This is a genomic window from Streptomyces sp. NPDC050856 (genome assembly GCF_040653855.1).
Classification (GTDB): domain Bacteria; phylum Actinomycetota; class Actinomycetes; order Streptomycetales; family Streptomycetaceae; genus Streptomyces.
The window spans coordinates 230,687-288,191 of record NZ_JBFAGV010000006.1 but is presented as its reverse complement, the minus strand read 5'-3'; the positions used below and the strand labels follow the sequence as shown (position 1 = coordinate 288,191).

Annotated in this window: 45 protein-coding genes and 2 pseudogenes (2 of these 47 cut by a window edge); 13 read left to right on the top strand and 34 right to left on the bottom strand. The window is 73.6% G+C overall.

What is annotated here, in order from left to right; translation table 11 throughout:
• Both eccCa and AB0H53_RS08840 read left to right on the top strand, forming a co-directional pair.
• A protein-coding gene (gene eccCa / locus AB0H53_RS08845; protein ID WP_362109016.1) for a type VII secretion protein EccCa crosses the window boundary here: on the top strand, window positions 1–2,367 show its 3' portion. It extends 1,587 nt beyond the left edge of the window; only the last 2,367 of its 3,954 coding nucleotides appear in the window; the start codon falls outside the window, past its left edge; its stop codon occupies window positions 2,365–2,367.
• A 207-nt stretch (window positions 2,368–2,574) separates the two neighbouring features.
• Window positions 2,575–2,820: a DUF397 domain-containing protein gene (locus AB0H53_RS08840; RefSeq protein WP_362109014.1), complete on the top strand. Its 246-nt coding sequence runs from the start codon at window positions 2,575–2,577 to the stop codon at window positions 2,818–2,820.
• Window positions 2,821–2,896: 76 nt separating this feature from the next.
• On the opposite strand, the gene AB0H53_RS08835 is transcribed toward AB0H53_RS08840, so the two are convergent.
• The 4 genes from AB0H53_RS08835 to eccB form a co-directional block, all read right to left on the bottom strand.
• Complete coding sequence (locus tag AB0H53_RS08835; RefSeq protein WP_362109012.1) at window positions 2,897–3,187, bottom strand: WXG100 family type VII secretion target; 291 nt, start codon at window positions 3,185–3,187, stop codon at window positions 2,897–2,899.
• Between the two features lie 46 nt (window positions 3,188–3,233).
• Window positions 3,234–3,575 carry a WXG100 family type VII secretion target gene (locus AB0H53_RS08830; protein ID WP_362109010.1) on the bottom strand — a complete coding sequence of 114 codons (342 nt, stop codon included), beginning with the start codon at window positions 3,573–3,575 and terminating at the stop codon, window positions 3,234–3,236.
• 150 nt (window positions 3,576–3,725) lie between these two features.
• Entirely contained in the window at window positions 3,726–4,979 is a 1,254-nt protein-coding gene (mycP, locus tag AB0H53_RS08825; protein WP_362109008.1) for a type VII secretion-associated serine protease mycosin, read from the bottom strand.
• Between the two features lie 20 nt (window positions 4,980–4,999).
• Entirely contained in the window at window positions 5,000–6,550 is a 1,551-nt protein-coding gene (gene eccB / locus AB0H53_RS08820) for a type VII secretion protein EccB (RefSeq protein WP_362109006.1), read from the bottom strand.
• Between the two features lie 187 nt (window positions 6,551–6,737).
• On the opposite strand from eccB, the gene eccE reads away from it, so the two are divergent.
• The 3 genes from eccE to AB0H53_RS08805 all read left to right on the top strand — a co-directional run bounded on the left by eccE (window position 6,738) and on the right by AB0H53_RS08805 (window position 12,234).
• Window positions 6,738–8,021 (top strand): type VII secretion protein EccE, encoded by a 1,284-nt coding sequence (eccE, locus tag AB0H53_RS08815; RefSeq protein ID WP_362109004.1) that lies wholly within the window; start codon window positions 6,738–6,740, stop codon window positions 8,019–8,021.
• On the top strand, window positions 8,021–8,845 hold the full coding sequence (locus tag AB0H53_RS08810; protein WP_362109002.1) for a hypothetical protein: 825 nt from the start codon (window positions 8,021–8,023) through the stop codon (window positions 8,843–8,845). The genes eccE and AB0H53_RS08810 overlap by 1 nt, the downstream gene beginning before the upstream one ends.
• A 293-nt stretch (window positions 8,846–9,138) precedes the next feature.
• The gene (locus AB0H53_RS08805) at window positions 9,139–12,234 is read left to right on the top strand and encodes an SCO5717 family growth-regulating ATPase (RefSeq protein ID WP_362109000.1); all 3,096 of its coding nucleotides are present in this window, start codon (window positions 9,139–9,141) and stop codon (window positions 12,232–12,234) included.
• A gap of 97 nt (window positions 12,235–12,331) precedes the next feature.
• On the opposite strand, the gene AB0H53_RS08800 is transcribed toward AB0H53_RS08805, so the two are convergent.
• From AB0H53_RS08800 to rimP, 10 genes are all read right to left on the bottom strand, one after another.
• Window positions 12,332–13,903 carry a serine/threonine-protein kinase gene (locus tag AB0H53_RS08800; RefSeq protein ID WP_362108998.1) on the bottom strand — a complete coding sequence of 524 codons (1,572 nt, stop codon included), beginning with the start codon at window positions 13,901–13,903 and terminating at the stop codon, window positions 12,332–12,334.
• Window positions 13,904–14,040: 137 nt separating this feature from the next.
• Window positions 14,041–15,009, bottom strand: a complete 969-nt coding sequence (locus AB0H53_RS08795) for a bifunctional riboflavin kinase/FAD synthetase (RefSeq protein WP_362108996.1) — start codon at window positions 15,007–15,009, stop codon at window positions 14,041–14,043.
• Window positions 15,010–15,050: 41 nt separating this feature from the next.
• Window positions 15,051–18,602, bottom strand: coding sequence for a serine protease (locus AB0H53_RS08790; RefSeq protein ID WP_362108994.1), 3,552 nt, complete (start codon window positions 18,600–18,602; stop codon window positions 15,051–15,053).
• Window positions 18,603–18,938: 336 nt separating this feature from the next.
• The gene (gene truB / locus AB0H53_RS08785; protein WP_362108992.1) at window positions 18,939–19,838 is read right to left on the bottom strand and encodes a tRNA pseudouridine(55) synthase TruB; all 900 of its coding nucleotides are present in this window, start codon (window positions 19,836–19,838) and stop codon (window positions 18,939–18,941) included.
• Entirely contained in the window at window positions 19,835–20,275 is a 441-nt protein-coding gene (gene rbfA / locus AB0H53_RS08780; protein WP_362108990.1) for a 30S ribosome-binding factor RbfA, read from the bottom strand. The genes truB and rbfA overlap by 4 nt, the downstream gene beginning before the upstream one ends.
• A 27-nt stretch (window positions 20,276–20,302) precedes the next feature.
• Window positions 20,303–20,596 (bottom strand): DUF503 domain-containing protein, encoded by a 294-nt coding sequence (locus tag AB0H53_RS08775; RefSeq protein WP_362108988.1) that lies wholly within the window; start codon window positions 20,594–20,596, stop codon window positions 20,303–20,305.
• A 140-nt stretch (window positions 20,597–20,736) separates the two neighbouring features.
• Window positions 20,737–23,838 carry a translation initiation factor IF-2 gene (infB, locus tag AB0H53_RS08770; protein ID WP_362108986.1) on the bottom strand — a complete coding sequence of 1,034 codons (3,102 nt, stop codon included), beginning with the start codon at window positions 23,836–23,838 and terminating at the stop codon, window positions 20,737–20,739.
• A gap of 144 nt (window positions 23,839–23,982) precedes the next feature.
• Window positions 23,983–24,261, bottom strand: coding sequence for a YlxR family protein (locus tag AB0H53_RS08765; protein WP_362108984.1), 279 nt, complete (start codon window positions 24,259–24,261; stop codon window positions 23,983–23,985).
• Between the two features lie 129 nt (window positions 24,262–24,390).
• Window positions 24,391–25,386, bottom strand: coding sequence for a transcription termination factor NusA (gene nusA, locus AB0H53_RS08760; RefSeq protein WP_362108982.1), 996 nt, complete (start codon window positions 25,384–25,386; stop codon window positions 24,391–24,393).
• Between the two features lie 2 nt (window positions 25,387–25,388).
• Window positions 25,389–25,886, bottom strand: coding sequence for a ribosome maturation factor RimP (rimP, locus tag AB0H53_RS08755; RefSeq protein ID WP_362108980.1), 498 nt, complete (start codon window positions 25,884–25,886; stop codon window positions 25,389–25,391).
• Between the two features lie 152 nt (window positions 25,887–26,038).
• Between rimP and AB0H53_RS08750 the strand changes: the two genes are divergently transcribed.
• The 4 genes from AB0H53_RS08750 (at window position 26,039) to AB0H53_RS08735 (ending at window position 28,908) form a co-directional block, all read left to right on the top strand.
• Window positions 26,039–26,608 (top strand): hypothetical protein, encoded by a 570-nt coding sequence (locus tag AB0H53_RS08750; protein WP_362108978.1) that lies wholly within the window; start codon window positions 26,039–26,041, stop codon window positions 26,606–26,608.
• Window positions 26,605–27,021, top strand: coding sequence for a DUF4439 domain-containing protein (locus AB0H53_RS08745; RefSeq protein ID WP_362108976.1), 417 nt, complete (start codon window positions 26,605–26,607; stop codon window positions 27,019–27,021). The genes AB0H53_RS08750 and AB0H53_RS08745 overlap by 4 nt, the downstream gene beginning before the upstream one ends.
• A gap of 36 nt (window positions 27,022–27,057) precedes the next feature.
• Entirely contained in the window at window positions 27,058–27,951 is an 894-nt protein-coding gene (locus AB0H53_RS08740; protein ID WP_362108974.1) for an aminoglycoside phosphotransferase family protein, read from the top strand.
• 78 nt (window positions 27,952–28,029) lie between these two features.
• Window positions 28,030–28,908: a slipin family protein gene (locus tag AB0H53_RS08735; RefSeq protein ID WP_362108972.1), complete on the top strand. Its 879-nt coding sequence runs from the start codon at window positions 28,030–28,032 to the stop codon at window positions 28,906–28,908.
• A gap of 39 nt (window positions 28,909–28,947) precedes the next feature.
• Here the strand turns inward: AB0H53_RS08735 and AB0H53_RS08730 are convergent, their stop codons facing one another.
• The 12 genes and pseudogenes from AB0H53_RS08730 to AB0H53_RS08675 all read right to left on the bottom strand — a co-directional run bounded on the left by AB0H53_RS08730 (window position 28,948) and on the right by AB0H53_RS08675 (window position 45,609).
• Complete coding sequence (locus AB0H53_RS08730) at window positions 28,948–30,642, bottom strand: proline--tRNA ligase (protein WP_362108970.1); 1,695 nt, start codon at window positions 30,640–30,642, stop codon at window positions 28,948–28,950.
• Between the two features lie 105 nt (window positions 30,643–30,747).
• Complete coding sequence (locus AB0H53_RS08725) at window positions 30,748–31,293, bottom strand: GNAT family N-acetyltransferase (protein WP_362108968.1); 546 nt, start codon at window positions 31,291–31,293, stop codon at window positions 30,748–30,750.
• Window positions 31,294–31,309: 16 nt separating this feature from the next.
• Window positions 31,310–32,155, bottom strand: a complete 846-nt coding sequence (locus AB0H53_RS08720) for a GNAT family N-acetyltransferase (RefSeq protein WP_362108966.1) — start codon at window positions 32,153–32,155, stop codon at window positions 31,310–31,312.
• 180 nt (window positions 32,156–32,335) lie between these two features.
• On the bottom strand, window positions 32,336–33,490 hold the full coding sequence (gene ispG, locus AB0H53_RS08715; protein WP_362108964.1) for a flavodoxin-dependent (E)-4-hydroxy-3-methylbut-2-enyl-diphosphate synthase: 1,155 nt from the start codon (window positions 33,488–33,490) through the stop codon (window positions 32,336–32,338).
• A 137-nt stretch (window positions 33,491–33,627) separates the two neighbouring features.
• Window positions 33,628–34,929 (bottom strand): site-2 protease family protein, encoded by a 1,302-nt coding sequence (locus AB0H53_RS08710; protein WP_362108962.1) that lies wholly within the window; start codon window positions 34,927–34,929, stop codon window positions 33,628–33,630.
• A complete protein-coding gene (gene dxr / locus AB0H53_RS08705) occupies window positions 34,926–36,176 on the bottom strand; it encodes a 1-deoxy-D-xylulose-5-phosphate reductoisomerase (RefSeq protein ID WP_362108960.1) in 1,251 nt (416 codons plus the stop codon). The genes AB0H53_RS08710 and dxr overlap by 4 nt, the downstream gene beginning before the upstream one ends.
• A 61-nt stretch (window positions 36,177–36,237) precedes the next feature.
• Window positions 36,238–36,717: pseudogene (locus AB0H53_RS08700) on the bottom strand (3-phosphoshikimate 1-carboxyvinyltransferase); the annotation flags it as partial.
• A 91-nt stretch (window positions 36,718–36,808) separates the two neighbouring features.
• A complete protein-coding gene (locus tag AB0H53_RS08695) occupies window positions 36,809–38,746 on the bottom strand; it encodes an acyl-CoA dehydrogenase family protein (RefSeq protein ID WP_362108958.1) in 1,938 nt (645 codons plus the stop codon).
• A 157-nt stretch (window positions 38,747–38,903) separates the two neighbouring features.
• Entirely contained in the window at window positions 38,904–40,349 is a 1,446-nt protein-coding gene (locus AB0H53_RS08690) for an aldehyde dehydrogenase family protein (RefSeq protein ID WP_362108956.1), read from the bottom strand.
• 124 nt (window positions 40,350–40,473) lie between these two features.
• Window positions 40,474–41,454 (bottom strand): EamA family transporter, encoded by a 981-nt coding sequence (locus AB0H53_RS08685; RefSeq protein WP_362108954.1) that lies wholly within the window; start codon window positions 41,452–41,454, stop codon window positions 40,474–40,476.
• Between the two features lie 390 nt (window positions 41,455–41,844).
• On the bottom strand, window positions 41,845–43,407 hold the full coding sequence (locus AB0H53_RS08680) for a PucR family transcriptional regulator (RefSeq protein WP_362108952.1): 1,563 nt from the start codon (window positions 43,405–43,407) through the stop codon (window positions 41,845–41,847).
• Between the two features lie 96 nt (window positions 43,408–43,503).
• Window positions 43,504–45,609 (bottom strand): ATP-binding protein, encoded by a 2,106-nt coding sequence (locus tag AB0H53_RS08675; RefSeq protein ID WP_362108950.1) that lies wholly within the window; start codon window positions 45,607–45,609, stop codon window positions 43,504–43,506.
• Window positions 45,610–46,134: 525 nt separating this feature from the next.
• Between AB0H53_RS08675 and gabT the strand changes: the two genes are divergently transcribed.
• The 3 genes from gabT to AB0H53_RS08660 all read left to right on the top strand — a co-directional run bounded on the left by gabT (window position 46,135) and on the right by AB0H53_RS08660 (window position 48,697).
• The gene (gene gabT / locus AB0H53_RS08670; protein ID WP_362108948.1) at window positions 46,135–47,484 is read left to right on the top strand and encodes a 4-aminobutyrate--2-oxoglutarate transaminase; all 1,350 of its coding nucleotides are present in this window, start codon (window positions 46,135–46,137) and stop codon (window positions 47,482–47,484) included.
• Window positions 47,485–47,609: 125 nt separating this feature from the next.
• Entirely contained in the window at window positions 47,610–48,371 is a 762-nt protein-coding gene (locus AB0H53_RS08665) for a phosphatase PAP2 family protein (RefSeq protein WP_362108946.1), read from the top strand.
• Between the two features lie 56 nt (window positions 48,372–48,427).
• Complete coding sequence (locus tag AB0H53_RS08660) at window positions 48,428–48,697, top strand: hypothetical protein (RefSeq protein WP_362108944.1); 270 nt, start codon at window positions 48,428–48,430, stop codon at window positions 48,695–48,697.
• A gap of 34 nt (window positions 48,698–48,731) precedes the next feature.
• Here AB0H53_RS08660 and AB0H53_RS08655 read toward each other — a convergent pair.
• From AB0H53_RS08655 to AB0H53_RS08625, 7 genes and pseudogenes are all read right to left on the bottom strand, one after another.
• Window positions 48,732–49,189, bottom strand: a pseudogene (locus AB0H53_RS08655) (hypothetical protein).
• A 262-nt stretch (window positions 49,190–49,451) separates the two neighbouring features.
• The gene (locus AB0H53_RS08650; RefSeq protein ID WP_362108942.1) at window positions 49,452–50,870 is read right to left on the bottom strand and encodes an FAD-dependent oxidoreductase; all 1,419 of its coding nucleotides are present in this window, start codon (window positions 50,868–50,870) and stop codon (window positions 49,452–49,454) included.
• A 22-nt stretch (window positions 50,871–50,892) separates the two neighbouring features.
• Window positions 50,893–51,690 (bottom strand): ABC transporter permease, encoded by a 798-nt coding sequence (locus tag AB0H53_RS08645; protein WP_362108940.1) that lies wholly within the window; start codon window positions 51,688–51,690, stop codon window positions 50,893–50,895.
• The gene (locus AB0H53_RS08640) at window positions 51,690–52,601 is read right to left on the bottom strand and encodes an ABC transporter permease (RefSeq protein ID WP_362108938.1); all 912 of its coding nucleotides are present in this window, start codon (window positions 52,599–52,601) and stop codon (window positions 51,690–51,692) included. Before AB0H53_RS08640 ends, AB0H53_RS08645 begins: the two co-directional genes overlap by 1 nt.
• Window positions 52,598–53,752: an ABC transporter ATP-binding protein gene (locus AB0H53_RS08635; protein WP_362108936.1), complete on the bottom strand. Its 1,155-nt coding sequence runs from the start codon at window positions 53,750–53,752 to the stop codon at window positions 52,598–52,600. Before AB0H53_RS08635 ends, AB0H53_RS08640 begins: the two co-directional genes overlap by 4 nt.
• A 51-nt stretch (window positions 53,753–53,803) precedes the next feature.
• Window positions 53,804–55,051, bottom strand: coding sequence for a spermidine/putrescine ABC transporter substrate-binding protein (locus AB0H53_RS08630; protein ID WP_362108934.1), 1,248 nt, complete (start codon window positions 55,049–55,051; stop codon window positions 53,804–53,806).
• Between the two features lie 53 nt (window positions 55,052–55,104).
• Window positions 55,105–56,619 (bottom strand): gamma-aminobutyraldehyde dehydrogenase, encoded by a 1,515-nt coding sequence (locus AB0H53_RS08625; protein ID WP_362108932.1) that lies wholly within the window; start codon window positions 56,617–56,619, stop codon window positions 55,105–55,107.
• A 175-nt stretch (window positions 56,620–56,794) separates the two neighbouring features.
• Between AB0H53_RS08625 and AB0H53_RS08620 the strand changes: the two genes are divergently transcribed.
• Entirely contained in the window at window positions 56,795–57,343 is a 549-nt protein-coding gene (locus AB0H53_RS08620; protein ID WP_362109065.1) for an NADAR family protein, read from the top strand.
• Between the two features lie 118 nt (window positions 57,344–57,461).
• On the opposite strand, the gene AB0H53_RS08615 is transcribed toward AB0H53_RS08620, so the two are convergent.
• Window positions 57,462–57,505: the 3' end of a DUF4190 domain-containing protein gene (locus AB0H53_RS08615; protein WP_362108930.1), read on the bottom strand. The gene runs 658 nt beyond the window's last position; 44 of the gene's 702 nt are visible here — the last part of the coding sequence; its start codon lies off the right edge, out of view; it ends in the stop codon at window positions 57,462–57,464.

Genomic DNA, 57,505 nt, shown 5'->3' with positions numbered 1-57,505 from the left:
GACGACCTCACCCTGGTCGACCGCATGGGCGACGCGATCCGCGGTGAGCTCCAGCGGCGTCAGGAGCTGCTGCGGGCGGCCGGCAACTACGCCAACATCCACGACTACGAGAAGGCCCGCGCGGCCGGCGCCCCGCTGGAGCCGCTGGCCTCGCTGGTGCTGGTCATCGACGAGTTCTCCGAACTGCTCACCGCCAAGCCGGACTTCATCGACATGTTCATCCAGATCGGCCGGATCGGCCGGTCCCTGGGTGTGCATCTGCTGCTGGCCTCGCAGCGCCTGGAGGAGGGCAAGCTGCGCGGCCTGGACACCTATCTGTCGTACCGGATCGGCCTGCGGACCTTCTCGGCGGCCGAGTCGCGTACCGCGCTGGGCGTGCCCGACGCGTACCACCTGCCGTCCGTGCCGGGCTCCGGCTACCTGAAGTTCGGTACCGACGAGATGGTCCGCTTCAAGGCGGCGTACGTCTCGGGCACGTACCGCACCGGCGGGCCGCGGCTTACCGCCGACCAGTTGCCCATCGAGCGGCGCCCGGCGGTCTTCACCGCGGCGCCGGTCCCGGTGGTGTACGCGGCGCCCGACCCGGCGCGGCAGGCGGGACCGTCCGGCGAGGAGGACGACGCGCTGGCGGACACGGTGCTCGATGTCATCGTGCGCCGGCTGGAGGGGCAGGGTGTGCCCGCCCACCAGGTGTGGCTGCCGCCGCTGGACCAGGCGCCGTCGCTGGACCACCTGCTGCCGGGCCTGGCGCCGACCGCCGACCGCGGGCTCACGGCGACCGAGTACACCCGGCCGGGCGGCCTGACCGTGCCGCTGGGCCTGATCGACAAGCCGTTCGAGCAGCGCCGTGAGGTGCTGTACCGGGACTTCTCCGGCGCGGCCGGCCACATGATGGTCGTGGGCGGTCCGCAGTCCGGCAAGTCGACGCTGATGCGCACCCTGATCTCGTCGTTCGCGCTCACCCACACCCCGCACGAGGTGCAGTTCTACGCGCTGGACTTCGGCGGTGGCGGTATGGCCTCACTGGCGGACCTGCCGCACGTCGGCGGGGTCGCCTCCCGGCTGGACCCGGAGCGGGTCCGGCGTACGGTCGCCGAGGTCATGGGCGTGCTGAACCGGCGCGAGGAGTTCTTCCGCTCGCACGGCATCGACTCCATGGCCGGCTACCGGCGCAAGCGCGCGGCGGGTGAGCTGCCGGGCGAGGCGTGGGGCGACGTGTTCCTGGTCATCGACGGCTGGGGCCAGTTCAAGAACGACTACGAGATGCTGGAGCCGGTCGTCTCCGACCTCGCCGCGCGCGGTCTGGGCTACGGCATCCACGTGGTGCTCACCGCCGCCCGGTACATGGAGGTGCGGGCGGCGCTGAAGGACCAGGTGCTCGGGCGGCTGGAGCTGCGGCTCGGTGACGTCATGGACTCCGAGTTCGACCGGAAGGTCGCGGCGAACGTCCCCGCCGGGGTGCCGGGCCGCGGCCAGGTGCCGGAGAAACTGCACTTCATGGGTGCGCTGCCGCGCATCGACGGGTCCAGCAGCGGCCACGACCTGTCCGAGGGCACGGCCGCCTTCGTCCAGGCCGTCAAGAACGCCTGGGCGGGCCCGGCGGCGCCGGGGGTGCGGCTGCTGCCGCGCAAGCTGCCGTTCGAGCAGCTGCCGAAGGGGTTCGAGTACCCGCAGCACGGTGTGGCGATCGGTATCGACGAGACCAACCTGGAGCCGGTGTTCGTCGACTTCGAGTCCGACCCCTTCTTCCTGATCCTCGGTGAGTCGGAGTCGGGCAAGACGGCACTGCTGCGGCTGATCGCCAAGCAGTTGTGCGAGCGGTACACGCCGGAGCAGGCGCGGATCGTGGTCGGTGACTACCGGCGCACGCTGCTGGAGGCCGTCCCGTCCACCCACCTGCTGGAGTACGCGCCGATGGCGTCGGCCATGCAGATGCACATGGAGGCGATCGGCACGGTGATGGAGAAGCGGGCGCCCAAGCCGGACATCACCCCGCAGCAGCTCCGCGACCGCAGCTGGTGGACCGGTCCGCAGCTGTTCGTGCTGATCGACGACTACGAGCTGGTGGCGACCAACTCGGGCAACCCGCTCGCGGTGCTGGTCGAGCACCTGCCCTTCGCCCGGGACGTCGGTATCCGCTTCATCGTGGCGCGCAGCGCCGCCGGTGCCTCGCGGGCCATGTACGAGCCGTTCCTCCAGCGGATGAAGGAGCTGGGCGCCCAGGGCGTCGTGCTCTCCGGTGACCCCGGTGAGGGAGACATCCTCGGCAACGTGCGGGCGCGTCCGATGCCTCCGGGGCGGGGCACCTTCGTGTCGCGCAAGCGCGGTACGCCGCTGGTGCAGCTCGGGTGGACGCCGGACCGGTAGGCGGCGGGGGATCGACACCGGGGCCGGCGGGGGCCGGGCACCCGGGGCGCGGCGGCGGGGCCCGCGGCGGTGGTCCGGGCCGGTCGCCGCGGGTGGCTGCCGGCCGGTCCGGTACCGATGGGAGCACCCGTTCGAGTGACCCACGGGCGTTGTCCCTTGCCATAGTGTGACGGGGACCTCGTTCGTATCACCGGGAAGGGACCGCCCATGGCTGACGCAGCCGACAAGGAACGCCAGAAGGAAGAGCTCTACGCCCTGGACATCTCCGGCGTGGAGTGGCAGGGCGCGCCCGGTACGACTCCGGACGAGGAGCGCGTGGAGATCGCGCACCTGCCGGGCGGGGCGGTGGCGATGCGGTCGTCGCTGGATCCCGACACGGTCCTGCGGTACACGGAGGCCGAGTGGCGGGCGTTCGTCCTGGGGGCGCGCGACGGGGAGTTCGACCTCACCTGAGGTGCCGGGGAACGGCGAGGGGGTTGCCCGCGACAGCGGGCAACCCCCCGGGTGCACGGCGGTGCCGAGCGTCAGGTCACATACGGAAGCGGGCGGCGTTGCCCCGGTCCGTGTCCTGGTAACCGATGACGGACTCGTCCAGCAGGCGCGCGATGGTGGCCAGTTCCTGCGTCATGCCGGCCATGTCCGTGGCGAGCTGGGTCTGGATGGCCTGGTAGGCCTCCTTGGCCTCACCCTCCCAGGTCTCCGCCACTCGGCGGACGTGCCGCATCAGCGTCTCGAGCTGCTCGTTGAGGTGCGTCGAGGTGGCGCGGACATCGCTGGCCGCCGTGGTGACTGTGTCGTAGTTGACCGCTGTGGTGGTCATGGCTGGGCTCCCTCGTGATGGTTCAGCGGGCGTGGTGACGCCAGGATCAGATGCCGAGAATGGCGCTCTGGTTGGCGCCGTTGGACTGCTCCATGCTGGTGAAGGAGCGCAGTCGCCTGGACTCCTCCTCGTCGAAGCCGTCGGCGCTGATCTTGATGAGGTTCTCCAGGTTCTCCAGGCTCTGCTGCATGCCCCGCAGACGCCGGTTCAGGTTCTCCTGGGTGACGTCGTACGCCTTGCTGGCCGCGCCCTGCCAGCCCGCCTGGATCCGGTCGACCACGCCGTTGAGCGAGGTGATGCGGCCGTTCAGTTCGTCCTGCAGCGTCTGTACCTTGCCCGCGAGAGCGACAAGCTCACTACTGGTTACGTTCAGGTCTTTGCCCGACATCTTGCCCTTCTTCCTCTGACTGTTGGACGGAAGCCGATGGGATGCCGCCCCCGTGTTGGCTCACTCGCGTGAATTCCGACCGTCACTCTAGTCACTCGGTACGACAGTTCCAACTGCAAAGGAACATGAGGGACTTGCCCCGCGGGGCCCTCAGTGGGTCCTTTTGCGGCGGCTGTCCCGGATGACCGTCGCGCTGCCCGCCACCACCGCGACCAGGACCCCGCCGATGCCCAGGGCGTAGGTCGCGTAGCGCTCGTCGCGCTCCTGGGCGGTCTCCACCACGGCCAGGTGGGCCGGTTCGGGCGCGGGTGGTCTGGGCGGGCCGGGGTCGGGGGTCGGGGAGGCCGGCGGGCCGGCGTCGCCGTCCAGGGCGCGTACGGGGTCGACCACGCCCCAGCCGACGTAGTCGTCCCGGCCGTTGATGGACCGCTCGGCCGTCTGCTCGATCTGCGCGACGATCTCGCGGGCCTTCCAGCGCGGGTACTTGGCGCGCAGCAGGGCGGCGACCCCGGCGACGTACGGAGCGGAGAAGCTGGTGCCGTTGTCGACACACTGGCCACCGCCCGGGACGGTCGACACCACGTCCACTCCCGGGGCGGCGACCCCCACGAACGAGCCGGCCTGTGAGAAGGCCGCCCGCTCGTTGTTGCGGTCGGAGGACGCGACGGCGAGGACGCCGGGGAAGGCGGCCGGATAGGTGTTCTTGAGCTTGCCGTCGATGCCGTCGTTGCCGGCCGAGGCCACCACCACGATGTCCGCTTTGAGAGCCCGCCCGACCGCCCTGCCCAGGTCCGACTGGGGGCCGAGCGGCTGGGTGGTGTCCTGGGAGATGTTGATGACCTGCGCCTTCTTGGCGATCGCGTGGTCGATCGCCTGCGCCATGGTGTCGGACTTGCCGCTGTTCTTCTCGTCGTTCTGGCGGATCGGGATGATCGTCGCCTCGGGGGCGAGCCCCACGAACCCGGTGCCCTCACGCGGCCGGGCGGCGATGATCCCGGCGACCTTGGTGCCGTGGCCGACCTCGTCCACGGTGCCGTCGGTCTTGCCGCGCTTGCTGTCCGGGGCGTCGTCCTTGCCGGGCTTGAGGAAGTCGGCACCGGCCGAGGCGTCCACGGCCGTCCTCAACTGGGGGTTGACGTCGTCGACACCGGTGTCGATGACCGCGACCCTGACGCCTTTGCCCTTGGTGTCCTGCCACAGCTCGTCCAGGAGGACGCGCTGGAGCGGCCAGGGCGTGCCCTCGATCTGCTTCTTCATAGGGAAGGTGCACTCACCGCTGCCGTCGACGGTGAGCCCGGCGGGGCGTTCGGCCGGGCCTTCCGCGGCGTACGCGGCGGGCGGGGCGGCCACCAGGCCGGTGAGGGCCGCGGCGGCGGTCAGCAGGGCGCTGTTGCGGTACGGCATGTGGTGTGTCTCTCCCCCGGTCACGAACCCTGCGGCTGCCGGGCGCTGTTGGTGTCCAGGCGCGGCCCCTTGGACAGGAACTCCGACCAGGCGATGGGCACCAGGGCGGGGGTGACCTTCTCGTACCCGAGGCGGATCTGCGCCTGGCTGGGTTCGGGGCGGCCGTCCTGCTGCTTCTGCTGGTCGCCGGTGCCGATGGCGGACCGCCGGGCGTCGCTGTCGCCGTTGGCCTGGACCGCGTACCGCAGGCCGGTGTCCGTGACCAGGAAGAGCGACCCGTCGGGCTTGGTCTGGTTGCCCTGCACCTGGGTGTAGAGCAGACCGGTGCCCGGCGTGACGTAGGTGCTGCTGCCGCCGGCGGTGATGTCGGCGGGGTAGCCGGTGCCCGCCCAGGTGGACAGGGTGGTGCGGCCCTTGTCGTCGACCTCGCGCAGCACGTTGCACACGGTGTCGCGGGCGTTCTCGCCACCGGCGGAGTTGACCTGCGCCGCCTTGCGCGCGGGCCAGCGGTACTGGGCGGCGAAGGTTTTCGCGTCGGGCTCGAAGGACTGGGCGTCGACGGTGGTGGCCTTGCCGTCCATGTCGAGCCGGTCGGTCTGCGGGGAGTTGATCAGCAGCCAGGCGGTGAAGTCGGAGACCGGCTGGACCTTGCCGGGCAGGACCACGAAGTGCTGGGGGCCGGAGCCGGTCTGGGCCCGCAGGACCATGCCCACCCGGTCCTCGGTGTCGCTGAGCCCGCCGCCGACCCCGGCGTCGGTGGCGACCTGACCGGGGATGGTGGGGAACTCGACGGGGCTGCCGTCGTGCAGGGTGGCCAGCCAGTCGTCGGTGACGGCCTGGGGCTCCTTGCTCAGGCCGACGAGGGTACGGGTGAGGACGGCGGAGTCGGCCGCGGTGCCGCGCACCTCGTACTTGGTGCCGGAGGCGTCCACCAGGTAACGGGTGCCCTTCTGCCCCTTGACATAGAGGACCTGGCCGTCCTTCAGCCGCTCCCTGCCGTCGGTGCGGGCGAAGTCGCGGTCGGCGAGGACGAAGGTGGCCTTCTGCACGCTGGCGCCCTTGCCGCCGCCGGGCTGTTCGCACACCGCCCAGCGCTTCGCCCGCCCGGCCTCGCCGGTGGTCGGCAGCCGGTCGGGGGCGTAGGGGATGCCGAGGATGGGGCCGCGCGGCGGCTTGCCCCCGTCGAGGATGTCGTCGCTGACCTGGATGACGCCGAACTTCTGCGGGTCCAGCAGGAGTCGGGCGGAGGCCAGGTTGAGCACGGGGTGGAGCAGCACCTTGCGGCCCTTGCCCTTGCCGGTGGCGAGGACCACGTAACGGCTCGTGGACTGCTTGCCCACGATCACCTTGGCTCCGGGGGTGTCCCAGCCCTTGGGGGCCTTGGGGCTGAACATGCCCCAGGCGCCGAATCCGGCCAGCACCACGGCCGCCGCGATGAGACTGGGGACCACGGCACGCAGCGGGCGCGGGGCCCCCTCCTCCGTGCCGGTGGGTGAGGGTTGGAGGAATGCGGCCACCGTGCGCTTCTTCGCAAAGGTGTACGCGTTGAGCTCATCCCGCCGTGATGCCATGGGTCCCCATCTTCGAAAGGCACAGTCACCGCGAGACCCTGGGGAGCATGGCACCCGGGGCCTCGTTGTCGGACCGGCCCCCTACTATGCCTGTTGTCCGGGGCCACTTGTGGGGCGGGTAGGGTGATCCAGCCGCCAAAGCCCTGGCAGGCCAGGGTGTTCGGGACGAATCGGGGGAATCTCCATCATGGCTTCCGCGACGCAGACGCGGCCCGCCGAGACCACGCCGGCCGGGGTGCCGGACCGGTCGGCCGCCGTGCTTCGCCTCAAGGGCCGTCCCGGACACTTCGGATCGTTTCGACTGCAACAGTTCGTACTGATCGAGCTGGCCGCCGCGCTGCTGCTGGTGGCGTGGGTCATCGACCCCCTGCTGCTGGTCCCGGCCGGTGTGCTGGCGGCGCTGCTGGTGCTGCTGGCGGTGGTGCGCCGGCACCGGCGCTCACTGCCGGAATGGCTGGCCACGGTGCTCGCGCTGCGCGCCCGCGCGCGCCGGGCGGCCTCCCTGACCGTGCCGCCGGGTACGGAACCGGGCCTGGCGCCTGTCGTGGAGTGCGACCCCGCCCTGCGTACGTACACCTACAGCGACCGCGACCGGCGGCCGGTGGGAATGATCGGCGACGGTACGTTCCTGACGGCCGTCCTCCAGGTCGAGTCGGACTCGACGGCGCTGCGGCCCGAGCGCACCGCCCGGCCGCTGCCGCTCGGTGTCATACGGGACGTGCTGGAGGTCGACGGGATCCGGCTGGAGTCGGCCCAGATCGTGCAGCACACACAGCCCGCGCCGGCGCCGCACCTGCCGCAGCAGTCGGTGGCCGCGCGCAACTACGCCCCGCTCCAGGCCCGGACCGGCTCACCCGCGCTGCGGATCACCTGGATCGCGCTCAAGCTCGACCCCGAGCTGTGCCCGGAGGCGGTGGCGGCGCGCGGCGGCGGCCTGGAGGGCGCGCAGAAGTGCCTGGTGCGCGCGGCCGACCAGCTCGCGAGCCGGCTGACCGGCGCCGGATTCCGGGCGACCGTGCTGACCGAGCAGGAGCTGACCTCCGCGCTCGCCACCTCCACCTGCGCCAACCCGCTCGCCATCGCGCAGGCGGGCCGGGCCAGGACACCGGCCCGGCGCACCCAGGAGACCTCCCGGACCTGGCGGTGCGACGACCGCCGGCACACGACGTACTGGGTGGGGCGCTGGCCGCAGTTCGGACCGGGCGGGGCCTCGATGCCGCAGCTCGTGGCGCTGCTCACCTCGATCCCCGCGCTGGCGACCACGTTCAGCCTGACGGTGAGCGGCGGCGACCGCCAGGAGGCCACGGTGACCGGGCACGTGCGGATCACCGGGCGCAGTGACGAGGAGCTCGTCACGGCCCGCCATGAGCTGGAGCGGGCCGCGCGCGGCGTGAGGACCGGACTGGTCCGGCTCGACCGGGAGCAACTACCCGCGATGCTCGCCACTCTGCCGCTCGGGGGTGCCCGCTGATGTCCGTGCCCGTCTCCTCCGCTTCCACCGGACGTCCCGCTCCCACCGGACGTCCCGGATCCGCCGACCGCCCCGGCTCGACCGAGCGTTCCGGACCCGCGGTGCGCACGGGGCGCGGCGGCCGGCCCCGGATCGGCTTCGGGCTCATCGGGCCGCGCCGCGACCGGCACGCCGTCCCCCTGGAGCAGCTGGAGTCGCTGGGCCTGCCGGTCGGTGACGACGGCATGGTGATCGGGGTCGACGCCGAAGGACGGCCGGCGGTGCTGGGCATCAACCGGCCGGCGCCGTACGAGGTCACGCTGATCGGTGGCCTGTGGACGGCGCAGGTGATGGCGCTGCGGGCGGCCGCCACGGGCGCGCGGGTCGCCGTGGAGACGGGCCGGGCCCCGGCGTGGACCGTGCTCGCCCAGGCGGCGGGCGGCGGGCAACCGTGCCTCACACTGCACGACGTCGGCCGGGTCCCACCGCAGGGGCCGTCGGCGGGCAGTCCGGTGGTGGTGGTGCGGGACTGCGGGATGCGGCCTCCGCGCGGGCGGGTGGTCTCCGCGCCCTGGCAGTCGGTGGTCACGCTGCTGCCCTACCTCAGCCCGGTCGCGCCCCGGCTGATGGAGAAGTCCGCGCTCGTCGGTGTCCAGCGGGTGTCGCCGGACGAGGCGGCCCGGATCGGGCGGATCATGAACCTGTCGCGGGCCGAGACCGAGGCCCTGTCCACACTCGCCGACGGGGTCACCCTGTGGTGCACGGGCCGCGACCGGCAGTTCGTCATGACCCAGGGCACGGATGCCGAGACCGGATTGTTGGGCAGCGCGCGCCGGATGGACTGAGCGTCCCGACGACCCTGGAACGCATACCCCCATATGCCGTTTTGGCGGGGTGATTCCTCACGCTGCGGCGCAAGCGCGTCACTTGGGGACGGCCGGTGGCGCGGGGGACCGCCGACGGGGGGCCCACGGGCCTGACGTACCCACGCCGTTGGCGATTAGGGTGGGATGAGCGCGGCGAGAACCTGCCCGCAGGTGCGCGGCGTCCCACGGGGGAGAGCCGGGCGGACGGACGGCAGTAGCGGTCGCCCCCACCCATGACGGCACAAGGGTGCTCGACCACACCAGGAGGCAAAGTGAACGGCGATCGGGACGAGATCCGCGGGGGCGGCTGGAACACGCCACCCGCCGACGATCAGTCCGACGCGGATCCCGCCGAGATGACGGGTGAGTTCACCATCGACTACACCCCGCCCGCCTGGTACACGCAGAACGCGGGAGACCCGTCGTCGGGTGGTGGCGGAACGCCGGCTCCGGCCACCGGGAGGACGCCCGGGTCCACGCCTCCTCCGCCACCGCCGAACGGCATGGCGCCGGTGGCGGTGCCGGGGCTGCCGCGGGGCGGCGGGTTCGAGCCCAACTGGGCACCGACGCCACCGCCCGCCGCCCCGGCGCCCGCGCCGGTGCCTCCGGCGCCCGTGCCTCCGGCACCCGTGGCTCCGGCACCCGACGCGGTGCCCGCGCCTGTCCCCGCCCCCGCGCCCACCGCGGCGCCCGCGCCCGCTCCCACCGTGGCACCCGCCGCCGATCCGGCCGCTCCGGCCGCCGCCGGTGGACCCGATGTTCCGGGCCCGGCCACCGGGCCGGACGCGGGCGGGGACGGCGGGACGGTGGCGGCCGGCCAGGCGCCCGAGGCGTTCGGGGGCGGCGGTGCCGAGAGCGGCGCCACCATGCGCTTCTCCCCCGCCGAGCTGAGGCGGGAGATGGCCGGGACCGCCGAGCGCGAGGCGGCGGACTCCACGGCGAGCCAGGAGCCGGAGGCTTCCCGGAGCGACGACACCCCGGAGGCCCCGCAGACCCCGGACGAGAACGGGGACACCCAGGCGTCCTCCTCGCCCGAGGCCGGTGAAGGGGCGGGCGAGGACGGGGAGACACCTGAGGAACCGTCCGCCCAGGCGGCGGGCGGGACGGCCACGGCGGCGGGGGCTCCGATCGACTCCGGGACGGATCCCGCGTCGGAGTCCGGCGCCGCGTCCCGGGCCGAGGCCGCGTCCGGGGCCGTGTCCGAGGCCGGCGCTCCGGCTGACGGTGAGGGCGCCGAGGCAGCCGACGGCGCCCCGGGCGCCGATGACGGGCCTCGCGCCGAGGTCGCCGAACCTCCGGTCGCCACCGGGCCGGCCGCCGCACCGCAGGAGGCTCCCCCGGCGCAGCCGTGGTCGCCCGCGCCGGGCCCGCAGGGCGCCCCGGGGCTTCCGCCCCTGCCGCCCGCGTTCCCGCCCGCCGCGCCCACGAACGCGCCGCAGTGGCCGTCCGGGGCGCCCGGCGAGCAGCCGGTCACGCCGACCACCGCCCAGCCGCCGGCCGCTCCCCCGCCCGCCCAGCCGCCCGCCGCGCCGCTGCCGCCACAGGCACCGGGTCCGTACCCGTACCCCCCGGCGCCGCACGGCGGGTACGCGCTGCCGCAGCCGGACCAGCACGGCGGGCAGCAGGGTGCCTACGGGTTCCCGCAGCCGGGCCACCCGTACCCGGGGCAGGCCGGACAGCCGCAGGCCGGCTACGGTTTCCCGCACCCCGCCCAGCCCGGACAGCCGCAGGCGGGCTACGGTTTCCCGCACCCCGCCCAGCCCGGACACCCCGCCCAGCCCGGCCAGCCCTGGCAGCAGTCCCCCGCCCAGCCCGGACAACCCCACTCCGGACACCCCGCGCAATCCCAGGCACAGCCCGGCGGGCCGCAGCAGGCCCAGCCCCAGCCCGGCCAGCCGCAGGGCGGCTACGGCTTCCCGCACCCCGGACACCCCCAGGGCGGGCCCGGGGCGCTGCCTCCGCAGGCGACGCCGCCCAACGCGCCTGACACGCCCGGCGGTACCGGCTTCCCGCACCAGGGTCAGCCGCAGTCACAGGCCCAGCCGCAGCCGCCGGCCAATCCGGTCGACCCGCGAGCCGGCGGCTGGCCCACACCGGTGGCGCACGACCAGCGGGAGCGTTCCGTACCGGGCGCGCCGCTGGGTTACACGGCGGCCGTGGAGCTCTCCTCCGACCGCCTCCTGCGCAACAGCAAGCAGAAGGCGAAGTCCAGCCGGACCCCGTCCGCCGCCGCCCGCTTCAAGCTCGGCGGCAAGAAGGAGGAGGCCGAGCGGCAGCGGAAGCTCGACCTGATCCGCACGCCCGTCCTGTCCTGCTACCGGATCGCCGTCATCTCCCTCAAGGGCGGCGTCGGCAAGACCACGACGACCACCGCGCTGGGCGCCACCCTGGCGACCGAGCGTCAGGACAAGATCCTGGCCATCGACGCCAACCCGGACGCCGGTACCCTCGGCCGCCGGGTGCGCCGCGAGACCGGGGCCACCATCCGGGACCTGGTCCAGGCGATCCCGTACCTCCACTCGTACATGGACATCCGCCGCTTCACCTCGCAGGCGCCCTCCGGTCTGGAGATCATCGCCAACGACGTGGACCCGGCCGTCTCGACGACCTTCAACGACGAGGACTACCGGCGGGCGATCGACGTCCTGGGCAAGCAGTACCCGGTGATCCTCACCGACTCCGGTACGGGCCTGCTGTACAGCGCCATGCGCGGGGTACTGGACCTCGCGGACCAGCTGATCATCATTTCCACCCCGTCCGTGGACGGTGCGTCGAGCGCCTCGACCACGCTGGACTGGCTCTCGGCACACGGCTACGCGGAGCTGGTGCAGCGGTCCATCACGGTGATCTCCGGAGTCCGGGAGACCGGGAAAATGATCAAGGTCGAGGACATCGTGCAGCACTTCGAGACACGCTGCCGCGGTGTGATCGTGGTGCCGTTCGACGAGCACCTGGCCGCGGGCGCCGAGGTCGACCTCGACATGATGCGGCCCAAGACGCGGGAGGCGTACTTCAACCTCTCCGCGATGGTCGCCGAGGACTTCGCGCGGGCACAGCAGGCGCAGGGTCTGTGGACCGGGGACGGTCAGGGCGGCATGCCGCCGCACATGGCGCCGCCGATCCCGGGGTACCCGGGCGCGCCCGGTCAGCCGTACGCGCCGCAGCAGCCCATGCCGGGCCCCGGTCAGCCGTACGTGCCGCAGCAGCCCATGCCGCAGCAGCCCTATCCGCCGCAGGGCTGGCAGCAGTCCGGCCGGCCCGTGCCGGGTCAGAGCGTGCCGGGTCAGCCCGAGCCGGACCAGTCCGCGCCCGGCCGGCCCACCGCGCCCCCCGGCTGGCCCCAGCAACCGCCGCAGGCCCCGCAGTAGGGCGGCGGCGACCGGATGTCGAGGGCCCGTACCAGCACGGCGGTACGGGCCCTCGGGTGTTCACCGCTCAACCCCGCTCACCGCCCGGGCCGTTGCCCTAGCCCTTGCCCTTTCCCTTGCCCGGGGCCTGCTCCCGGCCCTTGGCCTTCCCGTTGCCGTGGCCGTTGCCGTTGCCGCTGTCCTTGACCTCGCCCTTGCCCTTCGACTTGGCGGCGTCCTTGGGCTTGTCCTTCCCCGGCCGCTCACGAGGCTCGGGGTCCTCGTACCGCGGTACCGCGCCACGGGTGTCACCCTCGTCCCGGCTCTCGCCGTGGGTGACGGCGAGACCGGTGGCCGTGGGCTCGTCGGCCGTGCGGTGGGCCACGGCCGCGCTCGCGTCGCCGGCCGGCGGCCGGGTCGCCCGGTCGGGGGTGGTGGAGGGCCGCTCCGGCGCGTCGGTGCCCGGCTGCACCGGGGAGTGCACGGGCGGCCGGGAGGCGGACCGCTCGCCCTCGGCGGTCGACCCCGGGCCCGAGGCGGACAGGGTGGCCCCGACGACGGCGGCGGCGATGGCGGCCGTTCCGGTGGACACCAGCACCCGCCGGCGGCGCCGGAGGATGGGCACGGCAGGCACCCGCCGCCGAGCCGTCACCGCGTCGCGCCCGGTCGTCCCGTCACCCGGGATACCGGCCCCGCTCCCGCCCGCCGTGCCGTTCCCGCCTGTCCCGTCACCGCGGTTCGCCGACTCCGCCGCGCCGCCCGCCCGTGCGGCCGGGGCCACGCGGTCCGGGCCGCCGCCGCCCGCCGGGGCGGGAAGAACAGGCCCCGGGCCCACGGCGTGGGCGACGGTCCGGGCCGGGCCCTCCCGCAGGGCCGCGAGCGCCTCGGCGCAGGCGTGCGCGTCGGGGCGCTCGGCCTCGTCCTGCGCGGTCATGGCGGTCAGCAGATCGGCCATCCCGGCGCCGAGGGAGTCGGGCAGGACCGGCGGGCGGTGCAGCCTGGCCATCGCCGCCTCCAACGGCGGGCCGTCGTATTCGAGCCGGCCCTTCAGGCACTCCAGCAGCACCAGCCCCAGGGCGTAGACGTCCGCCGCCGGACCGGCGCCCCTGCCGAGGACCTGTTCGGGGGCCAGATAGGCGGCGGTGCCGATCAGCGCGCCGGTGACGGTGCGGGTCGTGGTGGTGTCGATCAGCCGCGAGATGCCGAAGTCGGTCAGGTACGGGTTGTCCCCGGCGTCCAGCAGGACATTGGACGGTTTGACGTCACGGTGCACTATGCCGGCGTCGTGCACGTGGGCCAGGGCCTGCGCCAGCCCGGTGCCGAGCGCCGCCGTCGCGTGCGGGGTCAGGGGCCCGGAGGCTATGCGGCGGCGCAGGTTGGGCCCCTCCACCAGTTGCATGACCAGGAAGGGGCACCCGTCGTGCCGGCCGGTGTCGTAGACGGTGACCAGACCCGGGTGCTGGAGCCGGGCGAGCAGGACGGCCTCGTCGGTGAAGCTGTCCTCCCACTGCGTGTCGGTGCCGGGACGGAAGAGCTTCACGGCCACCGGCCGCCTGAGGCGCAGGTCCAGTGCGCGGTGGACGTCGGCGGCACCGCCCGTGCCGACCCGTTCGTCCAGCCGGTACCGTCCGGCCACGACCCTGTCGGAGAGCCTGGCTTCCGGCCGGAACGGCCATTGACGGACCCTCATGTCTACTCCTACGTCTGCGGCGGGCGGGCTCGGGGCGCCGGTCGGGAACGCCCTACCCGGTGCGGGTGCCCGCTGTGCCCGTCGGCAGACGGGCCACTTCGGCGCCGTGCCGTGCCGCCGGCGGAGGAAGAGGGGGATCAGGCCCCGGCGGGCGCGCCGGCGTCGTAGGCGCCGGTCAGTTCGCGGCAGCGTTCGACGTCTCCCGCGATCGCCTCCAGCAGTGCCTCGATCGAGTCGAACTTGCGCTGGCCGCGCACATAGGCGAGGAAGTCCACCGCCACGTGCAGTCCGTACAGGTCGAGCCCCACCCGGTCGATGGCGTACGCCTCGACCGTCCGCTCGGTGCCGTCGAACTGCGGGTTGGTACCGACCGAGATCGCCGCCGGCATGCGCTCGCCGTTCGCGGTGAGCCAGCCCGCGTAGACACCGTCGGCGGGAACGGCGGTGTGCGGCAGGGTCTCCACGTTCGCCGTCGGGTAGCCCAGCTCCCGCCCGCGCTGCGCGCCGCGCACCACGACGCCCTCGACACGGTGCGGCCGGCCCAGGATCTCGGCGGCGCCCTCGATGTCGCCCTCGGCGACCAGGCGGCGGGTCAGCGTGGAGGAGAACGGCTCGCCGCCGCCCGCCTCACCGCTGACGTACAGGTCCACGACCTCGACCTCGTAGTCGTAGGTGCGGCCCAGGTCGGTGAGGAAGCCGACGTCCCCGGCGGCCCGGTGGCCGAAGCGGAAGTTGGGGCCCTCGATCACCGCCCGTGCGTGCAGCTTGTCGACCAGCACCTTCACCACGAAGTCGGCCGGCGACAGCTGGGAGAACTCCCGCGTGAACGGCAGCACGAGCACCGCGTCGACACCCAGACCGGCCATCAGTTCGGCGCGCCGGTGGTGCGGCGCGAGCAGCGGTGGGTGGCTGCCGGGGCGGACGACCTCGGAGGGGTGCGGGTCGAAGGTGACGACGACCGAGGGAAGGCCCAGTTCGCGGGCCCGCTCCACCGCCCGGCCGATGATCAACTGGTGGCCCCGGTGGACACCGTCGTAGGAGCCGATGGTGACGACGCTGCGTCCCCAGTCCTGGGGAATGTCCTCCAAGCCACGCCAGCGCTGCACTGTGACCGCTCCTCGCCCGAACCTGTGTACGTCATGACCGATTACGCAGGTCTAAGACTGCCATGCCCCGCGCTCCCGGCCCGCATCGGCATCGGACCGCCCAGCCGCTCGACCGCGCGGCGCGTGCCGGCCCCGGCCACCGGGGCCCGTTCCCGCGGTGACTCGGCCAGCCGTCCCGCGACCAGGGCGGCGAAGCCGGGCACCTCGCGGGCCAGCTCCGCCAGCCGCTGTTCGAACCGGGTGGCGCCCTCCGGTGTACGGAGCATGAGCAGTCCGGCGCGGTGGACCAGGTCCCGGGTGCGGTCGCGCGGGCGCCACCCGCAGCCCAGCGCGGCGGCCCGCAGCAGCGCGTCCGGCACGGCCAGGTCCCGGTCGTCGTACCGCCCGTACCGCACGTGCTCCTCGTACTCCAGGAGTACGTCGAGCAGTTCGGCGCGCAGCGGCCGGGACGCGGGTGAGCCGGGCGCCGCCAGGACCGCCGCGAGGGCACCGCGCATCTGTGGGGGCCGTCCCCGTAACAGGCCGGTGACCAGGGGGAAGAGCACGGCGCGGGCGCCGGGTCCCTGTTCCAGGCGGCGGTCGACGAAGGCGGCGGCGTGCTCGGCGCCCTCCGGGTGCCGCTCGGCGTACTCGTGGACCAGTACGGCCGCCCGGCGGGCCGGCCCGGGCGCACGGGCCTCGGCCAGGGCGTCCAGCACCCCGGCGGCGTCCGCCGGGGTGCCGGGGGCACGCAGCCGGGCCCGGAAGGCGGCGAGGACCGGCTCGGGGTGGGTGTGCAGGGCGGCGGCGAGCGCGCTCGCGGGCAGTCCGGGGTCGCCGGCCAGGAAGACGGCGACGGCTCGCTCGAGGTGGTGCGAGCGGGTGTGCGGGTCCCGTACCAGGAGGGCGAGCGCCGGCCCGTGCAGGTCCGCGTCGGCGGGCCGGGCGAGCAGGGCCAGCGCCGCGTACCTGAGCGCCGCACGGTCCGCGTCGGCGGTGACCCGCTCGGCGAGCAACCGCCCGTACGCGGCGGCGGCCACGCGGCGGCCGGGCCGGGCCTCGTCGTGCGCCCAGCGGTCGACGGCCCGGCACAGCGCGGCCGGCTCGTCCCGGGCGAGGGCGGCGAGCAGCTCGTCGGCGCGCGGGTGGGCGGTGGCGACCAGCGCCTCGCACAGGTCGTCGGTGGCCGGTCCCCGGCAGGCGTACAGCAGGGCCTGCGCGGCGCCGGCGACGGTGGGCCGCGCCCAGGCGCCGGGCCGGGCCGGCAGCGGCCGTTCGTCACCGAACCAGCGGCACAGCAGGGGCTGGACGCCCCGGGGATCGGCGGCCAGCCGGGCGGCGACCGCGTCCAGGTACCCGGGGGTCGCGGGCGAGCCGGGCGGCCCGTCGGCGGCCACCAGCCGGCGCAGCAGGTCGATCCGGTCGTCCTCGCCGATCCGCAGCCGCTGCCAGAAGTCCGGCCCGAACTCCCCGTGCGCGTCGAGGCCGGGGCGGGCGGCGATCCGCGCGGCGAGCAGTCGCAGCACCGCGAGGTACGGCCGCGCGTCCGGCAGGCCCAGCAGGGTCCGGCCCACCAGCCGCCCCGCCCACCACCCGGCGGCGTCCACCCGGCCGGCGGGGTCCGGTGCCCCGGATCCGGCCGTGTCCAGGGCGCCGATCAGCCCGGTCAGGTGGCGGGCGAGGGCGGCGGGCCCGTGGACCCGGTGCGCGCGCAGAAGGGCGTGGACGACCGGTCCGATCCGGTCGCGCGGTACCGGCGGTGCGTCCTGGCCGCCCTCCGGGAGGGGCGCCAGCCGGCGGTGGACCAGCGACGTGAGCGCCTCGTCCAGGTCGAGGTGGACGGCCTGGGCCCAGTCGGCGAGCTCCTCGTGGGCGAACCGGTAGCCCGGACCGGCCGGGACCAGCAGCCCTTCGGCGAGTACCGCCCGCGCCCAGCCGGTGGCCGGGGGGAAGAGCTCCTCGAACGCCTCCCGGTCCAGTGCTCCCTGTCCCCGGCCCAGGCAGCGGCGGGCCGCCTCGTGGACCCGTCCCGCCACCCGGACCGCCAGGCGCCGCACCTCCGTGCCGCCCGCCGGGGGCCGGCAGGCGGCGGCGATGCGCACGGCCACCCGCAGGCACATCAGATCCAGGTGGGCGGTGAAGACCTCGTCCCGTCCCGGCCGCCCGGGCACCTCACCGGGCAGCGCCCGCCGTACCTCCGCCAGCAGCCGCAGTGTCAGCGGATGGCGGGCGTCGGCCTCGGCCACGGCGTCGGCGGGCAATCCGTACCGCTGCCGGGCCCGTTCGGCCTCCCGCGCGGTCAGCTCACCGGTCCGCACCTGGCGCGGCGACCCGTACAGGGCGGCGGCCCGCTCCCAGTGCTCGGGCCGGCAGGCCACGACGAGCCGGACGCCGTGCGCGCGCAGCCAGTCCACCGTCCTGGCCGTCCACTCCGGCAGCCGGTGCGCCAGGCCGGGGGGCATCTCCTCCGGGCCGTCCAGCAGTACCAGCAGGGGGCGCGCGGCCTCCCGGGCCAGCCGCGCCACCCGCTCGGGCGCGGCGGGGCCGCCGGTGGGGCTCCCCGCCCGGCTGCCCGAGCCCGCCAGGATCCGGCCGGCGTGCCGCAGCGTCCGCGTCAGCGCGTCGGCCAGGGTGGTGTCCCCGGCCAGCAGGTCGGCGCCGCGCAGCAGCACGGTGGGGGCGGGTGCGGGTCCGCGCGCCCGGCGGGCGGCGAGCGCCGCCAGCTCGGTGCTGCGTCCGGTACCGGGGTCACCCACCAGCGCGAGGACCGGGGCGCCGGAGCGGGTGAAACGGTCCAGCTCACCGGTCACCCCGGGCCGCTCCACCGGTGGCAGGACGGGGTCGCCGTCCGGTCCGTCCCCGGCGGCGCGGTGACCGGTGCCGGGACCGGCCACCGCCGCGCCGGCCGCCGCCGCGCCGGCCGTGGCGGTGGTGGTGGCGGTGGCGGTTGCGGTGAGTTCCAGGACGCCCGCCAGGTTGAGGTCGGGTCCGTGGGCCGGGACGGTGGCGGCGGCGCGCCGCAGCAGGGCGGCCAGCGGCCCGCCGGGGTCGAGCGCCGCCGCCGGCGCGAGCGGCACCGCGAAACCGGCCGCCCGGTGGTCGCCGTGCAGCGCGGTCCCCAGCACGGCCAGTACCGCGCCGGTCGCCGCGTCGAGCACGGGCCCGCCGGCGGCCTCGCCGCCCCGGCGCAGCGCCTCGCTGCCGTCCGTGCCCATGGCGAGCTCCAGGACGTCACCGAGCGGGTGGAAGCGGTCGGTGGCGGTGTAGGTCACCCGGGCGGTGCCGAGCACCCGCGCCTCGCGCCAGCCCGGTGCGGCCAGCCGCACGTACGTGCCCGGCTCGACGGCGGCTCGTCCGGCGAGGGGCAGCGGGGGGACGCCGAGCCCCCGGGCGCGGACGAGGGCCAGCGCGGACTCGGGCAGGGGTGTGATGGCGTCGGCACCGGCGACGGCGGTGCGCCCGTCGGGAGCGTGCAGGACCACCCGGACCAGGCCGTCCACGACTTCGTGGCCGGTCACCACGGTGCCGTCGTCGTCCGCCACGAAGCCGGTCCCGCGCGTGCGGCCCGCCGGGTCGCAGATGCGCACCAGCGTGGCCGGTTCCCCGCGTTCCATGCTCCGACGGTAGGTCCGGGGTGATCACCGGCAGGGGGATGCCGGTGAACGCGCCCCCCAGTACTCCGCCCTTCACTCCGAGCGCCTGCCCAAGCGGGTGAATACGCGTAACCGGACGGACAGACCCTGTGCGAGGGGGATCGTGGAGCGGGCGGGGGGACCCCGCCCGCTCCACGGTGCACGGACCGGACCGCCCGGACCGGACCGCGCGAACCGAACGCGCAACCGGGCGGACCGGGCGGACGGGCGGACGGGCGGACGGGCGGGCGGATCGACCCGCACCGGACGACCGCACCGGACCGGCCGGGGCGGGCGGACCGAGGCGGGCTGGGCCGCTCAGCCGAAGACGGCGAGGCTCTTCGCCTTGCCGTTCTTCTCCTCGACCAGTGCCAGGAAGCGGCCGTCCGGCCCGAAGACGGCCACCGGCGACGCCCCATGGGCCGGCATGTCCAGCCGGACGCCGTTGAGCACCAGCCGTGCCCGCCGCTCGTCCACGTCCCAGCGGGGGAACGCGGCCGCGGCGGCCTCGGCGATCGGCATCACCGCCAGCTCCTGCTGGTGCTGGTCCAGGGTGCGCGCCGCGTCCAGCTTGTACGGCCCGACCCGGGTGCGCCGCAGCGCCGTCAGGTGGCCGCCGACGCCGAGCCCGGCGCCGAGGTCGCGGGCGAGCGCCCGGATGTAGGTGCCGGAGGAGCAGACCACCGATACCACCAGGTCCACGACGGCGGTACCGTCCTCGGCCACCGCGTCCCGCATGTCGTACACGGTGAACTGGGAGACGGTCACCGGCCGGGCCGGGATGTCGAACTCCTCGCCGCCGCGCACCCGGGCGTAGGACCGCTTGCCGTCGATCTTGATGGCGCTGACCTTGGACGGCACCTGCATGATGGCGCCGGTCAGCTTGGCCACCTCGGCGTCGACGGCCTCACGGGTCACCCCGGCCGCGTCGGTGGACGAGGTGATCTCGCCCTCGGCGTCGTCGGTGACCGTGTTCTGCCCGAGCCGGACGGTGCCCAGGTACTCCTTCTCGGTCAGCGCGAGGTGTCCGAGGAGCTTGGTGGCCTTCTCCACGCCGAGGACCAGCACCCCGGTCGCCATCGGGTCGAGCGTTCCGGCGTGGCCGACGCGGCGGGTCCTGGCGATCCCCCGCATCTTGGCGACGACGTCGTGCGAAGTGAAGCCCGACGGCTTGTCCACGATGACAAGCCCGTCGGGCGTCCTGTTCTGCTGTGTCATTCGGAGGCTTCGTCCTCGTCCTCCGGCTTGCGGTACGGGTCGGCGTCACCGGCGTACGTCTTGCCGGTGGACACCTCGCGCACCTCCGCGTCCCTGGTCCGCGCCTTGTGGAGGAGGTCCTCGATGGTGCGGGCGTTGTCCGGGAGCGCGTCCGGGACGAAGGTCAGGGTCGGCGTGAAGCGGACCCCGGTCTGCCTGCCGACCTCGGAGCGCAGCACGCCCTTGGCCGACTCCAGGGCCGCCGCGGAGGCGGCGCGCTCCTCGTCGTCGCCGTAGACCGTGTAGAAGACCGTGGCCTCCCGCAGGTCACCGGTGACCCGGGCGTCCGTGATCGTCACGAAACCCAGCCGCGGATCCTTGATACGCCGGTCCAGGGTCTCCGCGACCACGACCTGGATGCGATCGGCCAGCTTGCGGGCCCGCGCGTTGTCGGTCACCGGTCCGTCTCCTCTTTCGTCTTGCGTTCAGTCTTCATCGGTGTGCATACGCCGGCGTACCGACAGCAGCTCCACCTCCGGACGGCCGGCGACCATGCGCTCGCACCTGTCCAGTACCTCCGTGAGATGCCCGACGTCCCCCGAGACCATCGCCAGGCCGATCTCGGCCCTGCGATGGAGGTCCTGGGCCCCGGTCTCCGCCGCGCTCACCGCGAATTTGCGCTGGAGCTCGGCGACGATCGGCCGGACGACGGAGCGCTTCTCCTTCAACGACCGTACGTCGCCCAGGAGCAGATCGAAGGACAGCGTCCCCACATACATGTATGCCCGGATATCCCGCCGGTTCGGGTTCATGGGCCCCGTCAACCACTTGGCGGGGACACCAGAACCGTACACGCAACGGCCGGGGCCGATCGACGGAAATATCTTCCGCCGACCGGCCCCGGCTCTGCCGTACGGGATCAGCCGCGCGGCTTCTCGCGCATCTCGTACGTCGCGATGACGTCGTCGACCTTGATGTCGTTGAAGTTTCCGAGGTTGATACCACCCTCGAAGCCTTCGCGGATCTCGGTGACGTCGTCCTTGAAGCGACGCAGGCCCTCGATGTTGAGGTTCTCCGCGACCACCTTGCCGTCGCGGATGAGGCGCGCCTTGGTGTTGCGGCGGACCTCGCCGGAGCGGATGAGCACACCGGCGATGTTGCCCAGCTTGGACGAGCGGAAGACCTCGCGGATCTCCGCCGTACCCAGCTCGACCTCTTCGTACTCCGGCTTGAGCATGCCCTTGAGGGCCGCCTCGATCTCCTCGATGGCCTGGTAGATCACCGAGTAGTACCGGACGTCGACGCCCTCGCGCTCCGCCATCTGCGCGGCACGGCCGGCCGCGCGGACGTTGAAGCCGATGACGATGGCGTCGGAGCCCATCGCCAGGTCGATGTCCGACTCCGTGACCGCACCGACACCGCGGTGCAGGACCCGGATGTCGACCTCTTCACCGACGTCGAGCTGGAGCAGCGAGGACTCGAGAGCCTCCACCGAACCGGACGCGTCGCCCTTGATGATGAGGTTGAGCTGCTGGATCTCGCCGGCCTTGAGCACCTTGTCCAGGTCCTCGAGGGAGACGCGGCGCACCCGCTTGGCGAACGCGGCGTTGCGCTCACGGGCGGCACGCTTCTCGGCGATCTGACGGGCCGTACGGTCCTCGTCGACCACCAGGAAGTTGTCGCCGGCGCCCGGGACGTTGGTGAGACCGAGGACGAGGACCGGGGTCGAGGGACCCGCCTCCTCCACGTTCTCGCCCTTGTCGTCGAGCATGGCGCGGACCCGGCCGTAGGCGTCGCCCGCGACCATCGTGTCGCCGACCCGCAGGGTGCCTCGCTGGACCAGGACGGTCGCGACGGCGCCGCGGCCCTTGTCCAGGTGCGCCTCGATCGCGATGCCCTGCGCGTCCTGCTCCGGGTTGGCCCGCAGGTCGAGCGAGGCGTCCGCGGTGAGGATCACGGCCTCCAGCAGGGAGTCGATGTGCAGACCCTGCTTGGCGGAGATGTCGACGAACATGGTGTCGCCGCCGTACTCCTCGGCCACCAGACCGAACTCGGTGAGCTGACCGCGCACCTTGACCGGGTCGGCACCCTCGACGTCGATCTTGTTGACCGCGACCACGATCGGCACGTCGGCCGCCTTGGCGTGGTTCAGCGCCTCGATCGTCTGGGGCATCACACCGTCGTTCGCCGCCACCACGAGGATCGCGATGTCGGTGGACTTCGCACCACGGGCACGCATGGCGGTGAACGCCTCGTGACCCGGGGTGTCGATGAAGGTGATCTTGCGGTCCTCGCCGTTGACCTCGGTGGCGACCTGGTACGCACCGATGTGCTGCGTGATACCGCCGGCCTCGCCCGCGACGACGTTCGTCTTGCGGATGGCGTCCAGCAGTCGGGTCTTACCGTGGTCGACGTGACCCATGACCGTCACGACCGGCGGGCGGGACACGAGGTACTCCTCGCCGCCCTCGTCCTCGCCCCACTCGAGGTCGAAGGACTCGAGCAGCTCGCGGTCCTCCTCCTCGGGGCTGACGATCTGAACCGTGTAGTTCATCTCGTCGCCGAGCAGCTGCAGCGTCTCGTCGGAGACGGACTGCGTGGCGGTGACCATCTCGCCGAGGTTCATCATGACCGCGACGAGCGACGCCGGGTTGGCGTTGATCTTCTCCGCGAAGTCGGTGAGCGACGCACCGCGCGACAGGCGAACGGTCTCGCCGTTGCCGCGAGGCAGCATCACGCCGCCGACCGACGGGGCCTGCATGGCCTCGTACTCCTGGCGCCTCTGCCGCTTCGACTTGCGGCCACGACGGGCCGGACCGCCGGGACGGCCGAACGCGCCCTGCGTGCCACCACGGCCACCGGGGCCACCGGGACGGCCGCCGAAGCCGGGACGACCGCCGAAGCCGCCGCCACCGCCACCGGGACCACCGGGACGACCGCCGCCGCCACCGCCGCCACCGGGACGGCCGGCGAAGCCGCCGCCACCGCCACCGGGACCGGCCGGACGACCGGCGAAGCCGCCGCCGGGACGACCGCCGCCACCACCGGGACGACCGGCGCCGCCACCGGGACGGGGGCCACCGGGGCCACCGCCGGGACGCGGGCCGGCAGCCGGACGCTGCGGCATCATGCCCGGGTTCGGGCGGTTACCGGCGGGGCCGCCACCCGGGCGCGGGGCCTGGGGACGCGGCATGCCGCCGGGAGTGGGACGGGCGCCGCCGGGACCGGCCTGCGGACGGGGACCGCCCTGACCGGCGCCCTGCGGGCGCGGACCGCCCGGGGCGCCCTGGCCGCCGGGACGCGGGGCGCCGCCCGGACGGGGCGCCTGGGGGCGCGCCATACCGGTGGAGCCGCCGGAGGTGAAGGGGTTGTTGCCCGGACGCGGACCCGCGGGACGGGCACCGCCCGGACGGGGTGCGCGCTCGCCACCGGGGCGCGGGGCGCCGGGACGGGCACCGCGCTCGCCCTGACCGCGCTCGCCCTGCGGGCGGCCGGCGGGGCGGGGACCGGGGGTGGCACCGGGCCGGGGACCGGCGGCCGGGGCCGACGGAGGCGCGGTGAACTCCGGGTTGGCGGGAGCCGGCGACGCGGGTGCCGGCTTCGGCGCCGCTGCGGGCTTGGGACCCGGCGTGGGACGCGGGCCGGGGGCCGGCGACGCGGGCTTCTCGGCCGCCACCGGCTTCTCGGCCGCCGCGGGCTTCGGCGCGGGAACGCCGGGCTTCGGGGCTGCCGGACGGGCCGCCTGCGCCGGAGAGGGCGCGGGGGCGGCGGGAGTGGGGGTGCCACCCGCACGGTTGGCGGGGGACGGCGCGGCCTTGCGAGGCGCGCCGGGCTTGGCAGCGGACTTGCCGGCGTTGCCGCCGGGCCCCTGCAAAGCGTCAGTCAACTTGCGGACAACCGGCGCCTCGATCGTCGAAGACGCCGAACGCACGAATTCACCGAGTTCCTGGAGCTTGGCCATGACGACCTTGCTCTCTACACCGAACTCCTTGGCGAGTTCGTATACCCGGACCTTAGCCACTTCGCTCCTTTGAGGTCCGGTTACCGCCGGACCGTCGCTACTTCATGGGCGTACTCATCGCGTACTCATCGAGTGCTCATCGCAATCTCGACCTACTTCCAACTCGCGAGGTACCTGACCGCACGGGATCCCGTGCCGTTCTTCTTACAGATTCCGCTGCTCGACAAACCGGCGAATTTCCGCGGTGTCGAGCGGACCCTGGACCCGGAGGGCCCTCGGGAACGCCCGGCGGCGGACCGCCAGGTCGAGACAGACGGAGGCGGGATGCACATAAGCACCCCGGCCGGGCAGCGTACCGCGAGGATCGGGGGCACAGTCGCCCTCGATCGCCACGATGCGCAGCAGTTCGCTCTTGACCGCTCGCTCCCGGCATCCCACACAGGTTCGCTCAGGGCATGCGCGGGCATGCGTCCGGCCAGACACAGCTAAGTCTACCTCCCCGTACCGACCTCACCCCTTTGAGGCAAAAATCGAACGGTTGTTGTCGTGATCTCGCCATGCCACAACGTGACCATGGCGTGATCTATTCCCACCGGATCCGGCGGGACGCGCTCAGTCCCGGTCGCCGGGCTGCTCGGTGTCCGGGCGGATGTCGATGCGCCAGCCGGTGAGGCGGGCGGCGAGGCGGGCGTTCTGCCCCTCCTTGCCGATCGCCAGCGAGAGCTGGTAGTCCGGCACCGTCACCCGGGCGGAGCGGGCGGCGAGGTCGACGACCTCCACCTTGGAGACCCGGGCCGGGGAGAGGGCGTTGGCCACCATCTCGGCCGGGTCGTCCGACCAGTCGACGATGTCGATCTTCTCGCCGTGCAACTCGGCCATGACATTGCGCACACGGCCGCCCATCGGGCCGATGCAGGCGCCCTTGGCGTTCAGGCCGGACCGGGTGGAGCGTACGGCGATCTTGGTGCGGTGACCGGCCTCGCGGGCGATCGCGGAGATCTCGACCGAGCCGTCCGCGATCTCCGGGACCTCCAGCGCGAACAGTTTCTTGACCAGATTGGGATGCGTACGCGAAAGGGTGACGGACGGGCCGCGCACTCCCTTGGCGACCCGCACCACGTACGTGCGCAGCCGCAGGCCGTGCGTGTACTCCTCGCCCGGGACCTGCTCCTGCACCGGCAGGATCGCCTCCAGCTTGTCGTCCAGCCGGACCAGGACGTTCTTGGGGTCCTTGCCCTGCTGCACCATGCCGGCGACGACGTCGCCCTCCCGGCGGGCGTACTCGCCGAAGGTGACGTCGTTCTCGGCGTCGCGCAGCCGCTGCTGGATGACCTGGCGGGCGGTGCTCGCGGCGATCCGCCCGAAGTCCGACGGGGTGTCGTCGAACTCCTTGGGCTCCTGCCCCTCCTCCAGGTCGGCCTGGTCCTCCTTCGCCCACACCGTCACATGACCGCTCTGGCGGTCCAGCACGACACGGGCGTGCCGGCGGGCACCCTCGGTGCGGTGGTAGGCGATGAGGAGGGCCGACTCGATCGCCTCGACCAGCAGGTCGAAGGGGATCTCCTTCTCTTGTGCCAAGCCCCTCAGGAGCTTCACGTCGATGTCCACGGCTACGCCTCCTCTTCCTTCTTGTCCTTGCGGTTGAACTCGATCTCCACACGCGCCTTCGCGATCAGGGGGAACTCCACGCGGCGGGCGGTGGGCCTGCGCCCCTTCACGCCCGGTACTTCGAGGTCGAGTCCTTCGTCGTCCACCGCGAGGACACGGGCCACCACGTCGTCGCCCTCGTGCAGCTGGAGTCTGACCAGCCGGCCGGTGGCGCGTACGTAGTGGCGGTGTTCGGTCAGGGGGCGGTCGGCGCCGGGGGAACTCACTTCGAGGACGTACTCGCCCTCTCCCATCGCGTCCGTCTCGTCCAGCTTCCCGGAGATGGCGCGGCTCAGCTCGGCACAGGCGTCGAGCTCCACGCCCTCGTCCGAGTCCACCACGATCCGGAGCACTCGCCGCCGGCCCGCCCGGGACACCTCGATCTCCTCCAGATCCAGGCCCTCCGCGCTGACCAGCGGTTCCAGCAGCCCGCGCAGCCTTTCGCTCTGGGTGGTGCTCATCCGGGTGACTCCTCGGCCGCGTGTGCTGTTGTGGGATCGTCGTGTGTCAGACAGAAGGGTATCCGGTCGCGAGGGGTGTTGCCGTCCACCACCGGCCGACCCGCGGGTACGCTCGCCTGCGGTGATCTTCGAACGGGCCGAGGGAGTGACGCGTGGGGCGCACGGGGACGACACGCAGGCGCGCGCTCCTGCTGACGGGCGCGGCGGCCACCGCGACGGCCACCGGTCTGCTGACCGGGTGCTCCACGGACGGCGACCCGGACGGCCCGGCGGCGCGCGAGCGCGCGGCCCGGGCGGAGGAGGCCCTGCGCCGCCGGTCCACCGCGACGAGCGCGGTGCTCCTCGCGCGCTACGACGCGGTGCTGGCCGCCCACCCCCCGCTGGGCGCCCGGCTGGCCCCGCTGCGGGCGGCGGTGGCCGCGCACACGGCCGCCCTGGCCCCGCCCGGAACGGCTTCGCCGGCGGCCCCTCCGACGGGGGCGGCACCGAGCCCCGCCACGGCCCCCTCCCCCTCGCCGCCCGCCGCGCGCCGGCCCGCCGTGCCGGCCGACCCGGCCGCCGCGCTGCGCGAGCTGGCCACGGCCTCCCGGCGGACCGCCGACGCCCACACCGCCGCCCTGCCGGCCGCCCCGCCGGAGTACGCCCGGCTGCTCGCCTCGGTGGCCGCCGCGGGCGCCGCGCACGCCTACCTGCTGTCCACGGCCCCGGGGAGCGGCTCGTGAGCGCCCTGGACGCCGTCCGGGCGGCGCTGGCGGCCGAGCACGCCGCGGTGTACGGGTACGGGGTCGTCGGCGGCCGGGTCGGCGACGACCGCGAGGACGAGGCCACCGCCGCGCACGCCGCGCACCGCGCCCGGCGCGACGCGCTGGAGCGCACCGTGCGCGACCTGGGCGGTACGCCCGAGGCGTCCGCCGCCGCCTACGCACTGCCGTTCCCGGTGCCGGACGGGCCGGCCGCGGTACGGCTGGCCGCCGAGCTGGAGGACCGGATCGCGGGCGTCTACGCCGACCTCGTACGGGCCGCGGAGGGGCCGCTGCGGCGGGAGGCGGCGGCCGCGCTGCGGGAGGCGGCCGTGCGGGCCGTGCGCTGGCGCGGCAGCGGCGTAGCCTTTCCGGGGCTCGCCGAGCGACGGTGAGTCCGGGCAGAGCTCGGAAAGGGGAACGACGCGCGCATGGGTTTCGAACCGCCGCAGCGGCTGGCGCGGGCGCTCGGCGAGACGTACGGCGGGGCCGCCGCCCAGGAGTGGCTGGACCGGTTGCCCGGTGCGGCCCGCGAGGCCCTGGCGCGGGGCGGGCTGGAGGCCGAGCGGGCCGTGGTCCCGGGGGGCCGCAGCAGTCTGGTGGTGCTGGTACGGCGGTCCGGTGGCGAGCCCGCCGCGCTGAAGCTGGCCCCGCCGTTCGCGGCGCCGGAGCTGGAGCGGGCCGCGCTGGCGCACTGGAACGGTTGGGGCGCGGTACGGCTGCTGGACGGAAGCGGCCTCGGGCTGCTGCTGGAGCGGCTGCACCCCGAGGTGTCGCTGCGCTCCCTGCCCGAGGCCAAGGCGCTGCTGGAGGCGGCGGGCACGGTGCGCCGGCTGTGGGTGGAGCCGCCCGCCGGGCACGGCTTCGAGTCGGTGGCCGAGCGGACGGCGCGGCAGGCCGAGGCGATGCGCGGGCAGCCGGACGCGCAGGCGCGCGCCCTGGTCGACGCCGCGCTCGACGCCCGGGAGGCGCTGGTGGCGGACGCTCCCGAGCGGCTGCTGCTGCACGGGAACTTCCGCCAGGGCAAGGTCCTGGCCGCCGACCGGGTGCCGTGGCTGGCCGTCGGGCCCGATCCGCTGGTCGGTGAGCGGGCCTACGACCTGGCCCGGCTGGTGCGGGACCGGGTGGAGGACCTGGTCGCGGCGGCCTCGGGGGCCGCGGCGGGCCGGCGCCGGGTGAACAGGCTGGCCGACTCGCTGGACGTGGACCGCGAGCGGCTGCGCGGCTGGACGCTGTTCCGGGCGGTGGAGTCGGGCACCCGGGCGCTGGCGGCGGGGCGGCGGCAGGACGGCGAGCTGCTGCTGGAGTTCGCGAGCTGGCTGTAGAGCTCCCCAGATGGCCCCATAGGTGCGATATTGGGCATACGCACCCGTAACACCCGGCTCGGACGGCAGGGGGTTGTCATGGTCGAGGAGCTGATCGCGGCGGTCGCGGCGACGGGGTCCGTGGGCGCGGTGGGCCTGGCGGCCGCCGCCCGGATCGTCAAGCAGTACGAGAGAGGTGTGGTGCTGCGGTTCGGCCGGCTCCGCAGCGGCGTCCGGTCGCCCGGTTTCACACTGGTCGTGCCGTTCGTCGACCGGCTGCACAAGGTCAACATGCAGATCGTGACCATGCCGGTGCCCGCCCAGGAGGGCATCACCCGCGACAACGTCACGGTCCGGGTGGACGCGGTGGTGTACTTCAAGGTCGTGGACCCGGCGGCGGCGATCATCCGGGTCGAGGACTACCGGTTCGCGGTCTCCCAGATCGCCCAGACCTCACTGCGCTCGATCATCGGCAAGAGCGACCTGGACGACCTGCTCTCCAACCGGGAGAAGCTCAACCAGGGGCTGGAACTGATGATCGACAACCCGGCGGTGGAATGGGGCGTGACCATCGACCGGGTGGAGATCAAGGACGTCTCGCTGCCGGAGACGATGAAGCGCTCGATGGCCCGCCAGGCCGAGGCCGACCGCGAGCGGCGGGCCCGCGTCATCAACGCGGACGCCGAGCTCCAGGCGTCGAAGAAGCTGGCGGAGGCGGCCTCGGAGATGTCCGCGCAGCCCGCCGCCCTCCAACTGCGGCTGCTGCAGACCGTGGTGGCGGTCGCCGCCGAGAAGAACTCGACGCTGGTGCTCCCCTTCCCGGTGGAGCTGCTGCGCTTCCTGGAGCGGGCCGCCCAGAACCCGCCCGCCCAGCCGGCGCAGACCCAGCCGCAGCCGCACCTGGTGCACCACATACACGAACCGGCGCCGCCCGTCCCGGTGCGGGACGACGACGCCGGTACGGCGGGCTGCATGTGACGGCCGCGCGGACCGCCGCGGGCGGCGTCGCGCGGGTGGTCAGGCGCCGAGGCGGGCGATCGCCTCGTCGACCGTCAGCTCCTCGCGCTCACCAGTGCGGCGGTCCTTCAGCTCCAGGACGCCCTCGGCCGAGCGGCGGCCCGCGACCAGGATCTTCGGTACGCCGATCAGCTCCGCGTCGGTGAACTTCACCCCCGGGGAGACACCCGCCCGGTCGTCGACCAGGACGCGCAGACCGGCCTCCCGCAGCTTCTCCGACACGTCGAGCGCCAGCTCGGTCTGGAGCGCCTTGCCGGCGGCGACCACGTGGACGTCGGCCGGGGCGATCTCGCGGGGCCAGCACAGGCCCTGCTCGTCGGCGTGCTGCTCGGCCAGGGCCGCGACCGCGCGGGAGACCCCGATGCCGTACGAGCCCATGGTGACGCGGACCGGCTTGCCGTTCTGGCCCAGGACGTCGAGCTGGAAGGCGTCGGCGTACTTGCGGCCGAGCTGGAAGATGTGGCCGATCTCGATGGCGCGGTCCAGCTTCAGGCCGGTGCCGCAGTGGGGGCAGGGGTCGCCGTCCTGGACCACGACGACGTCCAGGTACTGGTCGACCTCGAAGTCCCGCCCGGCGACGACGTTCCTCGCGTGCGTGCCGGGCTTGTTGGCCCCGGTGATCCAGGCCGTACCGGGCGAGACGCGCGGGTCGGCGATGTACCGGACCTTGTCGAGGCCCCGCGGGCCGACGTAGCCGCGCACCAGGTCGGCGCGGCCCTCGAAGTCCTCGGCGGTGACCAGCTCGACGACGGCCGGGGCCAGGTGGTCCTCCAGCTTGCCGAGGTCCACCTCCCGGTCGCCGGGCACACCGACCGCGACGATCTCGCCGTCCACCTTGACCAGCAGGTTCTTCAATGTGTGGGAGGCCGGGACGCCCAGGTGCGCGGCGAGCGTCTCGATGGTCGGCGTGTCGGGGGTGTCCAGCTCCTCGACCGGGCCGTGCGCGGTCGGGTCCTCCGGCTGCTGCTGGAACGTGACGGCCTCCGTGTTGGCGGCGTAGTCGCAGTTCGGGCAGTGGACGAAGGTGTCCTCGCCGGCGGCGGCCGGGGCCAGGAACTCCTCGGAGGCCGAGCCGCCCATGGCGCCCGACACCGCGGAGACGATCTTGTGCCGGAGGCCGAGCCGGTCGAAGATCTTGATGTACGCCTGGCGGTGCAGCGCGTACGACTCGGCCAGGCCCTCGTCGGTGGTGTCGAAGGAGTACGAGTCCTTCATCTGGAACTCGCGGCCGCGCAGGATGCCGGAACGGGGACGGGCCTCGTCGCGGTACTTGGTCTGGATCTGGTAGAGGATCACCGGCAGGTCCTTGTAGGACGTGCACTGGTCCTTGACCAGCTGGGTGAAGATCTCCTCGTGGGTGGGGCCGAGCAGGTAGTCGCCGCCCTTGCGGTCCTTCAGGCGGAACAGCTCGGCGCCGTACTCCTCCCAGCGGCCGGTCGCCTCGTAGGGCTCCTTGGGCAGCAGCGCGGGCAGCAGGACCTCCTGCGCGCCGATCGCGTCCATCTCCTCGCGCACCACGCGCGAGACGTTCTCCAGGACCTTCATGCCGAGCGGCAGCCAGGACCAGATGCCCGCGGCGTTGCGGCGGACGTAACCGGCGCGGACGAGCAGCTTGTGGCTGAGCGTCTCGGCGTCCGCCGGGTCGTCGCGCAGTGTCTTGACCATCAACCGGGACATGCGCTGGACCTGGGCCATGGGGAACTCTCCTGCGGTGAAAAGTGTGATGGCTAGGAGGTTAGCCCTGGGGTACCTGCTGGCGGAAATCAGTTGGGGCCGCCCACCGCGGCGGCCGGGCGCCCCTCACCCCCGCCGCAGCGGCAGCGCCGCCCCCATCACGGCGTACGGCTTCGCCGCGCTCGGGAAGTGCACCCGGCGGGCCAGGTCCTCGTAGCCGAGCGCGCGGTACAGCTTGCGGGCCGGGTTCTCGATGTCGATGGCGGAGAGGATGGAGCGCGGCTCCTCCGCGGTGTCGGTGATGGTGGTGATCAGCTCGCGGCCGATGCCCCGGCCCTGGAAGGCGGGGTGGACGTGGAGCTCGGTGATGACGAAGGAGCCGTCCAGCCAGTCGTCGGTGCCGGTGTTGCGCAGGTACGGCTCCACGACGGTGGACCACCAGTGGGCGCGGTCGTTGGGCATCCCGTACACGAAGCCGACCAGCCGCCCGTCGCCGGTCAGCGCGCCGTACGCGCGGGCGCCGGGGCTGAGCAGGTGGCGCAGCACGATGTGGCGGCGCACCGCGACCTCCTCCTCGCTCAGTCCGAAGGCGAGGGCCTGCACGGCGAGGGCGTCGTCCACGCGCACGGCGAGGTCGACCGGTCCCACCGCGACGTCATCCACGTCATCCATGCGCCGAACCCTAGCTTCAGAAGAGCACGCTCATGAAAGCGCCGACCTCGCGGAAGCCGACGCGGCGGTACGCGGCGCGGGCGGGGGCGTTGTAGTCGTTGACGTACAGGCTGACGAGCGGGGCGACATCGGCGAGCGCGTAGCGCAGCACGGCCGCCATGCCGGTCTCCGACAGGCCCCGCCCCCGGTGCTCGGGGGCCACCCACACGCCCTGGATCTGGCAGGCCCGCGAGGTCGCCGCGCCGATCTCGGCCTTGAAGACGACCTTGCCGTCCTCGACGCGCGCGAAGGACCGGCCCGAGCCGACGAGTTCGGCGACGCGGGCCTGGTAGAGCAGCCCGCCGTCGCCGGCCACCGGTGAGACGCCCACCTCCTCGGTGAACATCGCCACGCACGCCGGCATGATCACGTCCATCTCGTCCTTGCGGACGCGGCGCACGTACGGGTCGGGCGTGATGTCCGGCGAGGGGCGGTCGGCGACCATCAGCGGCTGGTTGGGGCGCACGTCGCGGGCGGGGCCCCAGCTCGGTTCGAGCAGCCGCCACAGCCTGGCGGTGGGTCCGGCCGGGCCGACGATGGAGGAGCAGCGGCGGCCGGCCCGGCGGGCGCGGTCGGCGAAGGCGCGGACGGCTTCCGGGGTCGCGCCGACGGGCACCAGGTTGGCGCCCGAGTAGCACAGCGAGCGCAGCCGCCCGTCGGCGTACCAGCCCCACATCTCGCCGCCGAGGCGCCAGGGGTCGAGCCCCGCGGCCTGGACGCGGGAGGTGACGAAGGCGTTGGCGACGGGGTCGCTCTCCAGGACGGCGAGCGCCGCGCCGAGGTCGCTGGGTTCGAGGACCCGGGTGGTGGTCTGCGTCAACACGAGGGGGGCCTCACCATGCGGTCTGACAGGTCCTGGCACTGTACCCGGCGTGGCGGAGGCCATGTCGGGTCGCCCGGGCCGTGAGCCGGGCGCCCGGCGGGACGGGGGCGGGCGGCGCGAAGCCCCGCCGCGGGCAGCGCGACGGGGCTTCGGGACGTACCGGGGGGGCGGGCTGCCGGGTCAGCTGATGGAGACCTGCGGTTCGCCGGAGGGGATGCCGTCCTTCTCCATCTGCTCGGCGATCTTCATGGCTTCCTCGATCAGGGTCTCGACGATCTTGGACTCCGGGACGGTCTTGATGACCTCGCCCTTGACGAAGATCTGGCCCTTGCCGTTGCCGGAGGCCACCCCGAGGTCGGCCTCACGGGCCTCGCCGGGGCCGTTGACGACACAGCCCATGACGGCGACCCGCAGCGGCACCTCCATGCCCTCCAGGCCCGCCGTCACCTCGTCGGCCAGCTTGTACACGTCCACCTGCGCCCGGCCGCACGACGGGCACGAGACGATCTCCAGACGCCGCTGGCGCAGGTTGAGCGACTCCAGGATCTGGATGCCCACCTTGACCTCCTCGGCCGGCGGGGCGGACAGCGAGACCCGGATCGTGTCACCGATCCCCTCGCTGAGCAGCGCCCCGAAGGCGACCGCCGACTTGATCGTGCCCTGGAAGGCCGGACCCGCCTCGGTCACCCCGAGGTGCAGGGGGTAGTCGCTGGCCGCCGCCAGCTGCCGGTACGCGGCGATCATCACGACCGGGTCGTTGTGCTTGACGGAGATCTTGATGTCGCGGAAGCCGTGCTCCTCGAACAGCGACGCCTCCCACAGCGCCGACTCCACCAGCGCCTCCGGCGTGGCCCTGCCGTACTTCTCCAGCAGCCGCTTGTCCAGCGATCCGGCGTTCACGCCGATCCGGATGGGCACCCCGGCGTCGCCCGCCGCCTTGGCGATCTCCTTGACCTTGTCGTCGAACTGCTTGATGTTGCCCGGGTTCACCCGCACCGCCGCACAGCCCGCGTCGATCGCCGCGAACACGTACTTCGGCTGGAAGTGGATGTCGGCGATGACCGGGATCTGCGACTTGCGCGCGATCACCGGCAGGGCGTCCGCGTCGTCCTGCGTCGGGCACGCCACCCGCACGATCTGGCAGCCGGACGCGGTCAGCTCCGCGATCTGCTGCAACGTCGCACCGATGTCCGACGTCCTGGTCGTCGTCATCGACTGCACCGACACCGGGGCGTCACCGCCCACGGCCACCGACCCGACCTGGATCTTGCGGCTGACCCTGCGCTCGGCGAGCTTGGTCGGTACGGACGGGATACCGAGAGAAATCGCGGTCATCTGCTGTGCAACCCCAAGGTGTGGATCGAGGTCCCGAGATCGGCGGGCTCCAGCCTCCGAGATTACCGCTTCGCACGGACGCGGCCGGACACCCAGGGGGTGCCCGGCCTCGCCGGACGGCTCGCCCGCGCGTACCGCTAGGAGATCTTCACCGGGTTCACGATGTCCGCGACCAGCACGAGGAGCGTGAAACAGATGAAGATTCCCGCCACCACATAGGCGACCGGCATCAGCTTGGCCACGTCGAACGGGCCCGGGTCGGGGCGACGGAAGACCTTGGCCACGTGCCGGCGCAACGACTCCCACAGCGCGCCCGCGATGTGCCCGCCGTCCAGGGGCAGCAGCGGCAGCATGTTGAACAGGAACAGCGAGAGGTTGAAGGTGGCCAGGAGCATCAGGAACGAGGCGACGATGTTCTGCGCCGGGATGTCGAGGTTCATCACCTCACCGCTGATGCGGGCCGCGCCGACCACGCCCACCGGGGAGTCGGCCTTGCGCTCGCCGTCGCCGAAGGCGGCGGCCCACAGGTCGGGGATCTTGGACGGCAGGGCGAGGACGGAGTCGACACCGCTCTCGATCATGTCGCCCATGCGGTCCACGGACTGGCCGAAGCTGAGCGGCAGGATCTCGGTCTTCGCGGCGAAGCCCAGGTAGCCGGCGGGTACGTACTCCTCCGGGATCACCTTGCCGTCGGCGTCCTTGGCGACCACCTCGTTCTTGATGAGCGTGGGGTGCAGGACCAGTTCCCTGCCGTCGCGCACGACGGTCAGGGTGGCCGGGCCGATGGTGTCGCGGATGCGGGCGGACAGCTCGGGCCAGTCGTCGACGCGCTCGCCGTCGAAGGCGACGATCCGGTCGCCCGCCTTCAGGCCGGCGGCGTGGGCGGGCGAGACCGGGTCGCCCTTGGCGCAGGTGTCGCGCTTCTCGCTCTGCTCGATGACGCACTTCTGGACGCCGGCGACCTGGGTGGTCTCGGTCTGCATGCCGAAGGTCATGCAGACGCCGAGGAAGATGGCGACGGCCAGGACCAGGTTCATGAAGGGGCCGGCGAACATCACGATGACGCGCTTCCACGGCTTGCGCGTGTAGAACAGCCGGGTCTCGTCGCCGGGCCGGAGCTCCTCGTACGCGGCCGAGCGGGCGTCCTCGATCATGCCGCGCCACGGCGAGGTGGACCGGGCCTCGATCCGGCCGTCCTCGCCCGGCGGGAACATGCCGATCATCCGGATGTAGCCGCCGGCCGGGATGGCCTTGATGCCGTACTCCGTCTCGCCCTTCTGCCGCGACCAGAGGGTGGGCCCGAAGCCGACCATGTACTGCGGTACGCGGATGCCGAAGAGCTTGGCCGTGGAGAGGTGGCCGAGCTCGTGCCACGCGATGGACACGAGCAGCCCGACGGCGAAGAGCGCGATGCCCAGGATCGTCAGAACAATGGTCATGCGCGCGCCTCCGCGGTCGCCTCAGCCGCCAGTTCCCGGGCCCGGGCACGTGCCCAGGTCTCGGCCTCTAGGACGTCCGTCACCGTCAGCGGGGTTCCCCGGTCGGGCGCCCCGTGTTCGGTGACCACGGCGGTCACCGTATCCATGATGCCGTTGAACGGCAGCCGTCCGGCGAGGAACGCCGCCACGCACTCCTCGTTGGCCGCGTTGAACACCGCCGGGGCGGTGCCGCCCAGCTCGCCCACCCGCCGGGCCAGGCCCACCGAGGGGAAGGCCTCGGTGTCCAGCGGGAAGAACTCCCAGCTCGACGCCTTGGACCAGTCGAAGGCGGGGGCCGCGTCGGGGACCCGCTCGGGCCAGCCGATGCCGATGGCGATCGGCCCGCGCATGTCGGGCGGGGTGGCCTGGGCGAGGGTGGAGCCGTCCGTGAACTCCACCATCGAGTGGACGTACGACTGGGGGTGCACGACGACCTCGATGCGGTCGAAGGGGATGTCGTACAGCAGGTGCGCCTCGATCACTTCGAGGCCCTTGTTGACGAGTGTCGCGCTGTTGACGGTGATCACCGGGCCCATGGCCCAGGTGGGGTGCGCCAGCGCGTCCTCCCGGGTGACATGGGCCAGCTCGGCCCTGGTACGGCCGCGGAAGGGGCCGCCGGACGCGGTGACGACGAGCTTGCGCACATCGCCCCGGGAGCCGGCGGCCAGCGCCTGGAACAGGGCGGCGTGCTCGGAGTCGACCGGGATGATCTGGCCCGGCTTGGCGACGGCCTTCACCAGCGGGCCGCCGACGATCAGCGACTCCTTGTTGGCGAGGGCGAGGGTGCGGCCCGCTTCGAGGGCGGCGAGGGTCGGGGCCAGGCCGATGGACCCGGTGATGCCGTTGAGCACCGTGTGGCACGGGGAGGCCGCGAGCTGGGCGGCGGCGTCCGGTCCGGCGAGGATCTCCGGCAGTGGCTCGGAGCCGTAGTTCTCCCTCAGCGCCTCCCGCAGCGCGGGCACGGCGTCCTCGCGGGCCACCGCCACCGTACGGACCCGCAGACGGCGCGCCTGCTCGGCGAGCAGCCCGGCCCGGCCGCCGGCGGCGGAAAGGGCGGTGACGCGGAACCGGTCGGGGTTGCGCAGGACCAGGTCGATGGCCTGGGTGCCGATGGACCCGGTGGAGCCGAGGACGACGATGTCCCGGCGGCCTTCGGCCGGATCGAAGGCGATGTGCGGGTCGGCGAGGGGGGCTGGGCTGTCGCTCATGCCCCCCATTCTTGCCGCATCGGCGGGGTGCCCCGACCCGGTGTCCCCCGTCGTGGCGTTTTCAGCCGGTGACGCGCCAGTGCGCTTCGAACACCCGGTGGAAGGCGGGGAAGGTCTTCCGTACGCGACCGGGGTCGTCGAACCGGATCCCGGGCGTGCGCAGGGCGGTGACGGCGAACGACATCACGACGCGGTGGTCGCCGTGGGTGGCGATCTCGGCCGGGCGCGGGGTGCCCGGGAGGATCTCGATCCAGTCGGGGCCGGTGGTGGCCGTGATGCCCAGGCGGCGCGGGTTCTCGGCGCGGGCCGCCAGCCGGTCGCACTCCTTGACGCGGGTGTTGGCGACGTCCTCGATACGGACCGGGCCGTCGGCGAACGGGGCGAGGGCGGCCAGGGTCGGCATGGTGTCGGAGATGTCCCGCACGTTCACGGTGAGCCCGCGCAGCCGGCCGGTGCCGCGCACGGTGCTGGCCTCGGCGGTGGTGCGCACCTCGGCACCCATGCGGCGCAGCACGTCGGCGAAGGCCGGGTCGCCCTGGAGACGGACCTGGAGCCGGGGATGTCGATGACGGTCACGGCGCCCACCCTGCCGTTCGGGGCCGGGCGGGCGCCGCGCGTCCCCCACTTCCTGGTCAGCGGATGGGGCGGTGGACGTTCTCGTGGGTGGAGGGACCCGGGGTGGCGTCGGCGATCCACGGACCGTCGCCGCTGGGGTCGACGATGCCCTCCTCCAGCCAGCCGTACGTGCCGGACAGGACGCCCTTGACGACCTTGCGGTCGAGGTCGTCGGTGTTGTCCCAGAGGCGGCCGAAGAGCTCCTCGACACGCAGCCGGGACTGGTGGCAGAACGCGTCGGCGAGCTGGTACGCCTCACGGCCGTGCGCCTCGGTGGTGCGCAGCAGTTCGGCGCGTACGCAGGTGGCGCTCATCGCGAACAGCTCCGCGCCGATGTCCACGATCCGACCGAGGAAGCCCTGCTTGGTCTCCATCCGGCCCTGCCAGCGGGACATCCCGTAGAAGGTGGAGCGGGCCAGCTTGCGCGCCGAGCGCTCCACGTAGCGCAGGTGCGGGGAGAGGTCGGCGTGGCCGGGCGGGTGGAACTCGCCGTAGGAGCCCGGGAGCCGGCCGGGGCCGAGGACCAGCTTGGGCAGCCAGCGGGCGTAGAAGACGCCCGCCTGGGCACCCGCCCTCGCCTTGTCGCCGAGGGACTTGTCGGGGTCGATGATGTCGCCGGCCACCGAGAGGTGCGCGTCGACGGCCTCACGGGCGATCAGCAGGTGCATGATCTCGGTCGAGCCCTCGAAGATGCGGTTGATCCGCAGGTCGCGCAGCATCTGCTCGGCGGGCACGGCCCGCTCGCCCCTTGCGGCCAGCGAGTCGGCGGTCTCGAAGCCGCGCCCGCCGCGGATCTGGACCAGTTCGTCGGCCATGAGCCAGGCCATCTCGGAGCCGTACAGCTTGGCGAGGGCCGCTTCGATGCGGATGTCGTTGCGGTCCTCGTCGGCCATCTGGCTGGACAGGTCCAGTACCGCTTCGAGGGCGAAGGTGGTGGCCGCGATGAAGGAGATCTTGGCGCCCACGGCTTCGTGGTGGGCGACCGGCTTGCCCCACTGCTCGCGCACGGCGGACCATTCGCGGGCGATCTTCAGGCACCACTTGCCGGCACCGGCGCACATGGCGGGCAGGGAGAGCCGGCCGGTGTTGAGCGTGGTCAGCGCGATCCGGAGACCGGCTCCCTCGGGGCCGATGCGGTTGGCGGCGGGGACGCGGACCTGGTGGAAGCGGGTGACGCCGTTCTCCAGGCCGCGCAGCCCCATGAAGGCGTTGCGGTTCTCCACGGTGATGCCGGGCGAGGCCGCTTCGACGACGAAGGCGGTGATGCCGCCCTTGTGACCCTCCGACCTCGGTACCCGGGCCATGACGACGAGCAGGTCGGCGACCACGCCGTTGGTGGTCCACAGCTTCACGCCGTCGAGGACGTAGTCGTCGCCGTCCGGGACGGCGGTGGTGGCCAGCCGGGCGGGGTCGGAGCCGACGTCCGGCTCGGTCAGCAGGAAGGCGGAGATGTCGGTACGGGCCAGGCGAGGCAGGAAGGTTTCCTTCTGCTCCGGGGTGCCGAAGATCTTCAGCGGCTGCGGTACGCCGATCGACTGATGGGCGGAGAGCAGCGCGCCCACGGCCGGGCTCGCCGAGCCGACCAGGGCGAGGGCCTTGTTGTAGTACACCTGGGTGAGGCCGAGCCCGCCGTACTTGGGGTCGATCTTCATCCCGAGGGCGCCCAGCTCCTTGAGGCCGTCGATGACGGCGTCCGGGATGCGGGCCTCGCGCTCGATCAGAGCGCCGTCGACCTTGGTCTCGCAGAAGTCCCGCAGCTTGGCCAGGAACTCCTCGCCGCGCTGGGCGTCCTCGGTGGGCGGCAGCGGGTGCGGGTGGATCAGGTCGAGCCGGAAACGGCCGAGGAACAGCTCCTTGGCGAAGCTGGGCTTGCGCCAGTCCTGTTCGCGGGCCGCCTCGGCGACCTGGCGTGCTTCGCGTTCGGAGACCTTGGGCTTGTGGTGGGGGCCGGACATGGTGGGCTCACCTCGCCGCGGAGTCGGGGGCGGCCGGTTGTTCCCACCGGCCGGTTACTCGACCGTATCTACCCGATTCCGGCACATACGAAAAGACGGCCGGAGCCCCCGCACAGTGGGCTCCGGCCGTCGGCTTGCTGCGTACGGGTGACCTCGGTCAGAGGGCGAGGCCGGTGAGGACCAGCACCCGCTCGTACGTGTAGTCGTCCATCGCGTAGCGCACGCCCTCGCGGCCCACACCGGACTGCTTGGCGCCGCCGTACGGCATCTGGTCGGCGCGGTAGGACGGGACGTCGCCGATGATCACGCCGCCGACCTCCAGGGCGCGGTGGGCGCGGAACGCGGTCCGCAGGTCGTGCGTGAAGACGCCCGCCTGGAGGCCGAACTTGGAGTCGTTGACCTTGGCGAAGGCCTCGGCCTCGCCGTCGACCTTGTGCAGGGTCAGGACCGGGCCGAAGACCTCCTCGCAGGCGAGGGTGGTGTCGTCGGGCAGGTTCTCCAGCACGGTCGGGGCGTAGGTCGCGCCGTCGCGCTTGCCGCCGGTGAGCAGCTTGGCACCGGCGTTCACCGCCTCCTCCACCCAGGACTCGACCCGCTTGGCGGCGTCCTCGCTGACCAGCGGGCCGACGTCGGTGGCGTCGTCGGACGGGTCACCGGTGCCCTGGGCCTCGACGGCCGCGACGACCTTGGTGACCAGGCGGTCGTAGACGGAGGCGTCCACCACGACCCGCTGCACCGAGATGCAAGACTGGCCGCCCTGGTAGTTGGAGAAGGTGGCGATGCGGGTGGCCGCCCAGTCGAGGTCCTCCTCGGAGGACCAGTCGCCGAGCACGACCGCGGCGGCGTTGCCGCCCAGCTCCAGGGTGCAGTGCTTGTGCGGCACCGACTTCTGAATGGCGTAACCGACCTTGTCCGAGCCGGTGAAGGAGATGACCGGCAGGCGCTCGTCCTCGACCAGGGCGGGCATCGACTCGTTGAGCACCGGCAGCACGGACCAGGAGCCGGCCGGCAGGTCGGTCTCGGCCAGGAGCTCGCCGAGGATCAGGCCGGACAGCGGGGTGGCGGGGGCCGGCTTGAGGATGATCGGCGCGCCGACGGCGATGGCCGGGGCCACCTTGTGGGCGCACAGGTTCAACGGGAAGTTGAACGGCGCGATGCCGAGGACGACGCCCTTGGGGAAGCGGCGGGTGAGGCCGAGGCGGCCGGTGCCGCCGGCGTCGGTGTCGAGGCGCTGGGCGTCGCCGCCGTTGAAGCGGCGGGCCTCCTCGGCGGCGAACCGGAACACGGACACGGCGCGGCCGACCTCGCCGCGGGCCCACTTGATGGGCTTGCCGTTCTCGGCGGAGATCAGCCGGGCGATCTCCTCGGTGCGCTCGGCGAGCCGCTTCGACACGTGGTCGAGGGCGGCGGCGCGGACGTGGGCGGGGGTCGCGGCGAACTCGTCCACGACGGCGTGCGCGGCGGCCACGGCCTCTTCGACCTGGGCCTCGCTGGGCACGCTGACCTGGCCGACGAGGCGGCCGTCCCAGGGGGAGGTGACGTCGAAGGTGGTCTCGCCGGTGGCCTCGCGGCCGGCGAGCCAGAAGGCGTGGGTGGCAGTCATTCGCGTGTCCCGGCCCTTCCGAGGTAGTGGGGGTCTTCTCTGCTCACACGGTAGGGCCGGGGACTCGGCGTGTGGTTTGTCCGTGGTGGAGTGGTCGGGCGGCCGGATCCGCCGGTTCGGCAGGTCACGACCGCCGGCCGGTGCTGACGATGAGGCAGACGCCGGCCACCACGATCGCGCCGCCCAGGGCGATGGGCCAGGTCAGCGGCTCACCGAGGATCAGGGCGCCCAGGGCCACGGCGACGACCGGGTTGACGTAGGCATAGGTCGCGACGAGCGAGAGGGGGGCGGTCTGGATCAGCCAGGCGTACGCGGTGAAGGCCAGCAGTGAGCCGAAGACGACGAGGTAGGCCAGAGCGGTCCAGGAGCGGGCGGAGAAGGCGGAGACGTCCAGGCCGCGCTGCTCGCCCCGGGCCAGCCCGAGCAGCAGGCAGCCGAGCCCGCCGGCGAGCATCTCGTAGGCGCTGGCGGTGAAGGCGTTGGCGGGCATCGGTATCCGTGACGAGGCGAAGGACCCCACCGACCACATCACGGTCGCCACGATCACCGTGAGCACGCCGCCGATGCGCACGTCGCCGCTGAGGCCGGGCAGGGTGAGCACGGCCAGGCCGGCGAGCCCGAGCAGCACCCCGGTCCAGGCGCCGAGCCCCGGCCGTTCCCCGAAGGCCGTGCGCAGCAGCACGACCCAGGCCGGTACGACGGCGATGAGCAGCGCGGCGAGCCCCGAGGGCACGGTGGTCTCGGCGAGCACCACGAGCCCGTTGCCGCCCAGCAGGAGCAGCAGTCCGACGACGGCGGCGGAGGCCAGTCGGGCGCGGGTCACCCGGAGCACGGCGATGCCGTTCCGCCAGGCCAGCAGGGCGGCGAGGACCAGCCCGGCGGTCACGAACCGGGCGCCGGCGGAGAGGAAGGGCGGCATGGTCTCGACGACGACCCGGATGCCGAGGTAGGTCGACCCCCATACGACGTACACGATCGCCAGGGCCCCCCACAGGGCGGCGCCGCCGGTGCGGCGGGCGGGACCGGCGGGCGGGAGCGGGAGCGGCGCGTCGGGGGCGGCGGGCGGGGTCGGCGCCTGCTCGGGGTCGACGGGAGCAGTTGTCATGCGCAGGAGACTATGGACTCTCCCCGACCCAGGCCAGGAATCCTGCCCGGTTCCGGGCAGATGTGGCGGGTTCGATGCGCTGTGGTCTCGGTAGGTCTCGGTGGCCTCGGTACGGGGAGGAGCTGCGCCCGAACCGCCCCCGCCGGCGACGCGGGCCGTCCCGGGGACGGGTGGCGGTGCGTCGGCGCCCGCGGTCGGCCAGGCTCCCCGACGGCCGGCGGTCCGCGGGGTTCCCGCTGGCGGCCGGCGGAGCCCGTGGTCCCGTCCGGCGGGCCGGGAGTCCGGGGACCCGGTCACGCCCGAGGGCGGGGTCCGGGCACCGGGGCCGGGCGCGCGGCCCCGGTGCGCGGCCGGTGCGGCCGGTGGCCGGTGCGCGGCCGGGTGGGGGGGTTACTTCCCCGCGCTCTCGCCCGCCGTGGTCTTCAGGGCCAGCCACAGCTCCATCCGTACGTCCGGGTCGTCCAGGGAACGGCCCAGGATCTCCTCCACGCGGCGCATCCGGTAGCGGAGCGTGTGGCGGTGCACGCCCAGGTCCGCGGCGGCGGCGTCCCACTGGCCGTGGCGGGACAGCCAGGCGCGCAGGGAGGCGACCAGGTCGCCCCGGCCGGTGGCGTCGTGCTCGCGCAGCGCGCGCAGCAGTCCGTCGGCGAAGGCCCGTACGGCGTCGTCGGCGAGCAGCGGCAGCACGGAGCCCGCCGCCAGCTCCTCGTGCTCGACCAGTGCCCGGCCACGCCTGCGGGCCACCGAGAGGGCCTGTTCGGCCTGCTTGTACGCGGAGGCGGCCGCGACCGGGCCGGCCGGCGCGGACAGGCCGATGAACGCCTCCGCCTCCTCCGCCTCCTGCTCGGCGTACGCGTCACACGCCGAGACCACCGCTCCCCCGTCGCCGGCCAGCACCACCAGGCGCTCCTCGCTCTCCGGCACCGTCAGCACCGCCTCCCCGGCGTGGGCGGCCGCCGCCTCCAGGGCCTCGGCGAGCGCCGGGAGAGCCGGTTCGGCACCCGGGTCCCGCTCTCCGGCGGGTTCGGCGATCAGCAGGCGGAAGGGGGCGTCGAGGAGGGTGCCGTACAGGTCGCCGGCGACCGCGCGGGCGTGGTCCGGCTGTCCGGAGAGCAGCATCCGCAGCACGGCGGCGCCGAGCCGCTGCTCGGCCGCCTGGAGGGAGCGGGAGCGTTCCGTGGTGAGGGTGAGCAGGGCGACGGCCGAGTGCACGGCGTAACGTTCCGCCGTCCCCAGGGGCGCGCCCGTGCCGACCGCCAGGGCGCCGCGCACCCGGCGTCCGGTGCCCAGCGACTGGAGTTCGACGCGGTCGTCGGTGCCGCCGACCACCGCGCTCGCCGGGGCGGACCGCTCGCGCAGCCGTTCCACGTCGGCGGTGAGCCGGGCGGCCCGCCGGGCCGCCCACTCGGGGGCGGCGGCCAGCACGGCGCCGGAGGTGTCGTACAGCGCGGCCCAGCCGTTCACATGGGCGGCCAGCTTGGCGACCACGGCCGGCGGGCCCTCGGCGAGCGCCGCCCGGGTCAGTTCCCGCTGCGCCTCGAAACCGGCCGTCACCGACCGGTACTGGTCGGCCGCGATCGCCGCCGACACCTCCTTGGAGATGGCCAGGAACGGCGTGCGGCGCGGGACCTCCAGCAGCGGCAGCCCCTCCTCCCGCGCGGCCTCCACCAGGGCCTGCGGCGTCTCGTCGTAGGTGACGCCGACCGCGAAGCCGAGCCCGACCACCCCGGCGCGCACCAGCCGCCGCACATAGCGGCGGGTGGCCTCGGGGTCCTCGGCGTCGAGCTTCATGCCGGTGATGAGCAGCAGCTCGCCGCCCTCCATGTACGGAACGGGGTCGGCGAGCTCGCTCACATGGGCCCAGCGGACGGGCGTGTCCAGCCGGTCCTCCCCGGCGCGGACGGTGAGTTTGAGCGCCGAGTGCTGGACGAGCGAGGCGAGCGTGGGCGGCATGGGACCGTCGGACCTTCGGAGCGGGGATTACGCCGTCCCGTATGAACGGCGTGCCTCAATTCTGCCAGGGCGTACGACCCGGGGCGGCGCGGCACGTCATGTCCGCAGGTCGACCAGGAGCGGTGGGGTGTGCTCGCCGCGCACACCCGTCAGGGACAGCACCGCGTGCCCGGGCGGCACCGCGTGCGCCAGCTCGGAGGCCGACCAGCGCTCCCGCTCCACCTCCCGCACCGTCACCGCCTCGGCCGTCGCCGCCCGTCCGGTCACCAGGCGGCGCATGAAGTGCATCGCCTTGGTGAGCGGTTCGTCGGAGATGATCTGCCGGTTGGTGACATCGCGGGTCTGCACCCACTCGGTGCCCCAGGTCTCCGCGAACCGCCCGCCGTCCCAGGGCGCCAGTCCGGCGAACGCCATCCGGCAGCCGACCGCCCCCAGCAGCGGCCCGCGCAGCGGCTCCGGCACGTCCTGGAGGGTGCGCAGGGCGAGGACGACACCGGCGTTGGCCGAGCGCAGCCGCTGGATGGCCCGTACCGAGTCGGCGGTGACCGTGTGCGTCGCGTCGTCGAGGACCAGACAGGCGAAGAGCGACCGGTCGGCACGGCCGAGCGCCGCGTCGGTGAACTGGGCCAGCAGCAGCCGGGCGATGATCCGGGACGCCTCGGCGTGGCCGCGCTCGGGCAGGTCGACGCGGACCCTCAGCGGGTGTTCGATGGCGCGCAGCGAGAACCGCGGCGCCTCCTCCCCGGCGGGGCCGTCGCCCGCGCGGACCCGGCCCACCCGTTCGCCGGCGGTGTCGCCACCGGTGGACGGGCCCGTGCGGAAGAACCGGGCGAAGGCCGGCCGGTCCAGGAAGGCGATCCGCTCGGCGAGCAGCACACCCACGTCGTCGCCGCGCTCGGCCTGCCGCGCCCGGGCGTCCAGCTCGCGCAGTTGCGCCGGATCGGCCGCGACCGCAGCCCGCAGGGCCGCCAGCGCCCCGGGCGCGCCGCCGAGCAGCTCACGCAGGTCCGGTACGGCCGGGAAGTGGCCGTACGCCGTGCGGTACGGGCCGATGAGCTGGGCCAGCGCGGTGGCGGCGCGGCGGCTGTCCGGCACCAGGTCCCCGACGAGCGCCTCGGCGAGCACGCGGGCGGCCTCGTCGGGGTCGTCGGCGCCGCCGTACAGGTCCAGGTCGTGGCTGGAGTGCGGGCGGCCGACGGCGACGACCACGTCGAACGCCTCGTCGGGCGCGAGCGCGGTGCCCTGCGCGGTGACGGCGACCACCGCGGCGCGGTTGGCGAGCGCCTGGAGGCAGAGGGACTCGGTGACCGGGCGGGTCAGCCGTACCGTCTTGCCCGCACCGGCCGGGCCTACGGCCAGCAGCGAGGTGCCCAGCAGCTCCGGCTCCAGGGCCATGCCGGTGGTGCGGCGGGCGTAGGGGTTGCGCGGGTGGTCGGCGACGGTGCCGATCCGCACCTGGGCGGTGGCCAGGTCGTGCGCGGCGGTGCGCACGGGCAGGTCACGGACGCCGGAGGGGTGCGCGCAGGCGGCGGGGCCGTGGGCGCGCACGGCGTCGGTGAAGGCGGCGAGGCGCGCGGGGTGGGTGCGCACGCCCTGCCAGGCACGCCGGATCCGGGCGTAGTCCACGTCACCGAGGGCGCCGGAGCGGGTGGCCCGGGCCAGTTCCTCGGCCGCCTCGGCCAGCCCGGCGTCCCGCAGGTCGGGCCAGTCGGCGGGATCGGCCCCCGGGGGCGGGGGCGGCGGCGGGGTCTCCTTCCGCTTCGCGTACCGGCGCCAGATCTCGGGGAGGTGCCCGATCCTCGCGAAGAAGACGAGCAGCCCGCCGCCGACGAGCGCGTAGTAGACGTAGCTGGCGGCGGTCCAGGCCTCCGGGTCGGTGCGCCAGGTGTCGGGGGTCAGCACGAGGAGCGGCCAGAGCCAGTAGTGCCCGAGGTAGCCGTTGTAGAGCAGCGACCACAGGAGCCACCCGCTGAGCAGGGCGATCAGCGCCCCGGCGATCAGCCGCCGCGCCGGTACCGCGTCGGGCTCCTCCTCCGGCCGGGGCCGGTGCCCGAACCGCCACACCCCGGGCCCGGCCGCCGGCCGTGGCGTCCGCAGCCACTGCGCGGTCCCGCCGGTGACGGAGGCGGGCGGGTGCCGGGGCGGGGGCGGCACGGCGTGGAGGTGGGTGCCCCGTGCGTCGTACGTACCGTCGGTGTCCATGAACCATGCCCCCAGGTCGCGTCTGTGCACCCGTCAATCTAGTGCCCCGCCGCCCACTTGAGGGGGCCTGCCCCGCACGGACCGGTGCGCGGGAGCGGGCAGCGGGCCGGCCGGCCGAGGACCCGGCTCCAGGGCCCCGGCCGCCGGGGCCCCGCCCGCCTCCCCCCGGGGGGACGGCGTGGCCGCCGCACCGGGCCACCGGGGTGACCGGGCCGGCCGGACACGGCGGCGGCGCGGGGGTGCCGGCCGGAGGAGCACCGGGCCCCGCGCCGGGCCCACGCCGGGCCCGCCCGGGTCGCGGCGCGGTCGCGCCGGCGGAGCGACGAGCACGGTGATGGCCGGTGCGGCCTTCACCGCGCCGACCGCGCTCACCCGGGCGTCACGGCCCCGGTCCGCTCTATGTCCGCCACGGACAAGGACACGCCCCCAGCACTCCCGAACGGCGCATGCCCGCACCCCTCCGGCACGCCTAGCCTGCGGAAGAAAGAGTCACCACCCGCGTCCGGAACACCCCAGGAGCCCCGCATGACCGCTATCCCGCAGGAGCGCCGCGTCGTCACCGCCATTCCCGGCCCGAAGTCGCAGGAGCTTCAGGCCCGCCGCCTCTCCACGGTCGCGGGTGGCGTGGGCTCCGTGCTGCCCGTCTTCACGGCCCGCGCCGGCGGCGGGGTCATCGAGGACGTCGACGGCAACCGCCTGATCGACTTCGGCTCCGGTATCGCCGTGACGTCGGTGGGCGCGTCCGCCGAGGCGGTCGTACGCCGGGCCAGCGCCCAGCTCGCCGACTTCACCCACACCTGTTTCATGGTCACGCCGTACGAGGGGTACGTCGAGGTCTGCGAGGCGCTGGCCGCGCTGACCCCGGGCGACCACGCCAAGAAGTCCGCGCTGTTCAACAGCGGCGCCGAGGCCGTCGAGAACGCCGTCAAGATCGCCCGTGCGTACACCAAGCGCCAGGCCGTCGTCGTCTTCGACCACGGCTACCACGGCCGGACGAACCTCACCATGGCGCTGACCGCCAAGAACATGCCGTACAAGAACGGCTTCGGCCCGTTCGCGCCCGAGGTGTACCGCGTGCCGGTGGCCTACGGCTACCGCTGGCCCACCGGTGCGGAGAACTGCGGCCCGGAGGCCGCCGCCCAGGCCATCGACCAGATCAGCAAGCAGGTCGGCGCCGACAACGTGGCCGCGATCATCATCGAGCCGGTGCTCGGCGAGGGCGGCTTCATCGAGCCCGCCAAGGGCTTCCTGCCCGCCATCGCGCAGTTCGCCAAGGACAACGGCATCGTCTTCGTCGCGGACGAGATCCAGTCCGGCTTCTGCCGTACCGGCCAGTGGTTCGCCTGCGAGGACGAGGGCATCGTCCCGGACCTGATCACCACCGCCAAGGGCATCGCGGGCGGTCTCCCGCTCGCCGCCGTCACCGGCCGCGCCGAGATCATGGACGCCCCGCACGCGGGCGGCCTGGGCGGCACGTACGGCGGCAACCCGGTGGCCTGCGCCGGTGCGCTCGGCTCCATCGAGACGATGAAGGAGCTCGACCTCAACGGCAAGGCCAAGCGCATCGAGGAGGTCATGAAGGGCCGCCTCACCGCCATGCAGGAGAAGTTCGCCGGCAAGCCCGGTTGCGCCATCGGCGACATCCGTGGCCGCGGCGCCATGATCGCCATCGAGCTGGTCAAGGACCCGGCGACCAAGGAGCCCGCCCCCGAGGCGGCCGGCGCGCTCGCCAAGGCCTGCCACGCCGAGGGGCTGCTGGTCCTGACCTGCGGCACCTACGGCAATGTGCTGCGCTTCCTGCCGCCGCTGGTCATCGGCGAGGACCTGCTCAACGAGGGCCTGGACATCATCGAGGCCGCCTTCGCCGCTGTCTGAGGCACCCGGATCCGGGGCCCGGACACGGCGCGGACGCGCGAAGCGTGAAGAAGGTGTGGGGGGCCGATGGCGGGATGGGGATCCGTCTGTCGGCCCCCCGCCCGCTGCCGTACGGTCTTCCCCAGATGAGAGAAACACCCCGCCCGCAGGGGACTGCGGGCGGCTCCAGGGCGGCGCGTCCCCAGCCTCGTCCTGGCCGTGCCCTCGCGCACACCGCTGGAGCCTCCGGCTCCGGAACTCCTCACCGATCGGATCGCCGCCCGCCCCACACCCCCCGGGGCGCGCGGCACACCGGTCCTGGCGGCCGCCCCGGAACTTCCCCCCCTGTTCCGGGGCGGCCGGCGTCTCTCCTGCTCCCGGCGCTGCTCCTGACGCTGTTCGCGGCGATCACCTGGCAGGTCGCCGCCGGGGGGCCGCTCGCCCGGCTGGACGAACGGGTGGGCCTCGTCCTGGCGGGACGCGGACCGGCCCCGCTGACGGAGTTCCTCGCCGACCTCGGCAATCCGCCGGTGGCCCTTCCGGTCCTGGCCGCCGCCCTGGTGTACGCCGGCTGGCGCGGCCACTGGGCGCGGGCGCTGTACGCGGGGTCGGCCATGGCCCTCGTACCGGTGCTGATCGTGCCGCTGAAGCTGCTCGTCGACCGGGCCGGGCCGCTCACCGCGGAGACCGGCTACTACCCGTCCGGGCACACGGCCACCGCCTTGGTGGCGTACTGCGGGGCGGCCCTGCTGGTGCACCGGCGGCTGCTGCCGGCCGCCGCCCTGCTGGCGGCGGCGACGGGCGCCGGCCTCGTGCTGCGGGGGCACCACTGGCCGCTGGACGTGGCGGGCAGCGCGTGCCTGGGCGGGGTGCTGCTGTGGTCCGCCCTGCATAGCCGACGTTTCTGAATAGTTTGTCCCGGTTTGGGCACCTCGTTCGCGTACTGCCAACGAAAGGAGCCACCATGGTCATCAAGAAGCTCCACGACATGGGCGTGCGCAGTGAGCACGCCTACCTGGCCGCCTTCGCCTCCATCGGCCTGTCCGTCGCCACCTGGGTCGGGTCCCTCAAGATGGAGCCCGGAACCGGGCTGGCCCGCGCGGACCGCTGGGGAATCTTCGTCGGCGAGTGGGCGCCCACCTTCTTCGGTCTCGGGCTCGCCCTCTCCCACTACGAGCAGCACGACGGCACCCTCACCGCCGACGTCCACGAGCTGCACCGCAAGGCCGGATAGCCGCGGAGCCCCGCCCGGTCCCGGGCGCCGGAGGTCACGCCCCCCGGCGCCCGGCCGGGCCGGCCGCCGCCTCGTGCATCGCCAGCTCCAGCAGCGCCGGGTCGGTCAGCGTGCCGGTGCCGTCCGGCAGCACCGGCCAGCGGGCGGCACCGCCCGGCCGGCCGGGGTGGGGAGTGGCGATCCAGCTGCCGCGCCCCGCCACCCGCGTCCCCGTGCCGACCCAGCGGGCGGCCGTGCCCGGGGGGACGAAGAAGCCCATCCGGGTGGCGCCGGGGGCCCCGGAGCCGGTGAGCACCGGGCCCGGGCGGCCGACCAGACACCCAGGGCCGGCCGGCCCAGCCCGTCCGGGACGATCAGCACGTCCCAGCGCCTGCCGGCGGGCAGGAGGGCCACCCCCAGCGGGCTGCGCTCCCACTCCCACCGGCAGGCGCCCGGATCCGGTGCCACCGACACCAGCCACTCCACTGCGGCCCTGGCCCCCGCATCAGTCATCGCGCCCGCCTCCATGTCCGTGTCCACCTGCCCCGGGGAACGGGGCGCTCACACGGGCAGAGCGAGGCGGGCGCGGGTCATGACGCCGGTTTCGCCACTCCCAGGGGGTGAAGGGGCGGACAAGGGGGCGCACACCCGGCGCACGCACCACCCGACCGGCGCGTCACCCACCCGACCGGCGCGTCACCCGCACGGCCGGCGCACGGCAGACCACCCGGCCGGGTCCGGCTCCCCGGTACCGGGTCCGGCCCCGGGTCCGCCGCTAGCTGTCGAAGCCGAGCCCCATCCGGTCCAGCGCCCTCAGCCACAGGTTGCGCCGCCCGCCGTTGGCGTCGGCCCGGGCCAGCGACCACTTGGTCAGCCCGATGCCCGCCCACGCCAGCGGCTCCGGCGGGAACGGCAGCGGCTTGGAGCGCACCATCCGCAGCCGGGTGCGCTCGGTCCGCTCCCCCGCCAGCAGGTCGAGCATCACATCCGCGCCGAACCGGGTGGCTCCCACGCCCAGCCCCGTGAAACCCGCCGCGTAGGCGACCCGGCCGCCGTGCGCGGTGCCGAAGAACGCCGAGAAGCGCGAACAGGTGTCGATGGCGCCGCCCCACGCGTGGCTGAAGCGGACGCCCTCCAGTTGCGGGAAGCAGCGGAAGAAGTGCTCGGCCAGCGTCAGGTAGGTCTCCGGGCGCTGGTCCAGCTCGGCGCTGACCCGCCCGCCGAACGGGTAGATCGCGTCGTAGCCGCCCCACAGGACGCGGTTGTCCGCGCTCAGCCGGAAGTAGTGGAACTGGTTGGCGCTGTCCCCGAGACCCTGGCGGTTCCGCCAGCCGATGGAGGCCAGTTGGCCCGCGGTCAGCGGCTCGGTCATCAGCGCGTAGTCGTACACCGGGACGGTGTACGGACGGACCCGCCTGACCAGGGACGGGAAGACGTTGGTGCCGAGGGCCACCCGCCGGGCGAGGACCCGGCCGTAGGGGGTGCGCACGGCCATCCCCGTGCCGGCGGCGGCCAGTTCCAGGCCCCGGGTGTTCTCGTACACCTGGACACCCAGCTCCTGGCAGGCCCGCTTGAGTCCCCAGGCGAGCTTGGCCGGGTGCAGCAGGGCGACGCCGCGGCGGTCCCACAGCCCGCCCAGGAACGTCGGCGAGTCGACCTGGGCCCGCACGGCGTCCCGGTCGAGGAGTTCCAGGTGCGCGGCCAGTCCGAGCCGGTCGGCCTCCTCGTACACGGCACGCAGTTCGGTGAGCTGGTGCGGCTCGGTGGCGACGTCGATCTCACCGGTGCGCTCGAAGTCGCAGTCGATGCCGTACGCGGCGACCGTCTCCTCGATCGCGTCGAGGTTCCCGGCGCCCAGGGCTTCGAGCCGGGCCAGCTCGTCGGGCCAGCGGGCCAGGCCGTTGCCGAAGCCGTGGGTGAGGGAGGCGGCGCAGAAGCCGCCGTTGCGGCCGGAGGCGGCCCAGCCCGCCTCCCTTCCCTCGATCAGCACGACGTCCCGGCCCGGGTCGCGCTCCTTGGCGCGCAGCGCGGTCCACAGTCCGCTGTAGCCGCCGCCGACGACGAGCAGGTCGCAGTGGGCGGTGCCGGTGAGGGCGGGCAGCGGGGCGGGCTTGCCGGGGTCCTCCAGCCAGAAGGGGACGGGCTGGGCGTCGGAGAGTGATCGTGCGGCACTACGCATGGCTGCTGGGGCCATGGTTTCCAACTCCTTCAGGAACTCATGAGACCTTTGTGCGCTTCCGCCGGGCGGCCGCGGCCTGGCCGGCGACGACCACCAGGACGGCGATGGCGAACATGGCCGTACCGATGACGTTGATCTGTACGGGCGTGCCGCGCTGCGCCGATCCCCAGACGAACATGGGGAAGGTGACGGTCGAGCCCGCGTTGAAGTTGGTGATGATGAAGTCGTCGAACGAGAGCGCGAAGGCGAGCAGCGCGCCCGCCGCGATGCCCGGGGCGGCGATCGGCAGGGTCACCCGCAGGAAGGTCTGCGCCGGCCCGGCGTACAGGTCGCGTGCCGCCTCCTCCAGACGGGGATCCATGGACATCACGCGCGCCTTGACCGCCGTGACGACGAAGCTCAGGCAGAACATGACGTGAGCGATGAGGACCGTCCAGAAGCCAAGCTCCGCACCCATGTTGAGGAAGAGGGTCAGCAGGGAGGCGGCCATGACGACCTCGGGCATCGCCATCGGCAGGAAGATCAGCGAGTTGACCGCGCCGCGTGCCCGGAAGCGGTAGCGGACCAGCGCGAAGGCGATCATCGTGCCCAGCGCGGTGGCGCCGAGGGTCGCCCACGCGGCGATCTGGAGCGACAGGGCGAGCGAGCCGCACAGGTCGGCGACCCCGCACGGGTCCCGCCAGGCGTCCGTGGAGAACTCCCGCCAGGAGTAGTTGAAGCGCCCGGCCGGCTTGTTGAACGAGAACACCATCACGACGATGTTCGGCAGGATCAGGTACGCGAGCGTCAGCAGTCCCGCGACCACGACCAGGTTGCGCCGTATCCAACGCGTCATCAGACCAGGTCCTCCGTTCCGGCCCGGCGGATGTAGACGGTGACCATGAGCAGCACGACCGCCATCAGGATGAAGGACAGCGCGGCGGCCGTCGGGTAGTCCAGGACCCGCAGGAACTGGGACTGGATGACATTGCCGACCATCTTGGTGTCGGTCGAGCCGAGCAGTTCGGCGTTGACGTAGTCGCCGCTCGCCGGGATGAAGGTGAGCAGCGTGCCGGAGACGACCCCGGGCATGGACAGCGGGAAGGTCACCTTGCGGAAGGTGGTGGCGGGCGAGGCGTACAGGTCCTTGGCCGCCTCGTGCAGCCGGCCGTCGATCCGCTCCAGCGAGGTGTACAGCGGCAGGATCATGAACGGCAGGAAGTTGTACGTCAGGCCGCACACCACCGCCAGCGGGGTGGCCAGCACCCGGTCGCCCTCGGTCCAGCCCAGCAGGCTGGTGACGTCCAGGACGCGCAGCGCGTCCAGGGCGCCGACGAGCGCGCCGCCGTCGGCGAGGATCGTCTTCCAGGCCAGCGTGCGGATCAGAAAGCTGGTGAAGAACGGCGCGACGACCAGGACCAGGAGCAGGTTGCGCCAGCGGCCGGCCCGGAAGGCGATGAGGTACGCCAGCGGGTAGCCCAGCAGGAGGCACAGCAGCGTGGCGGTGCCCGCGTAGAGCAGGGACCGCACGAACTGCGGGTAGTACTCCCGCAGCGCCTCCCAGTAGGTGGGGAAGTGCCAGGTGACCTGGAAGCCCTTCTCCAGGGAGCCGGTCTGTACCGAGGTCGACGCCTGGTAGACCATCGGCAGCGCGAAGAAGACCAGCAGCCACAGGATGCCGGGCAGGAGCAGCCAGTAGGGGACGAGCCGGCGGCGGGCGGACGCCTTGCGGACGGCGGGCGTTCCGGTGACGGGGGTCGCGGTCACGTGCCGTCCTCCACCTTTTCCACACCCGCGTCGATGTCCTGGCCGGCGTCGAGCCCGAAGGTGTGCGCCGGGTTCCAGTGCAGGACGACCTCGGCGCCCGGGGCCAGCCGGGAGTCGCGCTCGATGTTCTGCTCGTACACCTGGAGGGCGCTGCCGGCCGGGCTGTCGACCAGGTACTGGGTGGAGACTCCGATGAAGGAGCTGTCCACGATGCGGCCGGTGACCTTGTTGCGCCCCTCGGGCAGCGTGCCCGCGTCGTCGGCGTGCGCGAGCGAGATCTTCTCCGGCCGGATACCGACCAGCAGCCGCCCGCCGGTGGCGGTGGGGGCGGAGCACCGGCCGGCCGGGAGCCGCAACCGGCCGCCGCCCGCCGTCACGACGATGTCGGCCGCCGCCTCGACGACCTCGGCCTCGATGAGGTTGGAGGTGCCGAGGAAGTTGGCGACGAACGTGGTGCGCGGGTTCTCGTAGAGCTCGGCGGGGGCGCCGAGCTGCTCGACCCGGCCGCCGTTCATCACCGCGACCGTGTCGGCCATGGTCATGGCCTCCTCCTGGTCGTGGGTGACATGGACGAACGTGATGCCGACCTCGGTCTGGATGCGCTTGAGCTCCAGCTGCATCTGGCGGCGCAGCTTGAGGTCGAGGGCGCCGAGCGGCTCGTCCAGGAGCAGCACCTGGGGGTGGTTGATGAGCGCGCGGGCGACCGCGACGCGCTGCTGCTGGCCGCCGGAGAGCTGGTGCGGCTTGCGCTTGGCGTAGTCACCGAGCTGGACCAGGTCGAGCATCTCGCCGACCTGCTTCTTCACCGACTTCACACCACGCCGGCGCAGTCCGAAGGCGACGTTCTCGTGGATGTCGAGGTGGGGGAAGAGGGCGTACGACTGGAAGACGGTGTTGACCGGCCGCTTGTACGGGGGGAGGTCGGTGACGTCCTCGTCGCCGAGGAAGACGGTGCCGGTGGTGGGTTCCTCCAGGCCCGCGATCATCCGCAGGGTGGTCGTCTTGCCGCAGCCGGAGGCGCCGAGGAGGGCGAAGAAGGAGCCCTGCGGGACGGTCAGGTCGAGCGGGTGGACGGCGGTGAAGGAACCATAGGTCTTGCTGATGCCGGTGAGACGGACGTCGCCGCCGGTGCCGGTGTGCTCAGTGGTCATGGGTGGGTGTCCCGGGTGTCGGTGTCGGTGTCGGAGGGTGGCGGCGGCGGTTCAGGCACCGATGAGCTTGGCGAACTTCTCCTCGTACGCCGTCTCCTCGGCGCTGCTCAAGGAGCGGAAGGCGCGGGACTTCGCGGCCATCGCCCGGTCCGGGAGGATCAGCGGGTTGGCGGCCAGCGACGGGTCGATCCTGGCGAGTTCCCCGCGTACGCCGTCGACCGGGCAGACGTAGTTGATGTACGCGGCGAGCCGGGCGGCGACCGGGAGCTCGTAGTAGTAGTCGATGAGCTTCTCGGCGTTGGCCTTGTGCCGGGCGCCCGAGGGGACCAGCAGGTTGTCGCTGGAGGTGAGGTAGCCGGCTGACGGGATCGCGAAGGCGATGTCGGGGTTGTCCGCCTGGAGCTGGATCACGTCACCGGCCCAGGCGAGACAGGCGGCGAGGTCGCCCTTGCTGAGGTCGGCGGTGTAGTCGTTGCCGGTGAAGCGGCGGATCTGGCGGGTGGTGACGCCCTTCTGGAGCCGCCCCACGGCCGCGTCGAAGTCGGCGTCGGTGAACGTCCCGGGGTCCTTGCCCATGTCGATCAGCGTCATGCCGACCGAGTCGCGCATCTCGGAGAGGAAGGCGACCCGGCCCTTGAGCCGGGGGTCGTCCAGGAGCTGGCTGACGGAGTCGACCTTGCGACCGCCGGTCGCCCTGGTGTTGTACGCGATGACCGTGGAAATGCCGGTCCAGGGGTAGGAGTGGGCGCGGCCCGGGTCCCAGTCGGGGCGGCGGAACTGGGCGGAGAGATGGGCGTACGCGTGGGGGAGGTTGGCCGCGTCCAGCTTCTGGGCCCAGCCGAGGCGGATGATCCGGGCGGCCAGCCAGTCGGTGACGCAGATCAGGTCGCGGCCGGTGTCCTGGCCGGCCGCGAGCTGCGGCTTGATCTTGCCGAAGAACTCGACGTTGTCGTTGATGTCCTCGGTGTACTTGACCGTGATGCCGGTCCGGCCGGTGAACGCCTCCAGGGTGGGGCGGCTCTTCTCGTCGTCGCTGATGTCGATGTACTGGGTCCAGTTGGAGAAGGTGAGCCGTTTCTCCCGGTCCGAGAAGTCGGTGGAGGCGGGGCCCTGCCCCTCCCGCTTGGCGGGCGGGATCCCGCAGGCGCTCAGGGAGGCGAGGCCGCCGGCCGTGAGCGCGCCGACGCCCGTGGCGCGCAGCATGGACCGGCGGGTGAGGGCTCCCCTGCCGTTCGTCAGGCTGCGCCGCATCGCGGCCAGCTGTGCCGCGGAGAGGCTGTCGGGCTCGTACTGCTCCATGTGCTGTGCCCTTTCGGGATGGGTGTGGCCGCTGGTCGGGGCGGCTGCCGCTGCTATCGGTCCCCGAAGACGGTGCGGTGCCAGTCCTTCCTGGCGACCGCCGTGTTGTCGTACATCACATGCTTGACCTGCGTGTACTCCTCGAAGGAGTAGGTTGACATGTCCTTTCCGTAGCCCGAAGCCCGATAGCCGCCGTGCGGCATCTCGCTGATGATCGGGATGTGGTCGTTGATCCAGACGCAGCCGGCCTTGAGCTCGCGGGTGGCGCGCCCGGCGCGGTAGACGTCCCGGGTCCAGGCGGAGGCGGCCAGCCCGTAGGGGGTGTCGTTGGCGAGCGCCAGGCCCTGGTCGTCGGTGTCGAAGGGGAGGACGGCCAGGACGGGCCCGAAGATCTCGGCCTGGACGATCTCGCTGTCCTGGGCGGCGCCGGTGACCAGGGTGGGCCGGTAGTACGCGCCGTCGCCCCGGGGGGCGACGCCGCCGGTGACGACGGTGGCGTAGGCGCGGGCGCGGTCCACGAAGGCGGCGACCCGGTCGCGCTGCGCGTGGCTGACGAGCGGGCCGAGGTCGGTGTCCTCCTGGAACGGGTCGCCGAGCCGGACGTCCGCCATCAGGTCGGCGACGCCCGCGACGAACGCCTCGTACAGCGGCCGCTGGACGTACGCGCGGGTGGCGGCGGTGCAGTCCTGGCCGGTGTTGATGAGGGCCGCGGCGACGGCGCCGTGGACGGCGGCCTCCGGATCGGCGTCGTCGAAGACGACGAAGGGAGCCTTGCCGCCCAGTTCGAGGTGGAGGCGCTTGACGGTGGCCGTGGCGATCTCGGCGACGCGCCGGCCGACGGCGGTGGAGCCGGTGAACGACGTCATCGCCACGTCGGGGTGGCCCACCAGGTGCTCGCCCGCCTCCCGGCCCGCGCCGGTGACGATGTTGACCACTCCGTCGGGGATGCCCGCCTCCCTCGCCGCCGCGGCGAACATCAGGGAGGTGAGCGGGGTGAGCTCGGCGGGCTTGAGCACGACGGTGTTGCCGGCGGCGATGGCCGGCAGGACCTTCCAGGCGGCCATCTGGAGCGGGTAGTTCCAGGGCGCGACGGAGCCGACGACACCGATCGGTTCGCGGCGGACGTAGGAGGTGTGGTCGCCGCTGTACTCGCCGGCCGACTGCCCCTGGAGGTGGCGGGCGGCCCCGGCGAAGAACGCGGTGTTGTCGACCGTGCCCGGCACGTCGAACTCCCGCGTCAGCCTGACGGGTTTGCCGCACTGGAGCGACTCCACCAGGGCGAGGTCCTCGGCCTGCTCGGCGAGCACCCCCGCGAAGCGGTGCATCGCCTCGGAGCGTTCACCGGGCGTGGCCCCGGCCCAGCCGGGGAAGGCGGCGCGGGCGGCGGCGACGGCCGCGTCCACGTCGGCGGTCCCGGCGAGCTCGTAGGTGAGCACGTCCGCGCCGGTGGCCGGGTCCACGATCGTGTGCGAGCGTCCCGAGGTCCCGGGGCGCGCCCGCCCGTCGATGTACTGCGCGCCGGCCGCGAAGCGGTCCCGCGCGTCCTGCACCTGGAAGCGGTTGCCCATGACGCTCTCCGTTGTCCCAGCTGGAATTGAGTGCCGATCCTGGCAGAGCGGAACGACCCCAACAAGGGATTCCGTTGTTGCCTTTTGGTTACGCGACGGAATCGGTCGACCATGTGTCGCGCCGTCCCCGGTATCTCCGTACGGAGTGTCCGTGGCGGCTGCCAGACTGGCGTGCATGGGGCGCTTCGAGGACCTGGTCGAGCAGGTCGGCAAGGGTGAACGGGTCAGGTTTCTGCACTTCTGGGGGCACACGCCGCGCGGGGACGGGACCGTGGGGGCGAGCTGTCTGAGCCAGTGGTGGCCCGCGCCGTTCACGGTCGACGGCGTGGAGTACGCGACGGCCGAGCACTGGATGATGGCGGCCAAGGCGAGGCTGTTCGGCGACACCGACGCGGAACGGCAGGCGGTCCGGGCGCCGAACCCGGCGCTGGCCAAGAAGGCGGGCCGGCTGGTGCGCGGCTTCGACGAGACGACGTGGGAGCGCGAGCGGTACGGCGTCGTGGTGGCGGGCAGCGCGCACAAGTTCGGACAGCACCCGGGGCTGCGCGACTACCTGCTGGGCACCGGCGACCGGGTGCTGGTCGAGGCCAGCCCGGTGGACCGGATCTGGGGCATCGGCCTGGCCGCCGACGACGAGCGCGCCCACGACCCGTTCCGCTGGCGCGGCCTGAACCTGCTGGGCTTCGCGCTCATGGAGGCCCGGGACCGATTGCGCGCCGGCTGAGCCGGTCCGGCGGGCGGGACGTTCCGTCAAGGGGGCGGCGCGGGCCGTGGCGGCCGGCGCCGGGCGCCGGCCCGCCGGTGGCCCGGGTGGGGGCCGAGGGCCGCCCACCCGGGGCCGGTCAGCGGGAGGCGCCGGCCACCACCAGCGAGGTGGCGAACGGGT

Excerpts from the sequence above, each read along its gene's own strand:
- dxr (WP_362108960.1), bottom strand. The coding sequence starts at position 36,176 with ATGAGCGACAGCCCAGCCCCCCTCGCCGACCCGCACATCGCCTTCGAT.
- AB0H53_RS08680 (WP_362108952.1), bottom strand. The coding sequence starts at position 43,407 with ATGCCGCCCACGCTCGCCTCGCTCGTCCAGCACTCGGCGCTCAAACTC.
- ispG (WP_362108964.1), bottom strand. The coding sequence starts at position 33,490 with ATGACCGCGATTTCTCTCGGTATCCCGTCCGTACCGACCAAGCTCGCC.
- AB0H53_RS08775 (WP_362108988.1), bottom strand. The coding sequence starts at position 20,596 with ATGTATGTGGGGACGCTGTCCTTCGATCTGCTCCTGGGCGACGTACGG.
- AB0H53_RS08685 (WP_362108954.1), bottom strand. The coding sequence starts at position 41,454 with ATGACAACTGCTCCCGTCGACCCCGAGCAGGCGCCGACCCCGCCCGCC.
- AB0H53_RS08660 (WP_362108944.1), top strand. The coding sequence starts at position 48,428 with ATGGTCATCAAGAAGCTCCACGACATGGGCGTGCGCAGTGAGCACGCC.
- AB0H53_RS08620 (WP_362109065.1), top strand. The coding sequence starts at position 56,795 with ATGGGGCGCTTCGAGGACCTGGTCGAGCAGGTCGGCAAGGGTGAACGG.
- AB0H53_RS08730 (WP_362108970.1), bottom strand. The coding sequence starts at position 30,642 with ATGGCCCAGGTCCAGCGCATGTCCCGGTTGATGGTCAAGACACTGCGC.
- AB0H53_RS08725 (WP_362108968.1), bottom strand. The coding sequence starts at position 31,293 with ATGGATGACGTGGATGACGTCGCGGTGGGACCGGTCGACCTCGCCGTG.
- AB0H53_RS08630 (WP_362108934.1), bottom strand. The coding sequence starts at position 55,051 with ATGGAGCAGTACGAGCCCGACAGCCTCTCCGCGGCACAGCTGGCCGCG.
- AB0H53_RS08840 (WP_362109014.1), top strand. The coding sequence starts at position 2,575 with ATGGCTGACGCAGCCGACAAGGAACGCCAGAAGGAAGAGCTCTACGCC.
- AB0H53_RS08835 (WP_362109012.1), bottom strand. The coding sequence starts at position 3,187 with ATGACCACCACAGCGGTCAACTACGACACAGTCACCACGGCGGCCAGC.
- AB0H53_RS08830 (WP_362109010.1), bottom strand. The coding sequence starts at position 3,575 with ATGTCGGGCAAAGACCTGAACGTAACCAGTAGTGAGCTTGTCGCTCTC.
- AB0H53_RS08710 (WP_362108962.1), bottom strand. The coding sequence starts at position 34,929 with ATGACCATTGTTCTGACGATCCTGGGCATCGCGCTCTTCGCCGTCGGG.
- AB0H53_RS08625 (WP_362108932.1), bottom strand. The coding sequence starts at position 56,619 with ATGGGCAACCGCTTCCAGGTGCAGGACGCGCGGGACCGCTTCGCGGCC.
- eccE (WP_362109004.1), top strand. The coding sequence starts at position 6,738 with ATGGCTTCCGCGACGCAGACGCGGCCCGCCGAGACCACGCCGGCCGGG.
- AB0H53_RS08810 (WP_362109002.1), top strand. The coding sequence starts at position 8,021 with ATGTCCGTGCCCGTCTCCTCCGCTTCCACCGGACGTCCCGCTCCCACC.
- AB0H53_RS08790 (WP_362108994.1), bottom strand. The coding sequence starts at position 18,602 with ATGGAACGCGGGGAACCGGCCACGCTGGTGCGCATCTGCGACCCGGCG.
- gabT (WP_362108948.1), top strand. The coding sequence starts at position 46,135 with ATGACCGCTATCCCGCAGGAGCGCCGCGTCGTCACCGCCATTCCCGGC.
- mycP (WP_362109008.1), bottom strand. The coding sequence starts at position 4,979 with ATGCCGTACCGCAACAGCGCCCTGCTGACCGCCGCCGCGGCCCTCACC.
- AB0H53_RS08740 (WP_362108974.1), top strand. The coding sequence starts at position 27,058 with ATGGGTTTCGAACCGCCGCAGCGGCTGGCGCGGGCGCTCGGCGAGACG.
- AB0H53_RS08695 (WP_362108958.1), bottom strand. The coding sequence starts at position 38,746 with ATGTCCGGCCCCCACCACAAGCCCAAGGTCTCCGAACGCGAAGCACGC.
- AB0H53_RS08800 (WP_362108998.1), bottom strand. The coding sequence starts at position 13,903 with ATGAGGGTCCGTCAATGGCCGTTCCGGCCGGAAGCCAGGCTCTCCGAC.
- AB0H53_RS08735 (WP_362108972.1), top strand. The coding sequence starts at position 28,030 with ATGGTCGAGGAGCTGATCGCGGCGGTCGCGGCGACGGGGTCCGTGGGC.
- eccB (WP_362109006.1), bottom strand. The coding sequence starts at position 6,550 with ATGGCATCACGGCGGGATGAGCTCAACGCGTACACCTTTGCGAAGAAG.
- AB0H53_RS08690 (WP_362108956.1), bottom strand. The coding sequence starts at position 40,349 with ATGACTGCCACCCACGCCTTCTGGCTCGCCGGCCGCGAGGCCACCGGC.
- AB0H53_RS08635 (WP_362108936.1), bottom strand. The coding sequence starts at position 53,752 with ATGACCACTGAGCACACCGGCACCGGCGGCGACGTCCGTCTCACCGGC.
- truB (WP_362108992.1), bottom strand. The coding sequence starts at position 19,838 with ATGACACAGCAGAACAGGACGCCCGACGGGCTTGTCATCGTGGACAAG.
- AB0H53_RS08645 (WP_362108940.1), bottom strand. The coding sequence starts at position 51,690 with ATGACGCGTTGGATACGGCGCAACCTGGTCGTGGTCGCGGGACTGCTG.
- rimP (WP_362108980.1), bottom strand. The coding sequence starts at position 25,886 with ATGAGCACCACCCAGAGCGAAAGGCTGCGCGGGCTGCTGGAACCGCTG.
- AB0H53_RS08675 (WP_362108950.1), bottom strand. The coding sequence starts at position 45,609 with ATGGACACCGACGGTACGTACGACGCACGGGGCACCCACCTCCACGCC.
- AB0H53_RS08665 (WP_362108946.1), top strand. The coding sequence starts at position 47,610 with ATGAGAGAAACACCCCGCCCGCAGGGGACTGCGGGCGGCTCCAGGGCG.
- AB0H53_RS08650 (WP_362108942.1), bottom strand. The coding sequence starts at position 50,870 with ATGGCCCCAGCAGCCATGCGTAGTGCCGCACGATCACTCTCCGACGCC.